The organism is Zobellella maritima (assembly GCF_003075035.1).
Lineage (GTDB): Bacteria > Pseudomonadota > Gammaproteobacteria > Enterobacterales > Aeromonadaceae > Oceanimonas > Oceanimonas maritima.
On the sequence record NZ_QCZE01000005.1, the window covers coordinates 57672 to 115342 of the forward strand.

49 protein-coding genes (2 of these 49 cut by a window edge) are annotated in these 57671 nt (G+C 61.5%); 18 read left to right on the forward strand and 31 right to left on the reverse strand.

Annotated elements, in window-relative coordinates:
* Positions 1–65: the 5' portion of an RNA recognition motif domain-containing protein gene (locus tag DCS96_RS16330; protein ID WP_116475475.1), read on the reverse strand. The gene continues 202 nt to the left of window position 1, outside the view; the window shows 65 of its 267 coding nt (coding positions 1–65); the start codon lies at positions 63–65; the stop codon falls past the left edge of the window.
* 288 nt (positions 66–353) lie between these two features.
* Here DCS96_RS16330 and DCS96_RS16335 point away from each other — a divergent pair, with 288 nt between their 5' ends.
* Positions 354–725, forward strand: a complete 372-nt coding sequence (locus DCS96_RS16335; RefSeq protein WP_157953649.1) for a cupin domain-containing protein — start codon at positions 354–356, stop codon at positions 723–725.
* Positions 726–794: 69 nt separating this feature from the next.
* Here the strand turns inward: DCS96_RS16335 and pyrC are convergent, their stop codons facing one another.
* Complete coding sequence (gene pyrC, locus DCS96_RS16340; protein ID WP_116475477.1) at positions 795–1826, reverse strand: dihydroorotase; 1032 nt, start codon at positions 1824–1826, stop codon at positions 795–797.
* Positions 1827–2176: 350 nt separating this feature from the next.
* On the opposite strand from pyrC, the gene DCS96_RS16345 reads away from it, so the two are divergent.
* Positions 2177–2857, forward strand: a complete 681-nt coding sequence (locus DCS96_RS16345) for a type 1 glutamine amidotransferase domain-containing protein (protein WP_116475478.1) — start codon at positions 2177–2179, stop codon at positions 2855–2857.
* Positions 2858–2861: 4 nt separating this feature from the next.
* On the opposite strand, the gene DCS96_RS16350 is transcribed toward DCS96_RS16345, so the two are convergent.
* The 11 genes from DCS96_RS16350 to DCS96_RS16400 form a co-directional block, all read right to left on the reverse strand.
* Positions 2862–3602, reverse strand: a complete 741-nt coding sequence (locus DCS96_RS16350) for an ABC transporter permease (protein ID WP_116475479.1) — start codon at positions 3600–3602, stop codon at positions 2862–2864.
* Positions 3599–4549 (reverse strand): ABC transporter ATP-binding protein, encoded by a 951-nt coding sequence (locus DCS96_RS16355; protein ID WP_116475480.1) that lies wholly within the window; start codon positions 4547–4549, stop codon positions 3599–3601. Before DCS96_RS16355 ends, DCS96_RS16350 begins: the two co-directional genes overlap by 4 nt.
* Positions 4546–5697 (reverse strand): ABC transporter permease, encoded by a 1152-nt coding sequence (locus DCS96_RS16360; RefSeq protein WP_116475481.1) that lies wholly within the window; start codon positions 5695–5697, stop codon positions 4546–4548. Before DCS96_RS16360 ends, DCS96_RS16355 begins: the two co-directional genes overlap by 4 nt.
* 254 nt (positions 5698–5951) lie before the next feature.
* The gene (gene osmF / locus DCS96_RS16365) at positions 5952–6869 is read right to left on the reverse strand and encodes a glycine betaine ABC transporter substrate-binding protein OsmF (RefSeq protein WP_116475482.1); all 918 of its coding nucleotides are present in this window, start codon (positions 6867–6869) and stop codon (positions 5952–5954) included.
* 111 nt (positions 6870–6980) lie between these two features.
* On the reverse strand, positions 6981–11045 hold the full coding sequence (locus tag DCS96_RS16370) for a hypothetical protein (protein ID WP_116475483.1): 4065 nt from the start codon (positions 11043–11045) through the stop codon (positions 6981–6983).
* Between the two features lie 168 nt (positions 11046–11213).
* The gene (locus DCS96_RS16375; protein WP_116475484.1) at positions 11214–13220 is read right to left on the reverse strand and encodes a dipeptide ABC transporter ATP-binding protein; all 2007 of its coding nucleotides are present in this window, start codon (positions 13218–13220) and stop codon (positions 11214–11216) included.
* Between the two features lie 9 nt (positions 13221–13229).
* Positions 13230–14105 carry an ABC transporter permease gene (locus DCS96_RS16380; RefSeq protein ID WP_116475485.1) on the reverse strand — a complete coding sequence of 292 codons (876 nt, stop codon included), beginning with the start codon at positions 14103–14105 and terminating at the stop codon, positions 13230–13232.
* Between the two features lie 2 nt (positions 14106–14107).
* The gene (locus DCS96_RS16385) at positions 14108–15046 is read right to left on the reverse strand and encodes an ABC transporter permease (RefSeq protein ID WP_116475486.1); all 939 of its coding nucleotides are present in this window, start codon (positions 15044–15046) and stop codon (positions 14108–14110) included.
* Entirely contained in the window at positions 15027–16184 is a 1158-nt protein-coding gene (locus DCS96_RS16390; RefSeq protein ID WP_157953650.1) for an alkaline phosphatase family protein, read from the reverse strand. Before DCS96_RS16390 ends, DCS96_RS16385 begins: the two co-directional genes overlap by 20 nt.
* A 52-nt stretch (positions 16185–16236) precedes the next feature.
* Positions 16237–17718: an ABC transporter substrate-binding protein gene (locus tag DCS96_RS16395; RefSeq protein ID WP_116475488.1), complete on the reverse strand. Its 1482-nt coding sequence runs from the start codon at positions 17716–17718 to the stop codon at positions 16237–16239.
* A 154-nt stretch (positions 17719–17872) separates the two neighbouring features.
* Positions 17873–18784, reverse strand: a complete 912-nt coding sequence (locus tag DCS96_RS16400; protein ID WP_116475489.1) for a LysR substrate-binding domain-containing protein — start codon at positions 18782–18784, stop codon at positions 17873–17875.
* 195 nt (positions 18785–18979) lie between these two features.
* On the opposite strand from DCS96_RS16400, the gene DCS96_RS16405 reads away from it, so the two are divergent.
* The 3 genes from DCS96_RS16405 to sstT all read left to right on the forward strand — a co-directional run bounded on the left by DCS96_RS16405 (position 18980) and on the right by sstT (position 22172).
* Entirely contained in the window at positions 18980–20080 is a 1101-nt protein-coding gene (locus DCS96_RS16405; protein WP_116475490.1) for a TauD/TfdA family dioxygenase, read from the forward strand.
* On the forward strand, positions 20074–20643 hold the full coding sequence (locus DCS96_RS16410) for an HD domain-containing protein (RefSeq protein ID WP_116475491.1): 570 nt from the start codon (positions 20074–20076) through the stop codon (positions 20641–20643). The genes DCS96_RS16405 and DCS96_RS16410 overlap by 7 nt, the downstream gene beginning before the upstream one ends.
* A 308-nt stretch (positions 20644–20951) precedes the next feature.
* Positions 20952–22172, forward strand: a complete 1221-nt coding sequence (sstT, locus tag DCS96_RS16415) for a serine/threonine transporter SstT (RefSeq protein ID WP_116475492.1) — start codon at positions 20952–20954, stop codon at positions 22170–22172.
* A 95-nt stretch (positions 22173–22267) separates the two neighbouring features.
* Here sstT and DCS96_RS16420 read toward each other — a convergent pair whose 3' ends face one another.
* The 18 genes from DCS96_RS16420 to DCS96_RS16505 all read right to left on the reverse strand — a co-directional run bounded on the left by DCS96_RS16420 (position 22268) and on the right by DCS96_RS16505 (position 40015).
* Positions 22268–23677 (reverse strand): YfcC family protein, encoded by a 1410-nt coding sequence (locus tag DCS96_RS16420; protein ID WP_116475493.1) that lies wholly within the window; start codon positions 23675–23677, stop codon positions 22268–22270.
* A gap of 65 nt (positions 23678–23742) precedes the next feature.
* The gene (locus tag DCS96_RS16425; protein ID WP_116475494.1) at positions 23743–24852 is read right to left on the reverse strand and encodes an NAD/NADP-dependent octopine/nopaline dehydrogenase family protein; all 1110 of its coding nucleotides are present in this window, start codon (positions 24850–24852) and stop codon (positions 23743–23745) included.
* 193 nt (positions 24853–25045) lie between these two features.
* Positions 25046–25975 (reverse strand): LysR family transcriptional regulator, encoded by a 930-nt coding sequence (locus DCS96_RS16430; protein ID WP_116475495.1) that lies wholly within the window; start codon positions 25973–25975, stop codon positions 25046–25048.
* Between the two features lie 128 nt (positions 25976–26103).
* The gene (locus DCS96_RS16435) at positions 26104–26454 is read right to left on the reverse strand and encodes a DnaJ family domain-containing protein (protein ID WP_116475496.1); all 351 of its coding nucleotides are present in this window, start codon (positions 26452–26454) and stop codon (positions 26104–26106) included.
* Positions 26455–26489: 35 nt separating this feature from the next.
* Positions 26490–27155 (reverse strand): hypothetical protein, encoded by a 666-nt coding sequence (locus tag DCS96_RS16440; protein WP_116475497.1) that lies wholly within the window; start codon positions 27153–27155, stop codon positions 26490–26492.
* Positions 27156–27174: 19 nt separating this feature from the next.
* Positions 27175–27576, reverse strand: coding sequence for a hypothetical protein (locus DCS96_RS16445; RefSeq protein ID WP_116475498.1), 402 nt, complete (start codon positions 27574–27576; stop codon positions 27175–27177).
* An 87-nt stretch (positions 27577–27663) separates the two neighbouring features.
* Positions 27664–28602, reverse strand: coding sequence for a PDC sensor domain-containing protein (locus DCS96_RS16450; RefSeq protein WP_116475499.1), 939 nt, complete (start codon positions 28600–28602; stop codon positions 27664–27666).
* Positions 28603–28805: 203 nt separating this feature from the next.
* The gene (gene mnmE, locus DCS96_RS16455) at positions 28806–30167 is read right to left on the reverse strand and encodes a tRNA uridine-5-carboxymethylaminomethyl(34) synthesis GTPase MnmE (protein ID WP_116475500.1); all 1362 of its coding nucleotides are present in this window, start codon (positions 30165–30167) and stop codon (positions 28806–28808) included.
* Between the two features lie 206 nt (positions 30168–30373).
* A complete protein-coding gene (yidC, locus tag DCS96_RS16460) occupies positions 30374–32038 on the reverse strand; it encodes a membrane protein insertase YidC (protein ID WP_116475501.1) in 1665 nt (554 codons plus the stop codon).
* A gap of 3 nt (positions 32039–32041) precedes the next feature.
* On the reverse strand, positions 32042–32287 hold the full coding sequence (gene yidD, locus DCS96_RS16465; RefSeq protein ID WP_116475502.1) for a membrane protein insertion efficiency factor YidD: 246 nt from the start codon (positions 32285–32287) through the stop codon (positions 32042–32044).
* Positions 32248–32610: a ribonuclease P protein component gene (gene rnpA / locus DCS96_RS16470; protein ID WP_116475503.1), complete on the reverse strand. Its 363-nt coding sequence runs from the start codon at positions 32608–32610 to the stop codon at positions 32248–32250. Before rnpA ends, yidD begins: the two co-directional genes overlap by 40 nt.
* Positions 32610–32744: a 50S ribosomal protein L34 gene (rpmH, locus tag DCS96_RS16475; protein ID WP_116475504.1), complete on the reverse strand. Its 135-nt coding sequence runs from the start codon at positions 32742–32744 to the stop codon at positions 32610–32612. Before rpmH ends, rnpA begins: the two co-directional genes overlap by 1 nt.
* 278 nt (positions 32745–33022) lie before the next feature.
* Positions 33023–33775, reverse strand: a complete 753-nt coding sequence (locus tag DCS96_RS16480; RefSeq protein ID WP_116475505.1) for an amino acid ABC transporter ATP-binding protein — start codon at positions 33773–33775, stop codon at positions 33023–33025.
* Positions 33776–33782: 7 nt separating this feature from the next.
* Positions 33783–34448, reverse strand: a complete 666-nt coding sequence (locus tag DCS96_RS16485) for an amino acid ABC transporter permease (RefSeq protein WP_116475506.1) — start codon at positions 34446–34448, stop codon at positions 33783–33785.
* Between the two features lie 5 nt (positions 34449–34453).
* Complete coding sequence (locus tag DCS96_RS16490) at positions 34454–35215, reverse strand: amino acid ABC transporter substrate-binding protein (RefSeq protein ID WP_116475507.1); 762 nt, start codon at positions 35213–35215, stop codon at positions 34454–34456.
* Between the two features lie 153 nt (positions 35216–35368).
* A complete protein-coding gene (locus DCS96_RS16495) occupies positions 35369–36355 on the reverse strand; it encodes a LysR substrate-binding domain-containing protein (RefSeq protein WP_116475508.1) in 987 nt (328 codons plus the stop codon).
* Between the two features lie 65 nt (positions 36356–36420).
* A complete protein-coding gene (locus DCS96_RS16500) occupies positions 36421–38430 on the reverse strand; it encodes a CocE/NonD family hydrolase (RefSeq protein WP_116475509.1) in 2010 nt (669 codons plus the stop codon).
* On the reverse strand, positions 38414–40015 hold the full coding sequence (locus DCS96_RS16505) for a BCCT family transporter (RefSeq protein ID WP_198650113.1): 1602 nt from the start codon (positions 40013–40015) through the stop codon (positions 38414–38416). Before DCS96_RS16505 ends, DCS96_RS16500 begins: the two co-directional genes overlap by 17 nt.
* Before the next feature lie 377 nt (positions 40016–40392).
* On the opposite strand from DCS96_RS16505, the gene dnaA reads away from it, so the two are divergent.
* The 13 genes from dnaA to bcsZ form a co-directional block, all read left to right on the forward strand.
* Positions 40393–41757, forward strand: coding sequence for a chromosomal replication initiator protein DnaA (gene dnaA, locus DCS96_RS16510; RefSeq protein WP_116475510.1), 1365 nt, complete (start codon positions 40393–40395; stop codon positions 41755–41757).
* Between the two features lie 13 nt (positions 41758–41770).
* On the forward strand, positions 41771–42874 hold the full coding sequence (dnaN, locus tag DCS96_RS16515) for a DNA polymerase III subunit beta (RefSeq protein ID WP_116475511.1): 1104 nt from the start codon (positions 41771–41773) through the stop codon (positions 42872–42874).
* A gap of 6 nt (positions 42875–42880) precedes the next feature.
* Positions 42881–43972: a DNA replication/repair protein RecF gene (gene recF, locus DCS96_RS16520; protein WP_116475512.1), complete on the forward strand. Its 1092-nt coding sequence runs from the start codon at positions 42881–42883 to the stop codon at positions 43970–43972.
* A 4-nt stretch (positions 43973–43976) separates the two neighbouring features.
* On the forward strand, positions 43977–46394 hold the full coding sequence (gene gyrB, locus DCS96_RS16525) for a DNA topoisomerase (ATP-hydrolyzing) subunit B (RefSeq protein WP_116475513.1): 2418 nt from the start codon (positions 43977–43979) through the stop codon (positions 46392–46394).
* 109 nt (positions 46395–46503) lie between these two features.
* Positions 46504–47652 (forward strand): cell division protein ZapE, encoded by a 1149-nt coding sequence (zapE, locus tag DCS96_RS16530; protein ID WP_116475514.1) that lies wholly within the window; start codon positions 46504–46506, stop codon positions 47650–47652.
* 174 nt (positions 47653–47826) lie between these two features.
* The gene (gene bcsE / locus DCS96_RS16535; protein ID WP_116475515.1) at positions 47827–49377 is read left to right on the forward strand and encodes a cellulose biosynthesis protein BcsE; all 1551 of its coding nucleotides are present in this window, start codon (positions 47827–47829) and stop codon (positions 49375–49377) included.
* Between the two features lie 2 nt (positions 49378–49379).
* Positions 49380–49583 (forward strand): cellulose biosynthesis protein BcsF, encoded by a 204-nt coding sequence (gene bcsF, locus DCS96_RS16540; RefSeq protein ID WP_116475516.1) that lies wholly within the window; start codon positions 49380–49382, stop codon positions 49581–49583.
* Positions 49567–51228, forward strand: a complete 1662-nt coding sequence (bcsG, locus tag DCS96_RS16545) for a cellulose biosynthesis protein BcsG (RefSeq protein WP_232818305.1) — start codon at positions 49567–49569, stop codon at positions 51226–51228. The genes bcsF and bcsG overlap by 17 nt, the downstream gene beginning before the upstream one ends.
* Before the next feature lie 35 nt (positions 51229–51263).
* Entirely contained in the window at positions 51264–51470 is a 207-nt protein-coding gene (gene bcsR / locus DCS96_RS16550) for a cellulose biosynthesis protein BcsR (protein ID WP_116475518.1), read from the forward strand.
* Positions 51461–52198 carry a cellulose biosynthesis protein BcsQ gene (gene bcsQ, locus DCS96_RS16555; protein WP_116475519.1) on the forward strand — a complete coding sequence of 246 codons (738 nt, stop codon included), beginning with the start codon at positions 51461–51463 and terminating at the stop codon, positions 52196–52198. Before bcsR ends, bcsQ begins: the two co-directional genes overlap by 10 nt.
* Positions 52195–54786 carry a UDP-forming cellulose synthase catalytic subunit gene (bcsA, locus tag DCS96_RS16560; protein WP_116475520.1) on the forward strand — a complete coding sequence of 864 codons (2592 nt, stop codon included), beginning with the start codon at positions 52195–52197 and terminating at the stop codon, positions 54784–54786. Before bcsQ ends, bcsA begins: the two co-directional genes overlap by 4 nt.
* The gene (gene bcsB / locus DCS96_RS16565; protein ID WP_116475521.1) at positions 54786–57029 is read left to right on the forward strand and encodes a cellulose biosynthesis cyclic di-GMP-binding regulatory protein BcsB; all 2244 of its coding nucleotides are present in this window, start codon (positions 54786–54788) and stop codon (positions 57027–57029) included. Before bcsA ends, bcsB begins: the two co-directional genes overlap by 1 nt.
* A protein-coding gene (gene bcsZ / locus DCS96_RS16570) for a cellulose synthase complex periplasmic endoglucanase BcsZ (protein ID WP_232818306.1) crosses the window boundary here: on the forward strand, positions 57016–57671 show its 5' portion. 469 nt of this gene lie beyond the right edge of the window; only the first 656 of its 1125 coding nucleotides appear in the window; the start codon lies at positions 57016–57018; its stop codon lies beyond the right edge, outside the window. Before bcsB ends, bcsZ begins: the two co-directional genes overlap by 14 nt.

Here is a 57671-nt window from a genome sequence, read left to right on the forward strand (position 1 = left end):
GCCAGCAGGGCCAGTACCTTGTCTTCTGTGGTTAGTCGGGACAGTCCCCGGATCATGATTTTCATGCGGTCTCCAGCATCGCGACTATGCGTAATGCAAGGGTATGGTGGCTAAATAAGCGCGGCTTTGATGGCGCAAAGGGCCGCGAGTGTAACAGGTTCGCCGGGTGGCGTCTTGTCCCGTGCATCCGCTCCCCTGTATGCACTATAGCCTGCCGGAGGGCACTGACCAGGACGGGGTGAGGCGCGCAGTCGGGTGCTGGTGCCATTTTTTCGGGCTTTCTGGTGCTAATCAGGGAGGCCATTTGGTTCGAAGCTGTTGCCTGCATTTACCCGCAGGATAAGGAAGATATGATGCCAGTTAATATTGATGATGTGGTTGCCTTCTCGAATCATTCCCTGACCCCCACCGCCAGCAAGCCGCCCCCCGAACGCCGGATTGAAGGCACACCGAGGCAGGGAACGGCCAATTACTTCACCGATAGCAGCGATCAGCTGGACGCCGGCTTCTGGGAAAGCGAGCCCGGCAAGTGGCATGCGGTGAGCGAGCGCAACGAATTCTGCTATATCCTCGAGGGCCATGTGCGCATCGCCGACGAGCAGGGCAACTGCAAGGAGTTTCGCCAGGGCGACGCCTTCCTGATCCCCTATGGTTTCAAGGGTACCTGGCAGGTCCTCGAATTCACCAAGAAGTACTATGTGATCTTCGTGCCCAAAGAGCGCTGAGGCGATGATTCGTTATCGATGACGGGGCAAAAACGCGGCCGAAGCCGCGTTTTTTGCAAGAGCGAACCGTTATTTCACCATCCAGCCAATTTCTTCACCGGCGCGGATCGGCACCAGCCTGTCGCCGCCCAGGGGCAGGGTTTCGCCCACGGTCCAGCTTTCCTTTACCAGGGTGATGGTGTCGGTATTGCGGGGCAGGCCGTAGAAGTCGGGGCCGTAGTGGCTGGTGAAGGCTTCCAGCTTGTCCAGCGCGCCGGCTTCCTCGAAGGCCTCGGCATACAGCTCTACGGCGGCGTGAGAGGTATAGGCGCCGGCGCAGCCGCAGGCCGCTTCCTTGCGATGCTGGAAGTGGGGGGCCGAGTCGGTGCCCATAAAGAATTTTTTGCTGCCGCTGGTGGCGGCGCGCACCAGCGCCTGCTGGTGGGTGTTGCGCTTGAGAATGGGCAGGCAGTAGTAGTGGGGCCGGATGCCGCCCGCCAGCATGTGGTTACGGTTGAACAGCAGGTGGTGGGCGGTGATGGTGGCCGCCACCTTGTCGCTGGCCTGCTCTACAAAGTTCACCGCATGCTCGGTGGTGATGTGCTCCAGCACGATTTTGAGATCGGGGAAGTCGCGCACCACGTCGGGCAGCACGGTGTCGATGAAGGCTTTTTCACGATCGAAAATATCGATGCGGGAGTCGGTGACTTCACCGTGTACCAGCAGCAGGGTGCCGGTTTCCTGCATGGCTGCCAGTACCGGGTAGATGTTCTTCACATCGGTGACGCCGGAGTCGGAGTTGGTGGTGGCGCCGGCCGGGTAGAGTTTGCATGCCACTATCTTGCCGGTGGCCCTGGCCTTGCGGACTTCCTGCGGATCCGTGTTGTCGGTCAGGTACAGGCTCATCAGCGGTTCGAATTTGCTGCCCTGTGGGCGTACCGCCAGAATGCGATCTCGGTAGGCCAGCGCCATCTCCGTGGTGGTGGCCGGTGGCACCAGGTTGGGCATGATCAGGGCACGGCCCAGGTAACGGCTGGCATCGCGGACTGTGTCTTTCAGTTGTTCGCCATCGCGCAGGTGCAGGTGCCAGTCGTCGGGGCGGGTGATTGTCAGTGTGGTCATAGTAGGCTCGGCGGGTTATCCATTACATCCAGGTCTCCATTATCCACTTCCCGACGGGTTTCACCAAATAATGAGGAAATAAAGGCGGCTGTGAGCCGTCAGCCTGCTGCTTGGTCACAATGCCATCGCTATCGATTGCGAAGCCATACATCGGCAGGGTTGCCACTGCTTGTGTACTGTATGGTTTGAAGACAGTGCCAGCAGGCGACTCTGGCACATCGCGGAGGGCAAAGGGTCTGCTTCAGCGACCATCACCTTTATTACAGGGATACGGGTCGACTGCAGTGTCATCTTGTCGTGTCGTCGTCTACCCTGATATGCATGTTTGCGCAATGGTTCAAGGAGTCGATATGCGTATTCTGATGGTGCTGACCTCCCACGACCGGCTGGGGGATACCGGTGAAAAGACCGGCTTCTGGCTGGAGGAATTCGCCGCTCCCTATTACCTGTTCATGGATGCGGGCGCCGCCATCACCCTGGCCTCACCCAAGGGCGGACAGCCGCCGCTGGATCCGAAAAGCGACGCGCCCGATGCCCAGACCGCGGCCACCGAACGTTTCCGCGCAGACCCGGTGGCTCAGAACCTGCTGGCCCATACCCGCAAGCTGGGGGAGCTGTCAGCGGTTGATTTTGATGCGGTGTTTTATCCTGGCGGCCATGGTCCCTTGTGGGATCTGGCTGAGGATGCCGACTCCATTGCCTTGATAGAGGCCATGGCGGCGGCCAACAAACCGGTGGCGGCGGTGTGCCATGCACCGGCGGTGTTGCGGCATGTCAAATCCGCTAACGGCAATACCCTGGTGGACGGCAGGCGTGTCACCGGCTTTGCCAACAGCGAGGAGCAAGCGGTACAGCTGACCGACATAGTGCCTTTTCTGGTGGAAGACATGCTCAGGCAGAATGGCGGCGACTATCGCAGGAGTCATGACTGGCATCCTCATGTGGAAACCGACGGCATGCTGGTGACCGGCCAGAACCCGGCGTCTTCCGAGCCGGCCGCCAGCGCCTTGCTGGCGTTATTGAAACGCTGACGCTTCAGCCCGGCGGCGACAGCCGCCGTTCCAGTCGCTGAAACAAGCCATCGATGACAATGGCGACCAGGGCCACCATGACCCCGCCCTGCAGCACAAACGCCATATTGTCGGTCAGTAGTCCGGCAATGATGACCTCGCCGAAGCCCTTGGCCGCCACCGTCGATCCTATGGTGGCGGTGCCTATGCTGATCACCAGTGAAACCCGTATGCCGGCGATAATGGTCGGCAGCGCCAGTGGCAGCTCTACCGTGAACAGCTGTTGCAGGGCGCTCATGCCCATGCCGCGCGCCGCTTCGGTCACGTTTTTGGGTACTTGCTGCAGGCCGGTGACGGTATTTTCATAGATGGGCAGCACGCCATAGAGAAACAGCGCCACCAGGGTGGGGGTCAGCCCGAAGCCCAGCGCCGGCACCGCCAGGGCCAATACCGCCACCGGGGGGAAGGTCTGCCCCAGGTTGGCGATGGCCCTGGCCAGTGGGAGAAATTCCCGGCCGGCAGGGCGGGTGACCAATACCCCGCCCCCGAGGGCAACCAGGGTGGCAGCGCCAATGGCGATAAACACAGCCGCCAGATGCCAGAACAGCAGGTTAAGAAAGCTGTCGCGGGTATAGATGGCAGGAGCCTGGTTGTCGACCAGCCGGCTGAACAGCGGCTCCAGCAAAGGCATCTGCAGGGTCATGGTGAGCAGCATCAGCAGCGGAACCATGACTCCCGGCCAGCCGCCGATGGCCTTGCCCTTCATGCTCTGGCCCCTTTGTGCAGGATGTCGGCCATCGTCACCTGACCTATGATGTCTCCGGCATCGTTGACCACTGCAAGCCGCTCGACATGCTCCCAGATTAGTAATGACAGGGCATCGCGCAAATTGGTGAGCTGGCCGATGGTGGGTGTCGATGGCGTTAGGGAAGTGGGGTCCGGAGGGGTCATCACCTCGCTCACCCGTTGGATGGTGAGCAGGCGCAGGGCCCTGTCCAGTCCGCCGACCAGGTGCTGTACAAAGCCCTCCCGGGGATGACGCAATAATGCCTCTGGGCTGTCCATCTGCAGTATCTCGCCTTTGTCCATCACGGCGATGACGTCGGCCATCTTGACCGCTTCCTCCAGGTCGTGGGTGACCATGATGATGGTGATCCCGAGCAGCTTCTGCACCCGCAACAATTCATCCTGCAGGCGCTCCCGTGTCAGGGGATCCAGGGCGCCGAAGGGCTCATCCATCAACAGTAGTTCCGGTTTGGCGGCCAGCGCCCGCGCCACTCCCACTCTTTGCTGTTCACCGCCAGACAGCTGGTGCGGGTATTTTCCGGAAAAGGTGTCTACATCCAGCTGGAACAGGGTTAACAGTTCTTCTACCCGGTCTCTGATCTTCCGATTGTGCCAGCCCAGCAGCCGGGGAACCGTGGCGATATTTTGATAGATGGTCTTGTGGGGGAACAGGCCGACCCCCTGGATGGCATAACCAATACGTCGCCTGAGCTGTTCCGGCGGTAACGAAATGACATCCTGATCATTGATCAGGATCTGGCCGCTGCTGGGTTCAATCAGTCGGTTTACCATGCGCAAGGTGGTGGATTTACCACAGCCGGAAGTACCGACCAGCATACAGAACTGGCCGGACTCGACCCTGAATGAGAGGTTGTTGACGGCGGCCTGGTTATCAAACCGCTTGCAGAGGTTTTTTACTTCGATCATGGTCTGCCCTCTCTCAGTAGCGCGATCAGGGTATCTATGATGATGGCAAACAGGAACGCCAGCAACAGTGTCGGTGCCGCGCCCAGGATCACCAGATCGGCCGCCGTTTGTCCCAGTCCCTGGAAGATATAGGTGCCGAAGCCGCCGCCGCCCACCAGCGCCGCCACGGCGACCAGGCCTATGTTCATGGTCACGACTACCCGCAGGCCGGTCAGGATCACCGGCATGGCGAGAGGAAATTCCACCTGGTAGAGCCGTTGTCGGGCATTCATGCCCATGCCGGTTGCTGCCTCCAGGACACTGGCATCTATCTTGTCAAAGCCGATAGTGGTGTTACTGACGATGGGCAGCAGCGAGTAGAAAAACAGCGCTATTACCGCCGGTGCGGCACCGATGCCGCGGATGCCCAGCTCGGCCAACAAGGGATAGCTGGCTGCCAGCAGACTCAGCGGGATCATCAGCATGCCGAACATGGCCAGACTGGGGATGGTCTGCAGCAGATTGAGCAGCGGGAAGAGCAAAGCGCGCAGGGGGGCAGAGCGATGGCAACAGACCCCCAGGGGAATGCCGACCAGCAGCGCCGGGATAATACTGCCCAGGGAGAGCTGCAGGTGGCGGATCGCCTGCTGCCAGAAATCACTCTGGTTTCGGTATTCCTTGAGCAGCGACAGATCGTCCCAGTGACCGGAAGCCAATATGGCGATAGTGGTGCCTGCCAGTATGGCCACCAACACCAGGCGCACAAGGGGACGCAAACCCAGCCTGATGGTGGCATCGGTGATCAGCAGCGACAACCAGAGGATGGACATCCAGAAACCGCCGTTTAATGAGACCCGGGCCAGGGCACCGGCATCGGCAAGCAGGGCCGATGCGCTGGCACCGACCCCATGGACGAGTGCCAGCAGGGTCAGGAAAGCGAGCGCCAGCCGAATTTCCAGCCTTGCATTAACAAGGGATACCAGGCTGGTGAGTGCTAACATCAGCAGCAGCGGTGCCAGCTCGAACAGGCCGGCTGAATCCAGCAGCCCCATGCTCTGGCCGGGCATGATGCGGTTGGGCTGCAAGCTGACAAAGGGCAGGGCGAACAGGGACAACAGCAGGGCGCAGCAGACTGTGATGCCGACCTTGTCCAGGTTAAAAGAGTTCAAAAATACTCCTGGCACAGACTTAAAAATACGGGTAACCAGTTGCTCTCGAGGTACGGCAGAAGCCAGCCCCGAACGCAGACACGACGTAGGCGGAGGTCATCTTTATTTGACGACGGCTGCGAATATTCACTGGATATTCGATCCATCGCCAAATTCGATGCAGGCAGCAAGCTGCCCCATGTAGACCCAGCCGCGGAAGGCCTGCTTTCGGGCTCTGGCTTCTACCTACGAGGGTCGATACGCCTGTCTGCTGATCAGTCCTTCAAAAAGCCCTTCTCGGACAGATAGCTTTTGGCGACCGCCTGGGCACTTTCGCCGCCGATGGCGATGCGGCTGTTCAGAGCTTGCAGGGTCTTGATATCCAGCGAGGTGAAAATGGGCTCCAGGATACCGGCGATTTCAGGATGAGCCTTCAGGGTTTCCTCACGCACTATGGGCGCCGGTGCGTACACGGGTTGCACCCCCTTGTCATCTTCCATCACCACCAGCCCGACCGAGGCGATGGCGCCGTCGGTGCCGTATACCATGGCCGCATTGGTGTCATCGGTCTGCAGGGCCGCCGCCTTGATGGTGGCCGCGGTGTTGCCGCCGGCCAGCACCAGCAGCTGATCTTCGGCCAGGCTAAAGCCGTAGGTCTGCTGGAAGGCGGGCAGTACGGCCGGGCTGGACACGAATTCGGCCGAGGCGGCCAGCTTGATCTCGCCCCCCTGGGCTACATACCGGCCGAAATCGCTCATGGTATGTAACTGGTTACTATCGGCAATCTCCTGGCGTACCGCGATGGCCCAGGTGTTATTGGCGTCGGCGGGGGCCAGCCAAACAAGCTGGTGATTGTCATAGTCCAGCTGCTTGGCCAGGTCATAGCCCTGCTGGAAATCCTTCCATACCGCGTCTTCTTCCCGCTGGTGGAAGAAGGCGGCGTTACCGGTGTATTCCGGGTAGATATCGATTTCGCCGGCGGTAATGGCCTTGCGCACTATGGGGGTGCCCCCCAGCTGAACCCGGTTCTCAACCTCCAGGCCCGCATCTTCCAGGGCCAGATAGATAACATTGCCCAGCAGGCCGCCCTCGGTGTCTATCTTGGAAGACACCACTATGGGCTCTGCGGCAGCGCCCGGCTGAGCCACCACCATGGACAGGGTAAAAATGGCCGAAGCCAGCGACTTGTTCATATTGTTGTTCCTTGTCTGGAAGAATGAGTCCCGAACGAATAGGTTACTCTATGCAAAGCTGGTCTCCCGGTAAACCGTTAACCGGTATTCTCGCCTCTTGATGTTACAGGCTTAACCGGATCCGCCCTTCTTGTTGCCGCGAGCTATGCGCATCTTGAAGGGACGCCAGATCCCCCGACTGGAGAAACAGGCCCAGCCCCAGCGCAGCCAGTTCAGCAGGGAGAAGGCCAGCCACAGGGCCCAGGCCAGCATCAGCAGCCGGTAGACCAGCAGCGGCACCGATAAAACCCAGGCGGTGGGCAGCGCAGCTTCGCTGCGATCCTGATACCAGCGCAGGGTGCCGGCATGGGAGTGGTTGCCGCTGATCTGCATGTCCGGCAGCCCTAGCAGACCCTGCTGTATGGCATAGAACAGATAGCTCAGCGCTACCAGGGTCAGTGCCGCCAGGCCGATCTGTACCAGGTTGAACAGCCTGCCGGCGTCCTCGTGCTGCCAGCGCCCGCGCAGGCCAAGGGCCAGCAACCAGGCCACCACCATCAGCGCCATCCACAGGGGAACCTGGGTCAGCCCTATGCCCAGCAACAGCCAGTGATGGAAGCGCAGCGGGGTGAAGGGCAACCGGCTCAGGGCCAGGGCCAGCAGCAGGGTGATGGCCAGCAGGCTCCAGAACAGCACCGCCGGTCCCAGCCTGGGTCCCATGGCAAACAGCACCCAGCGATCCCGGCCCAGCACCAGCTCTATGCTGTTGTTGACACTGGCGCTGTTGAGTCCGACCCGAGGTGTGGTGAACAACGACCCTATGCCGTCGTTATGGCGCCAGGCCAGCTCCAGGGTCTGGGCGCCCGGGGTCAGCGGAAAGGTCAGGGTGCGGCCCTGCAGGCGGATGGGCTGAACCCTGCCGTTGATGGTGACCGTCTGCAGGCTGACTTTGTCGGGCAGTTGCAGGCTGTGCTGGCCGCCCTGGCTGCTGCGCAGATGGAGTCGCAGGCTGGCATCAACCGCGCGTTTGCCGGGCCGCACCTGCAGCCAGGTGCTGTCGATGGTCAGGGTTTGGCCCTCCACCCCCTCGGGCCGACTGATATTCAGCTCGACCCTCTCCCCGGGCCAGGGACGCCATTCCGGCAGCCAGTTGCCGCCCGCATCCTGATGGTGGACCACGGGAATGCCGCTGCTTTCCAGGTGCCAGATCGGGCTGGTATCGACATGCCATACCTCGGTCCAGCTGCTGGTTTCCGGTGCGGTCAGGGTCAGGCTTGGGGCCTGTTCCAGGCTGGACTGCCAGTAGGCCTGCTTCTGGTTGGCGGGCAGGTTGAGCAGCACCTTGTCGCCCTGCACCCGGACACCCTCGGTAAGTACCGACTCACCGTTCAACAGCGGTATTTCCAGCAACACCGCCTGGCCTGCCGGAGAAAGGCGAACCACCCTGGTCTCTACCCGCCAGTCCAGCTCGAGCCGAAGTACCCGTTCTACCCGCACGAAGGCCGGCAGGGCGCCGGGTTCCAGTGTGGCGGGTTGGACCCCGCTGGCTTCGGGCCGGATCCGGGTCAGCTGCAGCTGGGCATCGGGTAGCCCGTTTTCATGCACCCCTTCCAGGATCCAGCCGGTGGTCTGCGCCTCCACCCGGCGGGGACGCAGCGTCAGGGGCAACTGTACACTGTCCTGTTCGGCCAGGGGGCCGCTCAGGCTGATCTGATGGATACCCGCCGGCAGCCGCAGGTAAAGTTCGCCGCCCGGGTCGCGCAGCAGACCTTCGGCACTATTGCCGTCCACCAGTACCTGGCTGGGCATCCAGTGGCGGGTTCCGGCCGGCAAGGGGACGGCGACGGCCTCCTGGGTATGAATCTCAAGTCGGATTTCGAGGCGCTGCGGGCCGGCGGCCAGGTCCATGCGCGGCACCTGGGCGCAGTCCGGCAGGCAGTCGGGTGGCGCCAGCAGCCGGGTTTTCAACTCCCTGAGCAGCCGGTCATCCGGCAGCTCCGCCCGGGCCGGGGCGGGCAGGGAGAGCAGCAGCGGGATCAGCAGTGACACAGGCAGCAGGGCAGAGAACAGGCCCTGCTGCAGATAAGGGCCGCGATCACGGGAATAGCCGAATCCGGCCATGCGCAGCACCAACAGGCCGACCAGCAGTACTCGGAGCAGGTTCAGCACCAGGTTGGCGGCCGGCGACAGCAATACCAGATGGATGCGCTGATCACGCTGTACCGGGCCGTTCCAGCCCAGATCTATGCTGCGCCATTGCCAGCCCGGCAGCCCGGGGCCGGTCTGCACCCTGGCATCGGGGTCGATTCGGGGCAGTGGTCGGGACTGGCTGAAATAGGAGGGCGAGGCCATCTCCTTGACAGCCATGTCCGTTAACTGCTGCCGCGGAGAGGCCGTCGGTGCCCTATCCTCGCTTTCCCTGGCTGCCATCGGGGTCGGTGCCCCGGGCGGAGCCGAGGTGAATACACCGGGCTGCGCCAGCTGCGGATACATGGCGATGCGCACTTCGGCCACCATAAAGGGGATGGCGATCAGCACCAGCACCAGCAGGCTGAGATTACGATAGCCGATCACCGTTTGCCGCAGGCGTCCGCCGGGCAGCACCCGCAGCAGGGCGGTGGCCGCCAGCAGGTGCAGCCAGACGAAGCGCGGGGCGCCCAGCCCGGCGGATTCATGCCAGCTCAGGGCCAGGGTGAGCAGGGCCAGCACGCCCCATTGCCAGCCCCACAGGCGGTACACGGCTACGGCGGCGATCAGCACCAGAAACAAGTCCAGCAGGGTCCAGCGCTGCAGCCAGGTATGGGGTGCATTGTCCATGCCCGAAGCGGAAAATAGCGCCCAGCCCGGGGGCAGATGCAGGCGGGTGTGCAGGCGCTGCAGGTCGGTGTCCCAGCCGGCCGCCGGCAGCGCATGGATGGGGCCCACGTAGCGGCTGTCGGCGTTCAGTTCGAGCGTGCCGCGGCGAACTTCTACCCCCACCTTGTCCGAACCCGGCTGGCGGGTAATGAAGCGGGGTTCGCCGTCGAGGGTTACCTGGCCCAGCTGCAGCTCGGGGGTGGCCTCCAGCCGCCAGCCCCGGGTCATGCTGCCGCTGATGGTATCCTGCACCGTATAGCCGCCCCCGTCGAAATCCAGCCACAGCTGGCGATCCAGGCTGAGCTTGTCGGGCTCTGGCTCCTGGTCACCGCGCCGGATAACCCTGAACTGCATGCGGTCACCCTGGGCAAGAAGGTAGGCGGGTAATGTTTGCCAGGCCTCGGGCAGCCGGGTCTGCCGGGGATCGACGGCGACCAGGTTGTCGATATCGACCAGGCGCAACTGATTGAAGGCCTGGAATGCCCAGATTTCCTGTTCCGGCCAGGGAGCAGGCACCTCGGGCAGGGCCAGGGCTGTGATATGGCCGGGGTGGCGGCTGGTCAGGGTGATGCTCCAGCGCCCGGGACGAACCTGCACCCTTAGCCGGCCGTCGGGTTCGAGTCGGGCGGGCAGGGGGCTGTCCAGTTGCAGGGGGAGCTGCTCGTCGAGCAGCACTGGGCCCAGCACCAGCTCGCGCTGCGCACCGGCCACCTCCAGATCGAGCCGGGTGATCACCCGCAGGGGGATGCGATCCTCCACCTTGCGATGCACCTGCAGGGTCAGGGTATCGCCCTGGGGCTGCCGATCCTGGGGAGAAGCCTCCCCCAGCCACAGCCGGCCATTGTCGTCCAGGTTTGCCCTGGCCACCGGGTTGTTGTTGACAGTGAGTGCCAGCAAACCTGTGGTTGTCGGTATGGTCAGGCTTTCCGGCAGCCGCTCCCACCGCCATGTCCCTTCGACCCGGTGGTCGCCCGCGGCCAGCCTGATCCTGGGGCTGCCCCTGTCGGCAGAGACCACAGCGGGTTCGCCGTTGATGGTGATCTGCTGGGGCCAGTGACGCTCGTCGCCGGGCAGCTGGACCCAGCCTTCCCGGTACAGGCGCCAGTGCTGGCTGAACTGTCCCCCTGAGTTGTTCAGGTCCAGGTTCAGCCGGGTAGGCCAGGCGCACCGGTAGTCCAGGCCCCGGTTATAAACAAAGGGGCAATGCCGTTGTTCCTCGCCGTGGAGTACCCAGTCTACCCAGGGTTGCAGCGGAGTGGGCACTTGCTCCGGATTCAGGGGCTGGGCACTGGCCGAAGCCAGCATAAGCGTGAACAGGATGAATGTGGCAATACGGCGCATGGGATCCCCTTCTTGGCACCGATCTGCGGTGGCGGCGCAGACCCTTATCAGTCCGGCGGTTTTACTCCCGGAAGCTCATAAAGCGTAGCAGGGGCCGCCACATGTGGCTTCATATGGACATTGGTGCTATCCGTGTGCGACAAGTTCTGGATACTTCCCCGCCGGGAGTCAAGCTGCATTTCTTGATGTTGTCCCGGACGATGCCAGGGTTTCCGGCGGTAAATGGCAGCGCAGCCAGCTCCCTTCGCCGGCTTGGGTCGGCGGCGACTGACGATCACAGGTGCCCGGTATGGCATGGGGGCAGCGCCCTTGAAAAGCGCAGCCCCGGGCCGGCAGACCGAGCTCCTGACCGGTACCCGCTTCGGCGGCGGGCAGCGGCGTGCCCGGAGTCAGGGTGGCGTCCAGCAACAACCGGGTATAGGGATGTAGCGGGCCCGACTGCAGTTGCCGGGTACTGCAGAGCTGCATCAGCCGGCCCTTGTACAGCACGGCGACCCTGTCGGCAAAGCGCCTGACCAGGCTGAGATCATGGGTGATGAACAGGATGCCGATATTCCTGTCTCGCTGCAGCCGGGCCAGCAGGCGCAATATGGCCGCCTGCACCGACACGTCCAGCGCCGAGGTCACCTCGTCGCACAACAGCAGCCCGGGCCTGGCCGCCAGAGCCCGGGCAATGGCGGCTCGTTGCTGTTCCCCTCCCGACAGCTGGCCCGGCAAGCGATCAAGGTAGTCGGGGTTGAGCTTCACCTCCTGCAGCAGCAGGGCGGCCCGCTCCCTGCACGCGTCTCCGCTCAGTCCAAACCAGGTCTGCAGTACCGGAGCCAGGCTCTGAAACAGGGTTAGTCGAGGATTCAGGGCGGCATCCGGGTGCTGGAAAATCAGCTGCATGCTGCGCTTCTGCTCGGGCGTCCGGGCGTCGATCTGTTCGCCGAGTACCTCGCCATTGAGCAGGCACTGTCCCGCCTGGGTCGGGTTAATGCCGGCGATGGCTTTCAGGATGGAGGACTTGCCACTGCCGGATTCGCCGATCAGGGCCAGGGTCTGTCCCCGGTACAGGCTGAAGCTGATATCGTCCACGGTATTGATGGTGGCTTGCCGACGTAACCTGTCCAGCCAGCCGGGTTGCTGATAGCGGATCGCCAGCTTCCTGACCTGCAGCAGGGGGGGATCCTGAATGGCAACCTGCTGCTTGCGCTCTTCCCCGCTATTGTGCAAATCACTTGCCTGATCCGGGAAGTGGCAGGCCACGCCGTCGTGCGCCGACAGCAGGGGCATCTGTTGCCGGCACAGCGGTTGTGTTGCCGGGCAGCGGGTCGCAAATGGACAGCCCTCGAGCCGGCCGCCGACGGCGGGCGGGGCGCCGGGGAGCTCTGGGGGCAGCCCCTGTTCCCGATACCCGGGGGAGGCGGCGAGCAGGGCCCGGGTGTAGGGATGCCGGGGGTTGGCGATCAGCGCCGTCTTGTCGGCGATTTCAACCAGATGGCCGGCGTACATGACGGCGACGCGATCGCAGAGGCTGGAAACGGCGCCCAGATCGTGGCTGATAAAGACGATGCTGGTGTCCAGCTCGTCCCGCAGTTGTTGCAGCAAATGCAGCACGTGAACCTGGGTGGTGGCGTCGAGCCCGGTGGTGGGCTCATCCATCAACAACAGCCGGGGCCTTGCCGCCAGGGCCATGGCGATCACCACCCGTTGCTGCTGACCGCCGGAGAGCTGGTGAGGATAGCGGCCCAGCAAGGCGGCTGGGGCGGGCAGCCGGACCTGCTCCAGCAAGGTAATGGCGGCGGCCCTGTGCTCGCCTCTGCCCAGGTGCAGGCGCAGCACTTCCTGCAACTGGGAGCCGATGGTCAGGTGAGGGGTCAGGGCCTGCCCTGCCTGCTGCGGGATCAGGCAGATGCCATGCTGGTGGATCAGCGCGTCCGGCTTATGCTCCCCGAGCGTGAACGGGGCACCGTTCACCCTGACCGAGCCAGAAGCCACCTGGCTGCCGCTACGCAGCATGCCCAGCATGGCCATGGCTAGGGTGCTCTTGCCACAGCCGGATTCGCCAACAATGCCGAGGATTTCCCGCGGCGCCAACGTCAGGCTGACGCCGCGCAACACAGCCCGGAAATCCCCTTTATTATCCCGGTAACCGAGCTTCAAATCTTCGATGGCCAATAATGGATCAGGCATGATATTTCCTTAATGGATAGCGGAAGACTTATCAATCCCCAGGGTCTTGGCCAGGGCATCAGAGGTCAGGTTGATGGCAATGATCAGGCTGCTGAGCGCGACGATAGGAGCGAGGACGGCCCAGGGAGCAATCGACATAAAGCCCCGGGAGTCGGCGATCATCAGGCCCCAGTCCGGTGTCGGTGGCGACACCCCGAAGCCGAGAAAGGACAGGGAACTGAATGCCAGCAGCATCCAGGACCAGCGCATGGCAATTTCCACCAGGATAACGTCTATTACATTGGGGGTGACTTCCCGCCAGAGCAGGGTGAAGTGACTGTCTCCCCGCAGGCGGGCGGCGGTGACGAAGTCCCGGCAGATCACTTCCTTGGCGGCAGTCAGCACCACCCGGATCACGGCTATACCGTAGAAAAAACCCAGGGTAACAATAAAAACCAGGGGGCCGGGGCCGGCCAGGCTGATGATCAGCAGCATGAATAACAGCCAGGGGATGGACAGCAGGGCATCGACCAGGCGCAGGGCCCACTCTTCAATCAGCCCCCCGCGGATGGCGATAAACAGGCCGGCCAGCGATCCCCAGGCGACCGCCAGCAGGGCGGCAGGAAAGGTAGTGATCATGGCCTCCCTTCCCCCCATCAGGGTCCGGCTCAGGACATCCCGGCCCATTTGATCGGTGCCGAACCAGTGCACCGCACTGGGTGGCTGCAGAATCGCCAGGCTGTCGGACGCCGCAAAATCATAGGGGATCAGCCAGGGAGCAAGCAGCATGACCAGCAGGTGCATGGCCAGCAACAGCAGGCCGATCTGGCCGGCCCGGGTACTGGTCAGGCGAGTCAGCAGGACAGGGCAGGCCGGCCTGGCAGGCAGCAATGATGTGAATGACATGGTTATCTCAACCTCGGATTGAGCAGCGCGACACTGAGATCGGCGAGCAGGTTGCAGGCGATATAAATCGCCGAGAGGGTCAGGGCACAGGCCTGTACCACGGGAATATCCCTGTCGTAGACGGCGGAGATCATCAGGGTGCCGATACCCGGGTAGTTGAATACCTGTTCGATGATGACGACCCCGCCCAGCAGCCAGGCAACCGTCATCGCCGACAGGGTGATGGTCGGCAGCACGGCGGCCGGCAATACATGGCGCAGCAGCAGGCTGGCGGTGGGGATGCGCCGGATCCGCGCCATGCGGATAAAGCCCGCCGACAGCACATCAATGGTGCTGCTGCGCATCATGCGCATCATGTGCGCCGTGCTGATCAGCGCCAGGGTCAGTGCCGGCAGCCAGGCATTGGGCAGCAGTTCTTCCAGGCCGGCATGGGCATCCGCCAGGGTAATGGCCGGAAACCAGGGTAGCCAGATGGCAAACGCCAGGGTCAGCAGGGTGGCGGTGATAAACTCGGGGATGGTCATGGCCAGCAGGGTTGCGCTGGAAACCAGATTATCCAGCCAGGAGTCCCGGCAGATGGCGGTCACCATGCCCAGCAGCAGGGCCAGCGGAATCGCCAGCAGGGCGGCGATGCCGCCCAGCAGCGCGGTGTTGGCGAGGCGGGGCAGCAGATCGTCATTTACCGGCCGGCCGCTGGAGAGCGAAAGGCCAAAGTCGCCCTCCGCCAGATGGCTGCTCCAGGCGAGAAAGCGTTCCAGCATTGGCTGACTCAGGCCAAAGTTATCCCGGCACAGGGCCAGGTTATTGTCGGTGGCATTGCGGCCCAGATAACTGGTGCAGAAATCCCCCGGCAGCGCCTCGGTAACGGTAAATACCAGGCAGGCGACAAACGCCAGGGTGAAGATGGCGTAAACCAGCCGTTTAAAGCACAGCATCAACATGGGGGTTCTCTGCAGGTTGGTAAGTGATGCCCAACAGCCGGGCCAGGGTCGGGGTGACGGCCAGCGAGTCCGCCCGGGAGATCTGTTGCACCGGTATCCCGGGCCCGGCAAAGATGGCGATGCGTTCATCCTCCGCATGATCCGGTCCCATGCCATGGGTGGATATGTATTTCGGTTTGGCGGTGGATGCGCTGTCCGCATGTTTGCTGGCGGGTTCGAAGCTGGTGTTTTTCGGGGCGACAAAGACGGCCAGCCGATCGGTGTGCGTCGTTGGCAGGTACGGCAGACTATCCAGCCTGGTGACGCCGTGGGCAGACAGCCTGGTATCGATGTCGTCCAGCTCGGCGGCACCCTGGTAGGCGACAAACAGCAGGCCGCCGTCACAGTGAGCATTCACTCCCGGGATAATATGTTCGATCACCAGCGTGGTCTCCACCAGGGCATGGCCATGGTCACTGACAATGGCCAGGTTGTACTGGCTGGCCAGCCCGCTTTCATGCAGGCGGGTCAGCAGGCAGCCAAGCTGGGCGTCGACCAGTTCCAGCGACCAGGCCACCAGCTCCCGGTCGTCACCCAGCACATGCTGGCAGTAGTCCGGGCTGTTCAGCTCCAGCAGCAGCAGATCAGGGTGCTGTTGTTCGAGAAGCTGCCAGGCTTGTTGCAGCAGACGGTGATCATTGGCGGCGACCCGCGTCAGGGACTCGGTGCTGCCGGCCAGTGGGTGTATGCCGGGAGTGTCCAGCGCCTTGGCCCGCTGGCAGCCGTCTTCCCACCAGGGGGACAGATACCAGTCGCAATCGTCGGCACTGACCAGGCCGAAGCCGACGGATGCCACGGTTTTGCCCTGTGACCTGGCCAGCCTTGCCAGGGTGGGTACCCGCACGTCGACGGCAGTGGCCGGCGAAAAATGCTGGCCATTCCACAGGTTATTGGCGTAGATGCCGTGCCGGGTGGCGTCCACACCGGTCAGCATGCCGGCCCGAGCGGGCATGGAGTTGGCGTTGGCATCGGCTCCCAGCCGCTGTACCAGGGTGCCCCCCTGGGCCAGGCCATGCAGGTGGGGCAAGCGGTGGCGATACAGGGCAAACAGGTCGGCGCCCACGCCATCGAGCAGCACCACAATCAATTTACCGGACATAAGCGTCTCCAAAACGGCAATGCGCCCCGCAGGGCGCATGGGGAAAACGGGATCAGGACTTGTCGACCAAGTGCCAGCGAATGGCGAAGTGCTCGACGGCGGGAATGGACACATTGGCCCGCATCACCCGGTTGTTGTTCAGGTGGAAGGGGATCAGGGTGCCGCCTTGCTCGGTCAGCAGGGTCTGGGCCTCCTGATAGAGGCGGGCGCGCTTGTCCTTGTCCAGCTCCTGCCGGGCCTGGGTCAGCAGTTGATCGAAGTCCGGGTTGTTGAAGGCGGATTCATTCCAGGGCGCCGAGCTGCCGAACACTTCACTCAGTACCTGATCGGCGGGGCGCTGACCCCAGGCGGTGTTGAACACGGATTTTTTCATCCAGGTGGTGTTCCAGAAATCGGAAGCGGGCACCGTATGGATGTTGACGGTAATCCCAGCCTGGGCCGCCTGGCGCTGGTAGATTTCCGACATCGGCCGAAAGTAACCATCGACGGTGCTGGTATAGAGATCCAGGGTCAGGCCATCCGGGTAACCGGCCTCTTTCAGCAGTGCCCTGGCCCCCTCGATATCCTGCTCGCAGGTCTGCTCCAGCCGGTACTGATCTCCGGCCCAGACCGGGTTGTCACAGGTGACGGTAGCGCCCCCCCTGCCGAACAGCAGCTGGACCATTTCCTGGCGATCCACGACCATGCGCAGTGCCTTCCTGACCCTCGGATCAGTCAGTGCCGGGTCATCGTTGCGGAATACGATGCCGCGCCAGTCACCGGTGGGAATGGCGTCGTAATGGAAGTTGTTGTTGCCTTCAAACATGCGTAGCTGCTGGCCGTTTACCCCGTTCCAGCCGGCCCAGTCGATCTGCCCTGCCAGCAGCGCTTGGGTGCGGGCGTTTTCATCGGCAATGGCAATCAGCTCAATGCCGTCCAGCTTGGGTTTGCCTTCCCAGTAGTCGGCAAAGGCGTCGAAGGTGGTGGTTCCCTTGGCATCGAATTTGGTCAGCCTGAAGGGGCCGGTCCCCACGCCCATCAGGGTGGGATCTTCATCAAAGCCAACCGGCACTATCTTGGCACGATAGTCCATTAACAGGATGGGCAGATCGGCATGAGCCTGGTTCAGCGTGAAAATGACCTTGCCGTCGTCCGTGCCGGTGACCTGGTCGATAATGGCCAGAGCCGCCCGGGCCGGGGCGTCACGCTGGGGATCCAGAATTCGGTTGAAGCTGTAGACCACATCTTCCGTGGTCATGGTCTGGCCATTGTGGAACTTGACGTCCGGGCGCAGCGTGAAGGTCCACACATCGGCGCTGGCATTGGCGCTCCAGCTGCTGGCCAGGGAGGCGACCGGCTGCCCCTGGTCGCCCTGGCGCACCAGCCGGTTGTACAACACCTGAACCGCATCGTAGTAACGGGTGGCGGATATGGGGTCGAGCGATTCCTTGCCGTTATATTCCAGCCAGTATGGCGTCTTTAGCACTTCGGCCTGAGCCAGGGTTGTGCCGGAAAGAAAAAGCAGTCCGGCCAGGCCGAGTTTTTTCATGTTCATGGTTAAGTACTCGCTAACAGTATCGGGTCATTGCCGGTGAGATTAACAGGGCGCCGTGACGGTTTATTGATGGCAGCGGGCCGTTTCGAGCGTTTGCAATCAGGGTTGCTAAGGGGGAGCCTTAGCAAAACCGGGTTAAGACCCGAACGACCTCCTATTTGGCGGCGCTTTCCTGTTCCAGCTCCTGTAACAGCCAGTGTCTGAATAGCCGTATCTTTTCCAGGCCGCGCTTGTGGGGGGGAATAAGCAGGTAATGGTTGCTCTGGCTGGCCATGCGGTAGGGATGGGCCAGGACAAGCTCTCGGCTGGCCAGTAATTGTCTGACCAGGGGGTAGCGTACCAGCAGCAGGCCCAGGCCCTGGAGGGCGGCGGCAATGGCCAGGCTGGAGGTACTGAACTCCATCAGCGGCGGGGTATAGCCTTGCTGGGGATCCTGTTGCTGAAACCAGTCCCGCCATCCCTCCCGGTAGCCGTAGCATCCCAGTTTCGGATAGGAAGACAGCAGGTGCAGGGGGGCATCGGCCGGGTAGTGCACCAGCAGCGCCGGACTGGCGACCACCACCCAGTTGTCGTCGGTCAGCTGCTCCGCTTCCCGATCCGGCCAGTTGCCGTAGCCGTTGATGATTTCCACATCCACCTCGCCCGGCTCGTCCGGGACGGCGTGGTTGGTTGCCAGTAGCCGCAGCTGTATGCCCGGATAGGACTGGTGGAAGCGGGCCAGCCTGGGGATCAGCCAGTGCTCGGCAAAGCTGTGCGCCACCCGCAAGGTCAGCTGGGTTTGCTGTTCGCCCCGGAACAGGTCGTCCGTGCCCTTTTTCAGGGATTCGAACAGCCAGCTGAGCAGGGGTAGGTAGGAGCGGGCCTCATCGGTCAGTTCGATGCGGCTGCCCCTGCGCAGAAACAGTTTTACTTCGAGGAAGTCCTCGAGCTGCTTGACCCGCTGGCTGATGGCGCCCTGGGTCACGCAAAGTTCCTCGGCAGCCCGGGTCAGGCTCTGGTAGCGGGCGGCGGTTTCAAAGGCCAGCAGGGCATTGAGGGGCGGTAAACGGTTGGTTTTGTAGTGCATGGCCTTTCAAACCTGGGTCATCTGATACTGACAAGACACGAGCAGCCGTCCGCGTCCGGGTTGCTCCTTGGTACCTTGTGTTGATGACGGTTTAATGACAGGGGCTTCAGCATTTCTAAGACCAAGCCGCAGAAATGATCGATGTTGCCGGTGGCACCCGGGCGCTAGAGTAGCCCCAGTTAACGGGAGCTACTTATGTTGAACCACTTCGAATTTGAGCAAGGCAGTCTGACCCTGAATTGGGATGACGGCCGGGTCACCCGGCTGGATGTACTTTGGCTGCAGGATCACGATCCTGCCGGACGGCACGACAACGGCCAGCGGCTGATCTCGGTGCTGGATCTGGACTGGCAGGCCGGGATCCATGCCGTGGATCGGCAGGGACCCGAGCTGGTGATCTGGCTGACCAATGGCCGCCAGTTGCACTATTCCCTGGCGCGGCTGAACCAGGACTGCCTGATGACTCAGCAAGACGACCGGTGCTGGTCCGGCAAGACCCTGTGGCAAGGGGATGACTTCCAGGTGCCGGCCGTCGACTGGCAGGATTATATCGGCCGTGACGATTGCCGCCACCAGGCCCTGGCCGCCGTGGCCGACAGCGGCCTGGTGCTGCTGCGGGGCGTGCCCTGCGAGCCCGGCCAGGTACTGAAGGTGATTGAGACCTTCGGCTTTGTGCGGGAAACCAACTACGGCCGCCTGTTTGACGTGAAAACGGTCGTTTCGCCCAGCAACCTGGCGTTCAGCAACCTGGGCCTGGGCCCGCATACCGACAACCCATACCGGGATCCGGTGCCCGGCATTCAGCTGCTCCACTGTCTGGCCAACGAGGTAGACGGCGGCGAGAACCTGCTGGTCGATGGTTTCCGGGCCGCCGCCCGCCTGCAGGCGGAACACCCCGAGGCCTTCGAGTTGCTGACTCGCATCCGATTGCCCTATCGATTCTCTGACAGCCAGGCCGATCTGCGCAGCCGGGTGCCCTTTATCGAAACCGACCAGGCCGGCAAGGTGCTCAAGGTGCGTTACAACAATCGCTCCATTGCTCCCTTTATGCTGCCCTTTGAAGAGCAGCGCGCCTTCTACCGGGCCTATCGGCTCTGGGCGGAAACCCTGTCCGCCCCGGAGCTGGCGCTCACCTGTCGTCTGGAGCCCGGCGACTGCCTGGTGTTTGACAATACCCGGGTGATGCACGCCCGCACCGCCTTCACCGATGGCGGTCGCCGTCACCTGCAGGGCGCCTACAGCGATCTGGATGGCCTCTATTCCTCCCTCTACCAATTAGGAGCTGCCCCATGCTGAACCAGGCCCCGACCAGGAACAACATCATCGACATGATTGAAGCCATCTTCACCCTCCATGGTGCCGATTCCTATCTGGGTGAGGAGGTGACCATGGCCCAGCATATGCTGCAGGCCGCCTGGCTGGGTGAGCAGCAGGGCGAGAGTGAGGCCGTGGTGCTGGCAGCCTTGCTGCACGATGTGGGCCACTATGCCAACAAGCTGCCGCCGGAAGTGCTGATGTCGGGCACCGACAACCGGCATCAGGAGTCGGCCGCGGCCTGGCTGGCAGGCTTCTTTCCGGCCGATATCATCGAGCCCATCCGGCTGCATGTAGCTGCCAAGCGCTACCTGGTGACGGTGGATCCGGGTTACCGGGCGCAGCTGTCACAGGCATCGATCGACTCGCTGGCCCTGCAGGGCGGCGATATGTCGGCGGAAGAGGTAAGCGAGATGGAAGCCAGTCCCTATCTGGACCTGGCCATCCGGGTGCGGCGGCTGGATGACCAGGGGAAGGATCCTGAGCTCGCCACGCCGGACTTCGGCTACTTCAAGGCCAGGCTTGCCCGCTGGTTACTCCCCTAGCTGGGGCTGTTTTCGAGGAACCGGCCGCGAGTCGGTTCCGCATTTCGAGCCATGACCGGATACCGTCATCGGTGACCCGGCGCAGATATGGAGGCCGGTGAGTCGACCGGGTAGACCCCACAGGGTGGTTTTTATTACCATATATGCCAGTAAAACCATCTTTATATGTCGAAAAAATAACTAATGACAGGCATAAATGTGCCGTTCGTTACAAAATTCCACTTGTTTGGTTTTTTTATAGCCAGTTCTGCTATAGAGTCGCGGTGTTTTTAGAGTATGAGATGGACTCTGACCCATAAAGGATGACTATGAACCAAACACAACCCCTCTTACTGCGGGTGGCCAACAGCGGCAGCCTGGTATCCCAAATCCTGATCGGCATTATCGCCGGTGTCCTGCTGGCCAGCCTGTTCCCCGCGACCGCCAGCTCCGTCGGCCTGTTGGGCAGCCTGTTCGTCAGTGCCCTCAAGGCGGTGGCGCCCGTGCTGGTGTTCGTGCTGGTGGCTTCGTCCATTGCCAATCACAAGAAAGGCAATCAGTCCAATATCCGCCCCATTCTGTCCTTGTACCTGCTGGGGACCTTTGCCGCAGCCCTGACCGCCGTGGTGATGAGCTTTGCCTTTCCCACCAACCTGGTGCTGGTGACCAATGGCGCCGAAGCCACCCCGCCCGAGGGGATCGGCGAGGTGCTGCAGACCCTGTTGTTCAAGGTGGTAGACAACCCCATCAATGCCCTGCTGACCGGTAACTTCATCGGTGTGCTGGCCTGGGCCATCGGCCTGGGGCTGGCGCTGCATCATGCCTCCGAGTCTACCAAGACGGTGTTCAACGATATTTCCAACGGGGTGTCCAGCATAGTTAAATGCGTGATCCGCCTGGCTCCGATAGGAATCTTTGGCCTGGTGGCCAGCACCATTGCCGAAACCGGTTTCGAAGCCCTGTGGGGTTACGGCCAGCTGCTGTCCGTGCTGCTCGGCTCCATGTTGATTATCGCCCTGGTGATGAACCCCTTGATCGTTTACCTCAAGACCAGGCGCAACCCCTATCCGCTGGTGTTCAAGTGCCTGCGCGAGAGTGGCGTAACCGCCTTCTTTACCCGCAGCTCCGCCGCCAATATCCCGGTGAACATGGATCTGTGCAAGCGCCTGGATCTCCATGAGGATACCTATTCGGTCTCCATCCCCCTGGGGGCGACCATCAATATGGCCGGCGCCGCCATCACCATTACCGTGCTGACCCTGGCTGCGGTCCATACCATGGGTATCCAGGTGGATATGGGTACCGCCCTGCTGTTGAGCGTGGTGGCCGCGGTCTCTGCCTGTGGTGCCTCAGGCGTGGCCGGTGGCTCCTTGCTGCTGATCCCCCTGGCTTGCAGCCTGTTCGGCATTTCCAACGAGGTGGCCATGCAGGTGGTGGCCGTGGGTTTTATCATCGGCGTACTGCAGGATTCGGCCGAAACGGCCCTGAACAGTTCCACCGACGTGCTGTTCACCGCCGCCGCCTGTCAGGCCGGCGAAGACCAGGCCTGAGCCAAAAAGAGAATTTCCCGTTAAGCAAAAGGCCGGTTGGCATTCGCCAACCGGCCTTTCTTTTCTTCTATTGTCGGTTAACCCGCGGTCATCGATTAACTTCCCATCAGCACCCCGAGGCTGAGCATGGCCATGATCATCAGAGTCAGTATGCCCAGCAGGGGACCGATAAACTTCAGCCAGGCTGCGTAGGACACCCGTCCTATCGCCAGGCCACCCATGACAATGCCGGAGGTGGGCATCACCAGATTGGGCAGGCCGGAGGCGGACTGGAAGGCGGTGACCACAAGTTCACGGCCAATGCCGCTGAAATCGGCCAGGGGCGCCAGTATCGGCATAGACAGCACGGCCAGACCGGAGGAAGAGGGTACGATCAGGCTCATCACCGCTTCTATGCCGTAAATAGCGTTGATAAAGGCGATCTGGTGCATTCCTGCCAGCAGTTCTTCGGCATAGTGGAGGATAGTATGAGTGATATTGCCGTTATCCATCACTACCACCAGGCCGCGGGCGATGGCGATGATCAAGGCCACCCCCAGCAGCTCCCGGGCACCGTCGATAAAGCTGCCGGTCAGCTCGGTTTCCGATAGCCGGCCTACCAGCCCTACCAGTATGCTGGCACCGATAAAGAGCGCCGACAACTCCGCCATCCACCAGCCACCGGCGGATACTCCCCACATCATGACTCCGAAGGTCAGCGCGAAGATGGTCAGAATCAGCTTGCGGGTCGGTGTCAGCTCGGGAGCCTGCTGCTGTTTGCCGTGCAGAAAATGCCGCTCGTTTGCTTCCCTCTGATGGGCGACCACCGAACGGGACGGATCCCGTTTCACCTTTTCTGCGTAGCGCATCACGTAGAACACGCAGGCCAGCCAGCCCAACACCAGGATCGCCAGGCGCAGACCGAAGCCGTCCATAAAGTTGATCTCGGCAGCATTGGAGGCAATCACGGTGGCGAAGGGATTGATAGTAGAGCCGAGGCAGCCGATGCCGGCACCGATCATGATAATGGCCACACCCACTACGGTGTCGTAGCCGGCGGCGATCATTACCGGGATCAGCAGCGCATAGAAGGGAATGGTTTCCTCGGCCATGCCATAGACGGTACCACCCAGGGCAAACAGTCCCATCAGCAGTGGTATCATCCATTTTTCCCGGCCCTTGAGCCGGGCCATACTGCCGTTGATGCCGGCATCGATGGCCCCGGTGCGGGTCACCACCGCCAGAAAGCCGCCGATCACCAGTACAAACAGGGCCACATCGGCGGCACGGGCCACATAGCTGGCCGGATCATAAAACCCTTGCACCGGCGCCATCAGTACCTCGACGACCCCCTGTGGGTTGGCATCAACCGGGTGATAGGAGCCCACCAGGGGGACCAGTCGTCCCAGGGCTTCGTTTTTTTCCATTTGATACTGACCGGCGGGGATTACCCAGGTCAGTGCCGCCATGACCATGGTCAGCAGGAACAGTATGGTGTAGGCGGAGGGGAATTTTATTCTGGTCATTGGTATGTCCTTATGCGTATCGGCTGTGTTACCGGCGACGAGGCGGCTGGCCCCGAGGCCCGGTATCAGGCAACCAGCTCCATGATCTCCTGCACCGATTTCCCGGCCAGGCCCATTTTTTCCAGGGTTCGCCCGCTGCAGAAATAGTCGGTTTCGTTATAGGCGTTGTTGATATGCAGGCAGGATTCGACCAGAGCTGTTTTCACTCCGGCGAGCCGGCCGAACTCGAAGCAGGGCACCAGCAGATAGGCTGCGTCCTCGGTGATATAGCGATCCTGTGCCGACTTGGGGGCGCTGTTGAGTTTGCCGTGGGTTTCCGAGGTGCGGTTCAGCTCATAGACACTGTCGGCGCTCAGACCATACAGGCTGTTCATGGCTTCCAGTTCGGGCTTCAGGGTCAGGCCCAGGGCTCGGCCCACCGCCAGCCGTTCCTGTTCCATCACCGCTGCAGCCCGGGCGGTAGCGAGCGAACAGCAATCTTTGTAGTAGTTGAATTGACCATCGAAGTTTTCCAGCAGGCCCATGTTGAGAGTGGTTAGTAGCGGATGGCCGCCAAAATTGATGTTTTCCAGACCGGCGGCAATCACGTTGTCCAGGGCGGTCAGCGGCAATGGCATCAGCAGCTGCAAGCGGTTAATGGTTTCTTGGGTTCGACTGGCGGGCAAGGCGGCCACCGGCAGTTGCTGTTTCATGCCGAGAATAGCCAGTTGGGCCGGGCCGACGATGCGGGTAGCCCAAGGGATGGAAATGGCATCGACCAGGGTGACATCCAGCGCCTGATAGCCAGCTTCCAGCCTGATGCGGTTAAATACCAGGGAGCCGTAATTGCCCGGCATCAGCAGCAGGATCTGACCATCGCGCAGGTGTGGCAGCATGGCCCTGAACAAGGGTTCCTGAGCGAAGGAAGGCACCGGCAGCACCAGCACATCGGCGAAGGCTACTGCCTCGGCCAGATCGCGACTCAGGGTATCGATGGCCTGGGTGCCGGCGAACTCCAGGGGCACTCCATTATATTCCGCCAGCGCCTGAATACCGCCGTGCCGGGCAATGTCGTCCAGTGGTTGATCGAAGCCGGGAGCGCCATATAGACAGACCCGGGTGCCCAGCAGGGAAAAATGATAGGCGGCGGTCAGGCCGGCATTGCCTGAGCCGATAACAGAGACACGAGATAACATGGTATTTCCTCTGGCGATGAATGACTGATGGCGCCAGACTAGGAAAAACCGCGAGCGCAGAATAATGCACAGCTCTTCTCAAAGCATGCAGAAAAGACATACTTCAGCGGGTGTCGGTATGTAATTGTTTGATGATTAAGATGTTAACTTTATGATGCTTGCTGCTTCCGTCAAAGAAGAAGTGTGATGTGTATCACTTTGGTTCGGAGAGATCCCGCATCGGTCCCATATTCAGCACTATGTCCATGTCTGCGGCCAACTCGATAAAGTGATCGATAAAGCGCTGGGCGTGACGATTGAGTGGGCGCAGCGCCGGATAGAGAATTTCAAATTCGAACGGCAGCGAAAAGGCCAGAGGCCGTTCGATGACCTCACTATGTTCGCTGGCAAGGCGGGCGGTAAAGGGGTCTGTAATTGCCATACCCAGCCCTTCGCCTACCAGGGTTGCCGCCGTGGTGGCCAACGAGACTTCTATCTGTTCGGTCATATTTAGCTGGTAGCGACGCAACAGGGCGTCGATCAAGCGCTGACTAACATCATTTTCGTGGCGGATCAGCGGCAGCTCGGCCAGATCATCCACATCGATATGTGGCTTTTCTGACAACGGCGAACAGGCGGGCAGCAGGCACACCGACTCGCATTTCACCCGCCGGGCCCTGACCCCGGCCAGTGGCTCATCGATAAAGGCAAAGCCGATGTCGGTGGTCTGGCTCTGCACCCTGTGCACGACTTCCTCCGAACGGTAAGTCTTCAGTGCCACCTTCATCTGCGGCGCCTGACGCAGAAAGCGGGCCAGGGTACGCGGCAGGAAGACGCTTGAGAGCAGCGGCATGGCGGCAATATTGAGGCGGCCGAAGCGATGGGCACGAATGGAGGCAGCGGCCTGATCGAGCCCGGAAACGGCTTCGAAGGCCCGGGCCACCTCCAGGTAAAAGGCCTCGCCATCATCGCTAAGCTGCAGCCGGTTACCCTTGCGGATAAACAGCTGAAACCCCAGCCGCTGCTCGAGCGAGGACAACAACCGGCTGACCGCCGGCTGGCTGAGGTTTAGCCGTTCGGCGGCGGCGGTGACCGTCTGACATTCAACAATGGCTTTGAAGGCATTGAGCTGGGAAAGTTTCATAAGGCGTTGGTCATTATCCTAGTAGAGCCGGACCGGACGGCACGCCGCCTTCCAGGGAAAGACAGCTTATCAGACTCGTGGGCTGTCAAAAAACGATTGCCACGACCGCTTGCGCAACCGGATATGGCTCATTCCCGACTTCTGGCAGCCGCCTGCTGTTTTACTGCCGCCGGCAGCTGCCTGAAGCGGTCGCCCAGGATCAGTTCCAGCTGACGTAGCCGGCGTTGCAGTTCCGCCTTTTGTGGTGCTTCCACCGTTTCCAGCAATTCATGAAGCGCCAGGTATTCCTTGCGTGCTTCCAGCTCCGGTGGCAGGAAGCCGCCGTTCTTCAGCAATCGATAACCGGCGCGCAGCTGTTCGGGGACCTGGCTGTCGTCCTCCAGCTGCTGCGGCTTGCCCTCCCCGGGCAGGTTATCCAGCTGGCCTTCCCGGCGGGCCTTGTCGATGGCCTGCTCGGCCAGCTTGTCGATTAACCACATCTTGCCTCCTGTCCGTGGCGGGACATATTACCTGCCTATCCGCCGAAAAAGAAAAACCAGAACGGCACTGGCGCCACGGCCAGGGCAATCAGAATAATAAAACCATAAAAGGGAATCAGCCTGCTCATGCCCACCACCAGGCCGATGCCGCCGCCGCCGCCAATCAGGGTATTACCCGGCAGGTTGAGGGCGGCGGCAATGGTCAGGTAGCGGTATTTCAGCAGCAGCGGTGCTATGCCGGCGGGGAGCTTGTCGCCGAGCAGGGCCAGCCGCTGCTGCCGATTCAGGGGCGCAAGTCGGCTGACCAGATCGGCGGCCCGGTACAGGCGCAGCCAGTGCAGCAGGCGGTGGATCAAGGGAGCAGGAATAAGTCGCCCGATCAGGAAGCTGAGCGACAAGGCAGCCAGGGTGCACAGGTAGACCAGCAGGGCGCCCTTGCTGCCCAGCATCATCATCAGCGCCAGACCGATTTCTATGCCGGGCATAAAGGGAATGGCCATCAGCAGAATATAGAGGCAAGCCGCCGTCAGCACCATAATGCTGAGCAGGGCATCGTGCCGGGGAAACAGCTGCAGGTTGAACTGGCGGGACAGCCAGTTGCCGGCCATATTCAGTGCTATGATGATGCCGATCAGCAGGGCCAGCCTGAGATAGCGGATCAGTCTGGGAGTGTCGGCCGGATGGTGCTGTGAGTCATTCATATGCAGTCCTGGCCTTGCCTTATTGTTTCAGAGTGCCCCTGAACCAGTATTCACGGCGGGTATTCCAGTACCAGCGCTCCTTGGTCCAGACGAAACTGACCTCGGCGGTGTCGCCATCGATCACTCCCTGCCAGCTGATGGTGCCGTGGGTCGGACTCTCGGTGACGGCCTTGAAGTGAATGGTGTCGTCCACCCGATTGGCCGAGTACCCGCTGCTCTTGAAGTTATAAGGGGCGCAGGAAACCGAGGTGAACAGGCCGTTCCTAAAGGTGATTTCCTCGCGTTCGTCGGGATCAAGGGGCTTGCCTGCCTCGCCATTGAGGCCGACAAAGCTCATGCCGTCCAGCAGCCCGGCCTGCACGCCGTTCGGCGCCATCGCCAGCAGGGCGATGAGCAGGCAATTCCGCAGTGAGGTGTGCATCAGGGTCTCCGGGGAACCGTGTTATTCACAGTGTGCGCTCACTTACCATTCTAGCAGCCTGGTGGTATGACCGAAGGCCATAATATCCTAGTCTGCTGTCTGGTTGTCCCGGCTCAGCTTGAGGTAGACCCCCAGGCCGCCGAGCATGGCCACCGCCGCCATCAGCATCCACACCGCATTGATCAGCTGGTCGCCGCCATTGCCGTCGAGCAACGACTTGAACATCAACAGCAGGGCCTCGATAGACACCGCAATGATGATGGCCGCCATGAAGCGGGAGATGGTGCGCCGGGTCGAATCGTGGTGGTGGATGTCCTTGTTTACCAACACCTCTTCCTCGAGGATGGTCTTGCCCAGGTCGAAGATCGACATCCCCAGGGTGATCAGGATAACGGTACCGAAGGCCCCGGTCGCGATATTGCTGTTGGCATCAAACACCGACATCAGGGATTCGAATGCCGAGTACAGCAGCAGGGCCGCGACCAGGATCAGCAGGCCACCGATCAGCCCGTAGATCCACTGGAAATAGTGGTGGCACCGAAAGCGCATCTCATCGCCGTTGAGGTAGGAAATCAGACGTCGCAGGTTGAAGTTGATCACCAGATAACCAAGATCACGGCCCTGTTCATCCACCAGATGCCGCACCACCGAGATTGCCAGCTGGTGGGTGGCGTTCGACAGGTAGGGGCTGGTGACCACAACGGCATTGGCACTCTGTTTCGCGGCCAGCATATAGGGCCGCCGGCTGCGGTCGCTGCCCTTGCCCGGCGAGCGGCGCTTGCGTTCACTCATGGTGGGGCTGTAGGCCGAATCCATCAACTGGATACCGTCGCTGTCCAGGCTGTAGAGCAGTTCGACGAAGGGGTAAGCCCGGCTGAGGTAGTCGATGCTCTGCTGCTGGGCCTGACTGCTCTGCTGCAGCTCCGGCCCGTTCAGGCTGGTCATGATCGACTCCATCAGGCTGTGGATGACGGACTGGTATTGCTGGTACTGTTCCAGCAGGCGGAAATGGTTGTGTGTGCTCACGGCTGAAAGTTTCTCTGGGTCACTGGGGTTAATGGTAGAGAGCACGACTGTAGCGCAACTGGATGACAGTATTCGATAGCGGGACCGGATTATTGCCCGGGATGTGATCTCGCGACGGTCAGGGTAAAGGCCTGTGCCATACCGGCATTTACCCAGGAAGCGCAATGCCCGTGCCTGAACACGGGCGGATCAGTAGACAGTGGTTACTTTCCGATACAAAAACTCGAGAAAATTCTGCCCAGCAGGTCATCGGAGGTGAATTCACCGGTGATCTGGCTCAGTTGTTCCTGGGCCAGGCGCAGTTCCTCGGCCACCAGTTCGCCGGCCATGTATACCTCCAGCTGTTCCTTGGCCATGATCAGGTGCTGGTCGGCGTGGTGCAGGGCGTCCAGGTGGCGCTGGCGGGCGCTGAAGCCGCCTTCGCCGCCGCCCTGAAAGCCCATGCAGGCCTTGAGATGCTCCTTGAGCGCCTCCACACCCATGCCGGTCTTGGCGGAGATGGGGTAAACCGGGTGTTCGCCGTCGCTGACCACTGTCATTGCTTCGCCGCTCAGATCTGCCTTGTTACGCACCACGGTCAGACCGATATGGGCGGGCAGCCGATCGACGAAATCGGGCCAGATATCCTTGGGATGCAAGGCGTCGGTGGTGGTGCCGTCCACCATAAACAGGATGCGGTCGGCCTGCTCGATCTCGCTCCAGGCCCGCTCTATGCCGATCCGCTCTACCGCATCGCTGGCTTCGCGCAGGCCGGCGGTGTCGATGACATGCAGCGGCATGCCGTCCAGGTGGATATATTCCCGCAGCACGTCCCGGGTGGTACCGGCGATATCAGTGACGATGGCCGACTCCTTGCCGGCCAGGGCGTTGAGCAGGCTGGACTTGCCGGCGTTGGGCCGGCCGGCGATCACCACCTTCATGCCTTCGCGCATGATGGCGCCCTGGCGAGCCTGGCGCTGGACTTCGGCCAGCCGATCCATGATGCCGTACAGCTCACCGGCTATCTTGCCGTCCGACAGGAAGTCGACTTCCTCTTCGGGGAAGTCGATGGCCGCCTCCACATAGATTCGCAGGTGAGTGAGTGCTTCCACCAGCTCGTGAACATGGCTGGAAAACTCGCCCTGCAGCGATTGCAGTGCCGAGCGGGCCGCCTGCTCACTGGAGGCCTCGATCAGGTCGGCGATGGCCTCGGCCTGGGCCAGATCCAGTTTGTCGTTGAGGAAGGCGCGCTCGCTGAACTCACCGGCCCGGGCCGGACGCAGTCCGGGCAGGATAAGGATCCGGCGCACCAGCATGTCCAGTACCACCGGGCCGCCGTGGCCCTGCAGTTCGAGCACGTCTTCGCCGGTGAAGCTGTTGGGGCCCTTGAACAGCAGGGCGATGCCCTGATCCAGCACCAGCCCCTGTTCGTCGGTAAAGGGCAGGTAGTCGGCATAGCGCACCCTGGGCACCTTGCCGAGTACGGCCTGGGCCACGGTCTCGGCCTGGGGGCCTGAGACCCGGATTATGCCCACGCCGCCCCGCCCGGGGGCGGTGGCCTGGGCCACTATGGTATCGTTCGACATCTGTTCTGTTACTCCACAAATAACGCTGGCGAGGGTAAAGGAGTGCGCCTGGTCGATCTCCCGTTTAAGGGATGAAGCGGAGAGCGTACAGCGAGACATGCACAGCATGCCGGCAAAGCGTATTCCTTTGCCCTCGGGGGCAGAAAAAAGGCGACCCGGGGGGCCGCCTTTAGTGTATTGATTTATGGCGCTACCGGCCAGCGGCCTTAAGAGGCGGCCTTGCTGTGCAGGCCTTTCTTCTCCAGCTGGCGGAAAATAAACCACTGCTGGGTGATGGTGACCACGTTGCTCACCAGCCAGTACAGGGTCAGACCGGCGGGGAACCACAGGAAGAAGAAGGTAAAGATGATGGGCATGAACTGCATCACCTTTTGCTGCATGGGGTCGGTGACCGTGGTCGGACTCATCTTCTGGATCACGAACATGCTGGCGCCCATCAGGATAGGCAGCACGAAGTAGGGATCACGGACAGACAGATCGTCAATCCACAGGAAGAAGGGAGCGTGGCGCAGCTCGACCGATTCCATCAGTACCCAGTAAAGGGCAATGAAGATAGGCATCTGCACCAGGATCGGCAAACAGCCGCCGAGTGGGTTGACCTTCTCTTTCTTGTACAGCTCCATCATGCCCTGGGACATCTTCTGGCGGTCGTCACCGTAGCGCTCGCGCAGGGCAACCAGTTTGGGTTGCAGCATGCGCATCTTGGCCATGGAGGTGTACTGAGCCTTGGTCAGCGGGTACATGATACCGCGTACCGCGAAGGTGGTCAGCACGATGGCCAAGCCCCAGTTGGAAACCAGGCTCTGCAGGAATTGCAGCAGCTTGAACAGCGGCTGGGCGATAAACCACAGCCAGCCGTAGTCGACGGTCAGATCCAGGTTTTCGGCGGCGGCGGCCATTTCATCCTGCAGCTTGGGTCCCAGCCACAGCTTGGCGCTGATGGTCTGCTCGGCACCGGGGGCGACCTCCACCAGCGGCGCCTTGAAGCCGATGATGGCCTCACCGCTATTGGTCCGGGCACGGCTGTAGAGCTGGTTGGTTTCCTGTTCGGGGGCAATCCAGGCAGACACGAAGTAGTGTTGCAGCATGCCGACCCAGCCACCTTCGGTGGTCTGGTTCAGGTTGGCTTCGCGCACATCCTGGAAATCGTACTTTTCATACTTGGTGTCTGCGGTGGAGTAGGCCGGGCCACGATAGGCCGACGCCATCAGCGCATTGCCGCCCTCGGCATCGGGGTCCACTTCGCTCTGTTTCAGCTGACCATAGAGCTGGGCCTGGACCGGTTCGGCACTGCGGTTGTCTATCTGGTAACCCACTTCGACCAGGTGCTGGTTACGATGCAGGGTAAAGATCTTGGTAAAGACAACGCCACTTTCGTTGGTGAAGCTCATGGGCACGGTCAGGCTGTCCTGGCCGGCGGCCAGTTCATAGGAGGACTGTTCGGCCCGATATACAGGGCGACCCTCGGCACGGGCGTCGGGGCCGTCACGGCCAATCAGGCCGCTCTGGGCTACATACACAAAATCCGCACCATTACGCAGCAGCACGAACTTGTCCTCGGAGTTCAGCTCGTCGTCGTGCTCCAGCAGTTCGGCATGCACCACATCACCGCCCCGGGTGTCGACAGACAGCTTGAGGGAGTCGGTGGTGATGGTGACCAGGCGGCGGGTAGCGGACACGGGGCCGTTGGTGGCGGGGATATCGCTGTCGGCCTGGTCCGACTCGGGAACAAACGAGTCGCTGCTGTCGGGGCTGGTTTGGCTCGCCTGCACCGGGTCTGGCTTGGGCGCTTTATCCGTTTGCCACTGTTGCCAGATGAGGAAACTCACCAGCAGCAGTGCGATCAGAAGTATATTGCGTTGAGATTCCATAGTTTATTTTCTTCGCTCTGTCGGGACCGGATCGTGGCCGCTTGGACCTAAAGGGTGGCATTTTAATAGACGTTTGACGGTTAACCAACCGCCTTTTAAAAAACCTTGTAGCCGAATGGCTTCAATAGCGTATTGAGAGCAGGTGGGAGTGAAGCGGCACCTGGGTCCAAGCAGGGGACTGATGACCAGCTGATAAAGGCGGATCAGGCCTATGCTGAGCCATTGCAACGGCGAGAAAGGGTACGCCATAGTCTATCCACCAGCTCGAACAATTCGTCATTGGGCACATCCCCTATGCCTTTCTTGGCGATCACGACAATATCAACGGCGGGCAGCTGATGTTGCTTGAGGCGGAAGGCTTCGCGGGCAACACGCTTGATCCGGTTGCGCCAAACAGCACGTTTCAAGGCTTTTTTGGGTACGGCAAGGCCCAGCCTGGGATGACCCAGTTCGTTTGGTTTGGCAAGCAGTGTGAGATGGGGAGATGCGGCTCTGACGGGGTTGTCGAAGACGTTTTTGAAATGTGCGGGAGTTAACAAGCGTAACTCCCGTGGGAAGGTGTGCCTGGCCATTAGGCGCTCAGACGGGCACGACCTTTGGCGCGACGGGCAGCCAGTACTTTACGGCCATTTTTGGTAGCCATGCGAGTACGAAAACCGTGGCTGCGCTTGCGCTTCAAATTAGAAGGTTGAAAAGTGCGTTTCATAGTAGTTATTACCGCTGTGTCAGTTTGCTGTACAGTTTGACCATGAACCCGATAGACGCATAAACATCACCGAGACGGCCCCACCAAAGAGGCCGAATTCTAAACAGTTCTGGATATAACGTCAATCGACATGGTGTTGATTGATGACCCCGGATGGTAAGTATTTCACCGGCCAGGATCGATCCCGGGATCCTCGGGGATCGCGGGGCAGAGATTATACAGCCCCCTGATACAGGTGCAACTAAAAGCGCAGGGATCCGGATCCCGGCAGGGGCCGTTCAGGCACCGCCGGTTTGCTCCGGCAGCACCTTGCGCAGGAAGGCGCGGGTGCGTGGATCGCTCGGGTTGGTCAGCAGCCTGGCCGGTGGCCCCTGTTCCACGATGCGGCCGCCATCCATGAAGATCACCCGATCCGCCACGTCCCGGGCGAAGCCTATTTCATGGGTAACCACCACCATGGTCTGATGTGCCAGTGCCAGCTTTTTCATCAGCCCCAGGACTTCTTCCACCCACTCGGGATCCAGTGCCGAGGTCGGCTCGTCAAACAACATCACCTTGGCATGGCTGGCCATGGCCCGGCCGATGCCGACCCGCTGCTGCTGGCCGCCGGACAGGGACGAGGGATAGGCGTCGGCCTTGTCCGCCAGGCCGATATCCGCGAGGATTCGCAGGGCTTCTTCCCTGGCTTCCTGTTTGGGGCGCTTCCAGACGGTGATCAGGCCTTCGGCAATATTGTCCCGGGCACTCTTGTTGGCGAACAGGGCATAGTTCTGGAACACGAAGGAAGTACGTTTGCGCAGCGCTATGGCTTCTTTATCCGTGTGCCTGGCCAGGTTAATCCAGAAATCGTCGATATCCAGGGTGCCTTCTTCCGGCGTTTCCAGCAGGTTCAGGCAGCGTAGCAGGGTGGACTTGCCGGTACCGGAAGGCCCCAGGATCACCACGATTTCGCCTTTTTTAATCTCCAGGTCTATGTTGTTGAGTACGGTCTGGCCGTTGTAGATCTTGGTCAGATTGTGAAGTTTGATCATGGCGGCCCTAATAAGCTGAATTCATACGACGCTCCAGACGGGTCTGGATATGGGTAAAGAAGATCACCACCAGCCAGTAGATAATGGCCACCGCGATAAAGGCTTCAAAAAACTTGAAGCTGCTGGACGCCTCTTTCTGGGCCGAGGCCATGATCTCGGCCACGCCCAGGGTAAAGGCGAGGGAGGTGCTCTTGATCATGTCGATAAAATAGTTCATCAGCGACGGGGTGGCGATGCGTGCTGCCTGAGGCAGGATAATGCGTTGCATCGCCTGCCAGCGGGTCATGCCGATACTCAGCGAGGCTTCCATCTGGCTCTTGTGGATACCCAGGATGGAGGCGCGGATCGACTCGGCCATATAGGCGGCGAAATGTAGGGTCAGACCGATTACCGCGGCACTGAAGGCGTTGAGTCCGATAAATATCGGCATGATCTGCGGCAGGCCGTAATACAGCAGGAACAGCTGCACCAGCAGCGGCGTGCCCCGGAAAAAGGAAATAAACAGCTTGGCCAGGGCATTGAGCAGTGGCAGCTCGAAGGTCCTGATCACCGCCAGCAGCACGGCGATGATCAGGGCAAACAGGAACCCGAGTAGCGCCATTTCCATGGTGGTGCCCAGGTACCCGAGCAGGATGGGAAACAGCGACAGGGTATAGCCGAGGTCGAATTGCATGGCCGTTACTTACTGGTGACGTCGACGCCGAGCCATTTTTCAGAGATATTCGCCAGGGTGCCGTCGGCACGCATCTCTGCCAGGGCAGCGTTCACTTCGGCCAGCAGCGCCTGCTGCTCGGGGCCCTTAACGAAGGGGAAGGCGTTCTCCAGGGTATCGAAGGGGGCGCCGGCTAGTTGCAGGGGCAGGCCGGATTCCTTGATCAGCTGGGCCGAACCGACGCGATCCATCACGAAAGCATCGATGCGGCCCAGTACCACGTCCTGTTCCAGATTAGTTTCGTAGGTGATGATGTTGATTTCATTGTTCACGTCATGGGCGCGCATCAGCTGTTCGAAGTTGGAGCCCAGGTTGACCGCCACCTTTTTGCCCTTGAGGTCAGCCAGACCCTGAATGCTGTCGTTGCCCTGCCGGACCACTATCTGGGCGCCATCATAGACATAGGGGTCGGCGAAGTCGTATTTGGCCAGGCGTTCCGGAGTAATGGTGATCTGGTTGGAAATGGTGTTGATGCGGCCGGTTTCCAGCATGCCAAACAGGCCGGAGAAGTTGGCGGTGACAAACTCCACATCATGCCCGGCGCGTTTGCCGATTTCTTTCCAGACGTCGACTTCGAAACCCTGCAGTTCATCCTGCTTCACGAAGGTGAAGGGGAAGTAGCGACCGGACATGCCGACCTTGATGGTATCGGCCAGTGCGGCCGGGGCGTTGGCCAGGGTGGTCAGCAGCACAAGGGCGGTAACCAGGCTCTTCAGTGGATGACGCATAATATTCTCTCTAATAAATGATGTCTGCCGGATCCTAAAGAACCAGGTCGGCAAGTGAAAGACGTATTTTTTATAAAGCATAACCCGAATGACCAGTATAATCTTTTGTAAAGTGCATCATTATTGAACTAATGTTGCATTATTATACAGCACCTAGTATAGCTCGCCGGTTGCGTCCGGGGGCGGTGGGGCATGTTCCCGGGCGGGGGCGAGGCCGGGTCGTTCGCGCCCGTCATTGAGTAACCAGCGGATGAACTGGCGGGCCGCGGCCGAGGTATGGCGGTGACTGGGCTCCATCAGGGACAGAAACCCCTTGCTGGCCATGTGTTCTGGCAGGGCCTGCACCAGGGAGCCTTCTTTCAGGTAGGGAGCCAGCAGCCTGGACCAGCCGAGGGCGATGCCTTGTCCGGCCAGGGCGGCCTGCATCAGCAACTGGTAGCTGTTGGCCCTCAGGGTGCGTCTGGGCGCCTGATAAGGCTCTCCGACCGCCTGAAACCAGTCTTCCCAGGTCAGCCAGTCATGATAGAAATCCTCCACCACCAGCATGCTGTGCTGTTGCAGCATCTGCTGCGGGCTGAGCACCGGACCGGCCTGCAGCAGATAACCGGCGCTGCACACGCAGATCACGTCTTCCTGTTCGAAGAGCGGAGTGATATGGACCCCCTCCGGCGCCATTTCACCGGGGATCTGATAATAGAGCGCCAGATCGAATTCACTCAGATCAAGGCGGCGGGGATCTTCCATGGTCAGGATACGGATATCCAGCTGGGGACAGGCTTGATGTAATTCGGGCAGCTTGCGGGTCAGCCACATGGATGCCACCGTCGGGCTGGAAGCCAGGGTCAGTTGCAGCGCGCCCTGACGCCGGGTCAGGGCGGCGGTGCCGCTGGCCAGTTCCCGCAGCAGGCGTTGCACCAGGCGGAAATAACTTTCTCCCGCCGGAGTCAGCTCGACTCCCAGGGCATCCCGTCGAAACAGCGGGCGACCCAGGGATTCCTCCAGGCGCTTTATTTGCCGGCTGATGGCGCTCTGGGTCAGGCTGAGCTCATTGGCTGCGTGGGTGAAGCTCTGGCTGCGGGCCGCGGCTTCGAAGGCCTGCAGGCAGTTAAGGGGAGGTAAGGGCTTGATCCGTTCGGACATAGAAGCTTCCTGCGGCTGTCCTGTGCTGATAAACCCCTACCTTACTCCCAGCGGGTGGCCCAAGGCTACTGCGCGACCCTGGGAATACGGCTATCCCAGCATTTTTCGTGACACTGCTCCCCATTCAGCCAAGCAAGCTGCTTGCCACTCAGGTAGAAATGGTCCCGGTCACAGGACAACTGCAGCTCACTTTCCACCCTTACTTCCCACTCGTCCCGGCCGGCCCGGTACAGCCAATGGATATCGGCGCAGGTGGCATCGGGATCATAAGGACGGGTACGGTATTCTTCGGTGGCTTTCTGCTCCACCCAGAGGCCGTGGTCCAGGAACCGATAGCTGCCCATGTCGTCGTCGATCCGCACGCAGACCTCGCCGCTGGCCACGTCCTCGCTGATGGTTCGCCTGGGGCTGGCTTCGCGCAGGAATTCCATGGCCACGGGAGGGGCCGCTTCCGGCGGCTGGAAGGGATTGTCGATGGTCCCGCCCTGGAATACCGGCAGTTCCAGGCGCTGCAGGCCCGGGACCAGACTCAGGGTGGTAAGCCTGGGGCTGGGCCAGAGCAGGGGGAAATGGGCGGTGGCGATGGCGATGCGCAGCCGATGGCCGGCCGGCACCCGGTAACCGATATTGTCCAGTTCCACCTCGAATGCCATCTCCTCGCCGGGGATCGGTGGGGTAAGCCGGGCCGGATCATCGCGCAATGCCAGATTCAGGGTGCCGTAGCTTATCAGGGTGGCGCGGCCGTCCGGCGCTATATCATTCAGACGCACCGTGACCTGGCCGCAGTCCTGATCGACCTTGCCCCGGAGCGCGACCCTGGGGTTGCCCAGCAGGGCCAGGGGGGCGGTCAGCGGTGCGCTGTCGAAACACAGGGAATGGGCATCGTCACGGCGCTGATCGGTGGGAAAGTCGGGACCGAACCAGATGGCACAGTACTCGCCGCCATGGACTCCGGTGGTGAGCGGAGAGCAGACGGTGGCGATCCGGGTCAGTGAGTGCTCACCTTGCTCGAGTCCGCCGTCGGCCAGGCTAAAGTCCAGCCGTTCAACCTGGCTGCCGGGCCAGCCGTCGGTCCGCACCCAGTGGCCGGGCCGGTGAGCGCTCATGGCGGAAGGCGGCTGGGCATCCTGCAGGTAGAAGGTACATTCGGGCTCGTCCATGATGCCGGTGTCCATGCCCTTCAGCCAGTGATCCCACCAGCGCAGGGCTTCCTGCAGGAAGCCGATGGCCGGATCCGGGATGGCGAAGTGGGGATACTTGTGGATCCAGGGACCGATCAGCGCCTTCTTCGGGCACTTGAGCCGTTCCATCATCCGTACCGGGGTATTGCGATAGGCATCGCCCCATCCCCCCACACAGTACACGGCAGCCTCGATATCCCCGTAGTCTTCACAGATGGAGCCATGGGCCCAGTAGTCGTCCCTGAGCGAGTGCTGCAACCAGTTTTCGGCCAGCAGCGGCATGTTATCCAGACGGTGTTTCCACATCGACTGCCAGGCATCGCCCACCAGCCGGGGATCCGGCACGGCGGCGGAAAAGCTCAGCATGGTCGCGGCCCAGCCCAGGTTTTCCAGCAGCAGGTTGCCGCCCTTGTAATGGATATCGTCCGCATAGCGATCGTCGGTGGAGCAGAGGGTGATGATCGCCTTCAGTGCTTTGGGTTTGCGTGCCGCCACCTGCAGGCCGTTAAAGCCGCCCCAGGAGATGCCCATCATGCCGATATTGCCGTCGCACCAGGGCTGCCGGCAGAGCCAGTCGATTACCTCGAGGGCATCGTCCTGTTCCTGCCGCAGATATTCATCCAGCATCAGTCCGTCGGACTCGCCGTTGCCGCGGATGTCCACCCGCACGCAGGCATAACCATGACCCGCCAGATAAGGGTGGGTGAGGGCGTCGCGCACCGCGGTGCCGTCCAGCTTGCGGTAGGGCAGATATTCCAGGATGGCGGGCACCGGGTTCTGCTCGGCATCGGCGGGCAGCCAGATGCGGGCAGCCAGGCGGGTGCCATCCTTGAGGGGGATCAGCAGGTGTTCTATTTCGCGTACCTGGTAGGGAAACTCATGCTTGATTTGCATTGGCCTGCGTTCCTTTAAAAGAGTGTGAGGGAGTGTGCGAGTCGGCGACCTGGGTTGTGGCGTGGTCCGGCTCCAGCAGGGCCGGATTGGAGAGCCATCGCCACAGTGAGGCACTGGCCAGCAGTATGATGAACATGGCGGGCAGGCCACCCAGGTTGGACAGCATCTTGACGCCGTCCAGGCCGACAAAGGCCACCATGATCCAGGACACCACACCGATAATGGAGCCCCACAATACTTTCATCGGCAGGCCGGTGTTGAGGTCGCTGTCTGCGGTCAGGCCCCGGGTGCAGAGGCTGCCGATGGCATCGGTGTTGGAGTCGGCGGCGGTCACATAAGAGACGTAGGCGATAAACAGCAGCAGCACAATCATCAGCTGGCTGCCCGGCAGCTGCTCGAACAACCGGTACAGCACATGTTCCACGCCCTGGTTGTTGAGCACCTCGTTCAGCCCCGCCGCCTGGTGCATTTCCAGGTAGATGGCGGCACCGGAGAAGATACAGATCCAGGCAATGGCGAACAGGGAGGGGAACAGCAAGTTAATGCGGATGAACTCGCGCACCGTATAGCCGCGGGCGATCTTGCCGAGGAACAGGGCGCTGATGGGTGCCCAGGCAAACCAGACCGCCCAGTAGAAGATGGTCCACCACTGGGGCCAGGGATCGCCGGCGGCGGAACCGCTGAACAGGCTGCGGCTGAAGAAGCTGTCCAGATACAGGCCGAACGACTCGGCCCCCAGGGAGATCATGAAGACGCTGGGGCCGAAGGCAAAGACGAACAGGCCGAGGAACAACAGCAGCCAGGCATTGAGTGCCGACAACCGGGCGATGCCCTTCTTCAGGCCGCTGGCGGCGGACAGCACGAAGGTGAGTACGATGACGGCGATGATGACGCCGAGGCGCAGTGGGCTGGTGTCTCCCCCCAAGTACTGGCCCATGCCGCCGGCCAGGGTCAGGGCACCGGTGCCCAGGGATGAGGCCATGCCGGCCACCAGGGCATAGAGGGCGATGGCGTCAATCATGCCGCCGAAACGGCGGGTGTTGCCGGCGCCCAGCACGGGTTCCAGCATGCTGCCGATGGAAAAGCGCTTGCGCTGATTATAGAAGGCCAGGGCAAACACCAGGGAGGGAATGGTGTAGATGGCGTAGGGGGTAAAAGACCAGTGCAGGAACATGGTCGAAACCGAGAACAGAGCGGCATCGGCAGAGCCGGGCTCGAGGCCGGCACTTTCGGGCGGTCCGTACAGATGATAGAGGGGCTCGGCCGTGGTCCAGAACAACACCCCTACCGCCAGGGTGGTGCACAGGGTGATGGAAAACCAGCGAAGCTTGGACAGCAGGGGTTCGGCGTTATCTCCGCCGATGCGGATCTTGCCCAGGGGGGAAAAATAAACGACCACCGCCAGCACCAGCAGATAGAGGCTGCCGATATTAAACAGCCAGGAAAAATTCTGCAGGATGGCATTGTTCAATGCTTTGGTGGTGGCGAGGAAGGTATCCAGATCCAGGTAGCTGGTCACCAGGGCGGCGAGCAGCAGCAGGAAGGTGGGCCAGAATACCAGGGGCCTCAGATTGGTAGACAACATAAACATCACTCCGTGACGGTGTTTGATAGATCCTCGGGTGGCCGGGCTGTGGGAAACAGCCCTTGTTGCGACAACCCGGCATGACATGCTGCGAGTTTGGCGAGTGGCGAGGATCCGCTCAATCAATTTCTGGACATGGGGTCATGCCGCTGGATCATGAACGGGGCGGGATCCCTTTTCAGTCCCCGGGATCCTGACAAGCCCGGGGTGTGGGTAGCTTGTTTATAAAATAGTGGATCCTGTGTATGAGGTTGTGATGATCCTGGATAAGTCAAGGATCATATTTTCCAAGATCGGCACGATCCGGCTAGAGATCGGCCCCTCGGCTAAGTAGAATAACCCCCCCTTGATCAGATCCCTTAATTGCAGGAGTTTAGATGAGCGCTATGCTTTGGCAGCAGTGCCTGGACCGGCTACAAGATGAATTGCCTTCGGCGGAATTCAGTATGTGGATCCGGCCACTGCAGGCTGAGTTGGGCGACAATACCCTGACCCTGTTTGCCCCCAACCGCTTCGTGCTGGATTGGGTGCGTGATAAGTATCTAATGCGGATCAACGGTTTGCTGGGCGAGTTTTGCGGCAGCAACTGCCCCGTGCTCAAGTTCGATGTGGGCAACAAGCCGGCGCAGGTGAACCTGGTGGCCAACAGCAAGCCCCAGGAAAAGGTGCAGATGGCGCCTTCCTGGATCACCCAGGCCGAGGACAAGCCGCAGATCAACCACAAGAGCAATATGAACACCAACTATACCTTCGATAATTTCGTCGAGGGTAAGTCCAACCAGCTGGCACGGGCGGCGGCCCGTCAGGTGGCGGACAATCCGGGTGGCGCCTACAATCCGCTGTTTTTGTACGGTGGTACCGGTCTGGGCAAGACGCACTTGCTGCATGCGGTCGGCAACGGCATCCGTGCTCGCAAGACCAACGCCAAGGTTATCTACATGCATTCCGAGCGCTTCGTGCAGGATATGGTGAAGGCGCTGCAGAACAATGCCATCGAAGAGTTCAAACGCTACTACCGTAGTGTCGACGCCCTGTTGATCGACGATATTCAGTTCTTCGCCAACAAGGAGCGTTCCCAGGAGGAGTTCTTCCACACCTTCAATGCGCTGCTCGAAGGCAACCAACAGATCATCCTGACCTCGGACCGTTACCCTAAAGAGATCAACGGGGTGGAGGATCGGCTCAAGTCCCGCTTCGGCTGGGGGCTGACGGTGGCGATAGAGCCGCCCGAGCTGGAAACCCGGGTCGCCATTCTGATGCGCAAGGCGGCGGAAAACAACATGCATCTGCCCGATGAGGTGGCCTTCTTTATCGCCAAACGGCTGCGTTCCAATGTGCGTGAGCTGGAAGGGGCGCTGAACCGGGTGATAGCGAATGCCAACTTCACCGGCCGGGCCATCAACATCGATTTCGTGCGTGAGGCATTGCGTGATCTGCTGGCTTTGCAGGAAAAGCTGGTGACCATCGACAATATCCAGAAGACGGTTGCCGAGTATTACAAAATCAAGGTGGCGGATCTGCTGTCCAAGCGCCGTTCCCGCTCGGTGGCGCGTCCGCGTCAGCTGGCGATGGCGCTGGCCAAGGAGCTGACCAACCATTCGCTGCCCGAGATCGGCGATGCCTTCGGCGGTCGCGACCACACGACCGTGCTGCACGCCTGCCGGAAAATTGGGCAGTTGCGTGAAGAGAGTCATGATATAAAGGAAGATTATTCTAACCTCATCCGTACCCTTTCTTCCTGATTCGGAGAACACCATGCAGTTTACCCTCAGTCGTGAAGCGCTCCTGCGTCCCCTGCAGCTGGTATCCGGTGCCCTGGGTGGTCGCCCCAATCTGCCCATTCTCAACAACATACTATTGCAGGTGAGTAATGACTCACTGTCACTGACCGGCACCGATACCGAGGTGGAGATGGTGGCCCTGGTCGGCCTGGATGGCCCTGTGACCGAAGGCCGCACCACGGTGCCGGCGCGCAAGTTGCTGGATATCTGCAGGGGCCTGCCCGATGGTGCCGAGCTGACCTTCACCCAGGATACGGATCGGCTGTTGCTGCGTTCCGGACGCAGCCGCTTCAACCTCTCCACCCTGCCGGCGGAAGATTTTCCCAATATCGAGGACTGGAATTCGGATCTGGAATTCGACATCAATCAGCAGGTGCTGAAGAAGCTGATTGAATCCACCCAGTTTTCCATGGCGATCCAGGATGTGCGTTACTATCTGAACGGCATGTTGTTCGAGACCGAAGGTCAGTGGCTGCGTACCGTGGCCACCGACGGCCACCGGCTGGCCACCTGCCAGCGCCAGTTGCTGGCAGACGAGCTGCCCGCCCAGCAGGTGATAGTGCCGCGCAAGGGGGTGCTGGAGCTGGTCAAGTTGCTCGACCAGGAGGATCAGGACGTGCGCCTGCAGATCGGTAAAAGCAACCTGCGTGCCGTGACCTCCGGCTTTATCTTCACCTCCAAGCTGGTTGACGGCCGGTTCCCCGACTACCGCCGGGTATTGCCTCGCAACAGCGACAAGACCCTGATCTGTGGCCGGGAAGAACTGAAGCAGGCATTTTCCCGAGCGGCGATCCTGTCCAATGAAAAATTCCGCGGCGTGCGCCTGTATCTGCAGGATCAGACCCTGAAGATCACCGCCAACAACCCCGAGCAGGAAGAGGCGGAAGAAATGCTGGATGTGGACTACCAGGGCAGCGAGCTGGAGATTGGCTTTAATGTCTCCTATGTGCTGGATATCCTGGGAACCCTGAAGTCGGAGCAGGTGAAAATCAGCCTGAAGGACGCCAGCAGCAGCGGCCTGATCGAGGCGGAAGACAATGGTGATGCGCTCTATGTGGTGATGCCGATGCGGCTGTAGGTAAGCATGAGCCTGGTTAACCTGCAGCTCAAGGATTTTCGCAATATCCAGCATGCCCGCTTGACTCCATGCTCCGGCCTTAACCTGTTGGTGGGGGCCAACGGCAGCGGCAAGAGCAGCATCCTCGAAGCCATTCACTATCTGGGCTTCGGCCGTTCCTTCCGCACCCATCTGACCAGCCGGGTGATCGGTCAGGGGGAACAGGCCTTTACCCTGTTTGCCCGCCTGCAGCTGGGGGCAGACAGCCTGCCGGTCGGCCTGAGCAAAACCCGCGGCGGTGATACCCGGCTCAAGATCGGCGGCAGGAAGGCCGAACGACTGGCGGAGCTGGCCGACATTCTGCCCATTCAGTTGATCCATCCGGAAGGGTATAATCTACTCACCGGCGGTCCCAAGTTGCGGCGTGCCTACCTGGATTGGGGGCTGTTCTATTCGACGTCCGAGTTTTTTCCGGTATGGGGGGCGTTTAGGCGTATCCTGAAGCAGCGCAATGCCCTGTTGCGACAGGGCCGGCCCTACCGGGAGCTGGCGTTCTGGGATCAGCAGCTGGTGCAGCAGGGGGAACAGCTGAGTCGGTTGCGGCAGCAGTATTGTACCGCCATCAGCCCGCTGATTATGGAGATAGCGGCGGATTTTCTGCCGGAATACCAATTCTCCTTTGATTTTTTCCGCGGCTGGGATCGCCAGGGAGACCTGGCCCGGTTGTTGGAACAGGGCATGGAGCGGGATCTGGCCGCGGGATATACACAGACGGGGCCACACAAGGCCGAACTCAGGATCAAGGCCCGGGGCATGCCGGTACAGGATTTGTTGTCCCGCGGGCAGTTGAAATTGCTGGTCTGTGCCATGCGTCTGGCCCAGGGCCTGTACCTGAAGAAGCAGTCGAACAAAGACTGCATTTTTCTGATAGATGACTTTGCTTCTGAACTTGATGACGAGAAACGCAACCGGCTGGCCAACCGCCTCAATGAGCTCGGCGCCCAGGTATTTATTTCCGCCATCGAACTTTCTCAGCTGAGCCAAATGATAACACGGGATAACAGTAAGCTGTTTCATGTGAAACAGGGTGAAATCACCGAAACCCAGGAGTGCGAGTAAGCCAATGAGTGAACACACTTATGACTCTTCGAGTATTAAAGTATTAAAGGGTCTGGACGCAGTCCGCAAACGTCCGGGCATGTACATAGGCGATACGGATGACGGCACAGGCTTGCACCATATGGTGTTTGAGGTGGTGGACAACTCGATCGACGAAGCCCTCGCCGGCCATTGCAAGGACATCATCGTCACCATTCACGCCGACGGCTCCGTTTCCGTTTCCGATGACGGCCGGGGTATTCCGGTCGATATACACGAAGAAGAAGGCCGCTCCGCCGCCGAGGTAATCCTGACCGTGCTGCATGCCGGCGGCAAGTTTGACGACAACTCCTACAAGGTATCCGGCGGTCTGCACGGGGTGGGGGTGTCGGTGGTGAATGCCCTGTCGGAAACCCTGCAGCTGACCGTCTGGCGCAGTGGCAAGGTTCATGAACAGACCTATCGTCACGGCGAGCCCCAGGGGCCGCTGACTGCGGTGGGCGAAACCACCAAGTCCGGTACCCTGATCCGCTTCTGGCCCAGCCACGAAACCTTTACCGATACCGACTTCCATTACGATATCCTGGCCAAGCGGCTGCGCGAACTGTCGTTCCTGAACTCGGGCGTGTCCATCCGGCTGATCGACGAGCGGGACAACAAGGAAACCCACTTCCAGTACGAAGGTGGCATCCAGGCGTTTGTTGAATATCTCAACCGCAACAAGACCCCGATCCATCCCAAGGCGTTTCATTTCGCCAGCGAGCGGGAAGACGGTATTGCGGTGGAAGTATCCATGCAGTGGAACGATTCCTACCAGGAAAACATCTTCTGCTTTACCAACAACATTCCCCAGCGGGACGGCGGGACCCACCTGGCCGGTTTTCGCGCGGCCCTGACCCGTACCCTGAACACCTTTATGGATAAGGAAGGCTACAGCAAGAAGGCCAAGACCTCGGCCTCCGGCGACGATGCCCGGGAAGGACTGACCGCGGTGATCTCGGTTAAGGTGCCGGACCCCAAGTTCTCGTCCCAGACCAAGGACAAGCTGGTGTCGTCCGAGGTGAAAACCGCCGTCGAACAGGCCATGGCCGAGCGGCTGAACGAGTTCCTGCTGGAAAACCCGGGGGATGCCAAGATCGTGGTCAACAAGATCATCGACGCGGCCCGGGCCCGGGAAGCGGCCCGCAAGGCGCGGGAAATGACTCGTCGCAAGGGCGCCCTGGATCTGGCCGGCCTGCCCGGCAAGCTGGCCGACTGCCAGGAAAAAGACCCGGCCCTATCCGAACTCTACATAGTGGAGGGCGACTCGGCGGGCGGCTCCGCCAAGCAGGGTCGCAACCGCAAGAACCAGGCGATATTGCCGCTCAAGGGCAAGATCCTCAATGTGGAGAAGGCCCGCTTCGACAAGATGCTGTCGTCCCAGGAGGTGGCCACCCTGATCACCGCCCTGGGCTGCGGCATCGGCCGGGATGAATACAATCCGGACAAGATGCGCTACCACTACATCATCATCATGACCGATGCGGATGTGGATGGTGCCCATATCCGTACCCTGCTGCTGACCTTCTTCTATCGGCAAATGCCGGAGATCATAGAGCGGGGCTATGTCTATATCGCCCAGCCGCCCCTGTACAAGGTGAAGAAGGGCAAGCAGGAGCAGTACCTGAAGGACGAGGAGGCCATGCTGCAGTACCAGACCAGCTTGGCGCTGGACGGTGCCACCCTGCATGTCAACGAGTCGGCGCCGGCCATTGGTGGCGAGCACTTGGAAAAGCTGGTTAACGATTACCGCAAGGTGCAGATGCTGATCTCCAGGCTGTCTCGTCGGGCGCCCGAACTGGTGCTCAATGAGCTGATCTACCAGCCGGAGCTGACCCTGGATGCGCTCAACGACGAGGCCCGGGTCAAGGACTGGGTGGCGGCCATCAACCGGTCGCTGGAAGAAAACAACAGCAACGGCACCCAGTACCGCCTGGATTACAGCTTCTTCGAAGAACGCAACTGCTACCTGCCCAAGGTCAGGGTGCGCCAGCACGGTATCGAGAAGGAGTTTCCGATCAGCTATGACTTCTTCGCTTCCGGCGAGTATCGCAGCATAGTGGCGCTGGGCAAGGGCATCGCCAACCTGATCGAGGAAGGCGGCTATGTTAAGCGGGGCGAGAAGACCAGGCCGATCGGCAGCTTTGTCGAAGGTCTGGAGTGGCTGATGACCGAAAGCAAGCGCGGCCTCTATGTGCAGCGCTACAAGGGGTTGGGTGAAATGAACCCGGATCAGTTGTGGGAAACCACCATGGATCCCGGCACCCGCCGCATGCTGCAGGTGACCATAGAGGATGCGGTGGCCGCCGACGAGCTGTTCTCTACCCTGATGGGTGACCATGTGGAGCCGCGTCGCGACTTTATCGAGACCAATGCCCTGAAAGTGGCCAACCTGGATATCTAGGGCTTATCGCATCAGGTCGAAGATAAAAGCAGCTCCCGGAGCTGCTTTTTTTTACGCCGCTTTCAGGTACCCTGTTCGGCCATTGTCGTAGAAGCAGGCCATCAGCCCAATGATCATGTTATCGCCGCAGGCGGCCTGGGAGCAGGCCGTCAACCATTTGGGATTCAGCCCCGACCCCGGCCAGCAACAGGCGGTCGAGGCGCTGGAGCACTGTTACCGGCAACTGCACCAACCCGAAGCAGACGGGGGATGGGTCGCCGGCATCTATCTCTGGGGCCCGGTTGGGCGGGGCAAGACCTGGCTGATGGACTGCTTCCATCAAGGCCTGACCCTGCCTTGCCGCCGCCAGCACTTCCATCACTTTATGCGCTGGGTGCATAAGCGCCTGTTCCAGCTGACCGGCACCCCGGATCCGCTGCAGGCACTGGCCCGGGAACTGGCTCGGGAAGTCCGGGTATTGTGTCTGGATGAGCTGTTTGTCAGCGATATCGGCGACGCCATGATCCTCGGCCGGTTGCTGCGGCTGATCTTCGAACAGGGCACCGTGCTGGTGGTCACCTCCAATCAGCCCCCCGAGCAGCTCTATGCCGACGGCTACAACCGGGATCGTTTTGTCCCTGCTGTGGTTGCGATGCAGGCGGCCATGCAGGTGGTCGCCGTGGATGGCGGGCAGGATCACCGGTTGCATCCGGGCGAGTCCCGGCCGCGTTACTGGGTGAATGACGGCGGCCAGCCGGGTGCACTGGCGGCGGAATTCACCCGGCTCAGCGCCGGTGGCGCTCACACCGGAGCCCCCCTTGTACTGGGGCATAGGGCCGTATCCGTGGTGCGACGCAGCGAACGGGTGCTCTGGTGCCATTACCAGCAATTGTGCGAGCAGCCGCTGGCGGCCATGGACTTTATCGAACTCTGCGACCGTTACGCCCATATACTGCTGAGCGATCTGCCCTGTCTGAGTCAGGGGCCAAAGGGCCGGGATATCGCCCGCGGCACCGAGGATGGCGTCGAGCAGGTGGCCGCCGGTGAGCGTCGACTGCCGGTGCTGTCCCGACAGGATGACGGCGTGTGCCGCTTTATCGCCCTGGTGGATGAATGCTACGACAGGGGTATCCCCCTGTATCTGGAGGCCCGGGTGCCGCTTGACCGGCTCTATGGCGAGGGCTACCTCTCGTTCCCTTTCCGGCGTACCCTGAGCCGGCTGCAAGAGATGCAGCTGGCGCGTTTCGGTGAGCGGCGTCCGGCCAGCGCCAGCAACTGAGGGCTTAATTAGTCTTTTTTGTGGTTGCCACCCTGATTCGCCAATAGCAGCAAGCTCCCAGGAACCTATCGCGCGATGGCGGCTTTCTCGCCAATATACATGGTGTTACAATGCTGGCGTTCCTTATCCGGCGACTGCCCGGCATAGCTCCACTTCAACAAGACCCGTCCCGCCATGGCCCAATCGTTCACGCTCGGTATCCGACATCTCTGGGATGAACTGCTGCTGATGCAGGCCCCCGGCCTGTACTGGCTGAACGCCGATCGCCGGCAGGATGCCGTCCTGTTGTGCCGGCAGGTTATCGGCAGCCAGCCGGCCGATACCCGGGCCGCGCTGATCTGCGCCGGTGGTGCGCCTGCAGAGGTAGTCGATGAGCTGGAGTACGGCGGCCCCCAGAAACTGCCTCTGTTTTCATTGCCGGAAAGCGGACCGGCGCTCGCGCACCTGAGTGAAGACCTGATGCGCGGGCTCAAGCCCCGTGGCCGTTTGTTGCTGTTGCTTGCCCCCGCCCGGTTGTGGCAGGCCCTTGACCCGGGTGCCTTATGGGACTGGGTGGCGCAGATGAGTCGCTGGCTGTGCCGGCAGGGCTGTACCCTGTTGATCGTCGGCCACGGCCCGGGAGGGAATGCGCTGCATGCGTCCCTGTCGTCTCGTCATCGTACCCTACAGGGGTTATCCCGCCTGCGCTGGCTGCAGGATAAGCACCAATACCAGGTGGCATTCTGGTGTAACCATGACGGTGTCAGCGCGGGGCAACAGCTGGCGTTGCTCCCGGGAGAAAGGGGCTGGCAGCTGTGGGAAGACGAGCCGCAGCCATCCCGGCTCCGCCATGATGAGCATCAGGTGCTGGCCGAACGCCATGTGCTGGAGGGGGCGCCTGCGCTGTCGGAGCATTGGCGGCTGTTTGACAGCAACCGGGCCTTGGCCGAAGCGGGGCGGCAGGCGCAGGCGGCTACCCTGGTGTTCGCATTGCGACACAGCGAGCAAGTCGAAGAACTGGCCCGGCAGATACACCAGCTGCGCCGGCTGCGGGGCAAGGGGATCAAACTGGTGGTGCGGGAGCTGTCGGTCAGCCTGCGCCATACCGATGAGCATCTGCTGCTGGCCTGCGGCGCCAACCTGATCGCATCGCACCATGTCCCCCTGTCCCGCGTCCCGTCCTTGCTGGAGGCCGTCCAGGGGCAATCCTTCGGGCGCCATGTCCCGTCTGATATCGGCGAGCTGTTCGCTGCCACGCGACCGCTCCGGCTCAAGGGGGTGCTCGGCCAGGCGTCCTTCTGCCGTGCCCTGATCAGTCTGATGAGCCATCCGCTGTTGCCGGAAGACGACAAGGGGGTGCTGGTCGCCTTGCAACCTGTGTCTGGACTGCGGGCCGGGCAGGCGCTGACCCTGTGCCGGATGCATCGCGATGGTGACCTGGCCATGACAGTCGACAATCACCTCTTTGTTTTTCTGTTTGCCTGCCGAGTCAATGAAGTGGATGTGGCCCTGGGCCATATCTTCCGGCTGTCGGTGTCCGGGCTGTTCGGGCGGCGTAGGGTCTGGCATCAGGATCGCCATATCCTGGACCAGGTAAGGCTGCTCCAGGCTCAGCAACCGACCGGCTGGTCACCGGCCGAGCCCCCGCGCTCAGCAGGTCAGAAAATACAGCCGTCGGCGCCCCCGGTCCCCCGACCCCTTCCCCAGGGCATCCGGTTACCGGTGTTTCGCGAGGAGGACGAATAGCCATGTATATCGGCGATATCGCGGGCATTTTCCTGCTGTGTGCGGTCATCATGCTGCCGTTGGGTTACTTCCTGCGGGCGTGGCTGCCACCCACCCGGCAGTGGCTGCGTCATCTGTTGTTTTCGCCGCGTTACCTGAAGTCCGAAGGGATCTGGCAACGCAAAGGGCCCACCCCATCAGACTCTGAACATGACCAAAAAGATTGATTTTCGACCCGGGGACGGCGAGCCGATGAGCGGCCCCGGGCAGCATTGGCGCGGCCTGGGTGGCTGGAACTATTATTTCCTGCTGAAATTCGGCCTGTTGTGGTATGGCTATCTGAATTTTCACCCGCTGGCCAACCTGGTGCTGGCCGCCTTCCTGCTGTTTCCCGTCCCCGGCATCCGGTTGCACCGCCTGCGCCACTGGCTGGCGCTGCCACTCGGGGCCGGGCTGTTTTATCACGACACCTGGCTACCCGGTGTCGGCAGCCTGCTCAGCCAGGGAGATCAACTGGCAGGATTGAGCGGAGCCTATCTGCTTGAGCTGGCAGAGCGCTTTATCAACTGGCAGATGCTGGGGGCGGCCTTTGTGTTGTGGGTGGCCTACCTGTTCCTGGCCCAGTGGCTCCGCTTTACCGTATTGGTGGTGGCGGCCCTGGGCTGGCTCAATGTGCTGCAGCTTTCCGGACCGGCGGTGGCGCTGCGGCCGGCGGTGGAACAGCCTCCGGCGGGTACCCTGCCCGCCGCGCCGGAACCTGACTCCGCCAAGGCGCTGCCGGTGCGGCTCCCGGCCACCAACCAGAATCTGAATGCCCACCTTGAAGCCTTCTATCAGCAGGAGCGGCACCGGCAGACCGCGTTTCCGGAGACGCTCCCCGCCGATGCGGTGCCCTTCGATCTGCTGGTGATCAATATCTGCTCGCTTTCCTGGTCGGATCTCGAGGCCGCCGAGCTGGCCTCGCATCCGCTCTGGCAGCGGTTTGATATTCGCTTCCAGGACTTTAATTCGGCCACCTCCTACAGTGGCCCGGCCGCTATCCGCCTGCTGCGGGCCAGTTGCGGCCAGGGCAGCCAGCAAGAGCTGTATCAACCGGCGGATCCCGGCTGTTATCTGTTCGACAACCTGGCACAACTAGGTTTCGATACCCGTCTGGCCATGGATCATTCCGGCACCTTCGGCAACTACCTGGCCGAGCTGCGCCGCCACGGCAGGCTGCAGGCCCCGCTGATGTCACAACAGGGCATGTCCCAGGCACTGGTCTCGTTCGACGGGGAGCCGGTACTGGACGATGCGCAACTGTTCAGTCGTTGGCTGACACAACAACAGGCCGGCGGAGACGGCCGCAGCGCCACCTTCTTCAACCTGATCCCGCTGCATGACGGCAATCGCCTGCCCGGGAAAAGCGAAACCGCGCCCTATCCCGCCCGCGCCCGTACCCTGTTCGATCAGCTCGATGCCTTCTTCGATCAACTGGCGCAGTCCGGCCGCAGGCTGATGGTGGTCGTGGTGCCCGAACACGGGGCCGCCCTGGTCGGCGACAAGGTACAGCTGTCCGGCTTGCGTGATATCCCCAGCCCGGCGGTAACCCGGGTTCCGGTCGGTATCAAGCTGTTTGGCATGCAGGCGCCGCATCGGGGGCCGTCCCTCGACATGACGGCGCCGAGCAGCTATCTGGCCATCTCCGAACTGATCGCCCGGCTGGTGGATGGCAAGGTGTTCGAGGCGAGCACCGTAGATTGGCAGGCCCTGGTTCGGGATCTGCCACAAACGGCGCCGGTCTCGGAAAATGACAACGCGGTGGTGATGGCGTTTCAGGGGGACAGCTATATTCGCCTCAACGGCGGTGACTGGGTGCCTTATCCACGATGATACTGGCTTGGAATCAATGAATTGCGAGTGGCAGCATGAAGCATGAAAACCCTGATGATGATGGCCTGAACCGGGCGGAAAGCACCCAGGATGATCTGGGTGCATTGAGCCGGCTGGTGTCCTTGCCGGCACTGGGCTACCAGGATATCGGCCGGCAGCAACAGCTGGCCGCCATAGTGGAGCGCTGGCCCTTGCTGGACGAGCTATCCCTGGCGTCGGATGCCGAGGACCCATGCCGGTAATCGCCTTGCAGGGGATCCGCGGCGGTGTGGGCGCCACCTCGATCACGGCGGGGTTGGCCTGGGCCCTGCATCGGCTGGGTAAAGGGGTACTGGTCATCGACTGTTCGGCAGACAATCACCTGTGCCTGCACTTCAATACCCCGTTTTCACTGACCGCGGGCTGGGGCCGGGCGGAGCTGGATGGACTTGCCTGGCACCAGCAGGCGCTGCGCTATTGCGAGGGGCTGGATCTGTTGCCTTTCGGGCGGCTGTCGGTAGACGAGCTTCCGCGCTGGTCGGCGCGGCATCAGCAGGTTTCCGGACGCTGGATTCAATATCTCAACCAGTTGCGGGACAGCGGTGAGTATGACTGGCTGTTGCTGGATCTGCCCGCCGCCGGCATGCCCGGCACCGAAGGGTGGCAGGAGGCGGCCGATGCCCTGTTTTGCGTGCTGAACGCCGATGCCAACAGCCATATCCGTCTGCATCAGCAGCCGTTGCCGCCGGGGACCCGGCTGCTGCTCAATCGGTTTTCCGCCGAAAGCCGGTTGCAGCAGGATCTGCATCAATACTGGCGGCAACACCTGGATGCCCTGCTGCCGTTGGCAATCCACCAGGATGAGGCGATGGCCGAGGCCCTGGCCGCCAAGCAGCCGGTGGGGGAATACAGTACCGTCAGCCTGGCGGCGGACGAGCTCAATATCCTGGCCGTCTGGTGTCTGGCCCATGTGACCGGGTCGCACCCATGAACTGGCTGATGGGGCCGTTGCTGAGCCGGGGGTTGCAGACACTGGCACGGCGCTATCGGGGATATCGCCGGCAGGGCAGCTCCGCGCCGGCCGCCGGCCTGTGCTGTGCCGGTCTGATCCTGGCCTGGGCCCTGTTCCGGCTGGAATCGCCCGGCTGGCAGGCATTGCGCACCCAGGCCCGCTACTGGTTTCCCCACCTTTCGCCGGAGCGGCCCCGGCTGGGCGACGGCCTGCGTTACCTGTTGCAGGGCGCCTGGCTGTTGCTGATCCGCCCGCCAGGGCAAAGCGAGCTCCCATGGGGCGGCTGGGCTGCCCGGCTGCGTACTGGCGAGCGCCGGCGGCGACGTTCGGCGGGGGAGGCGGGCAGGCAGGAGAACAATTCGGCGCCCTCGTCCCGGGGGGGGCGCCGGGTCGGGCGGTGGCTGATGGGGCTGACTGCGGTACTGTTGGCCCTGGTATGCGTATCACAACCCCTTGATCTGCAAACGCAGCTGGTGTTTGTGGCGGTGTTGTGGGCGATAGCCATGGTGGTGCGCCGGCTGCCGGGCCGGTTTGCCGCCCTGCTGATGATCATGCTGTCGCTGCTGGTGTCTTGCCGCTACCTGTGGTGGCGCTATACCTCGACCCTGAACTGGGACGATCCGCTCAGCCTGTTTTGCGGACTGCTGCTGCTGGCCGCGGAGACCTACGCCTGGCTGGTGCTGGTGCTGGGCTATTTCCAGTCACTCTGGCCGCTGCATCGCCAGCCGACCCCGTTGACGGCGTCGCCGGCCGACTGGCCCGTTGTCGATATCATGGTGCCCACCTACAATGAGCCGCTGAGCGTGGTCAAGCCCACCATCTATGCGGCCCTGGGCATCGACTGGCCCAGGGACAAGCTCAACATCTACCTGCTCGATGACGGTAACCGGGCCTCGTTCCGGGAATTCGCCGAGGAGGCGGGGGTGCGCTACATCGCCCGGCCCACCCATGAGCACGCCAAGGCGGGCAACCTGAATTATGCGATGAAGCAGGCCGGCGGCGACTTTGTCGCCATCTTCGACTGTGACCATGTGCCGACCCGCACCTTCCTGCAACTGACCATGGGCTGGTTCTTCAAGGATAAAAAACTGGCCATGCTCCAGACGCCGCACCATTTTTTCTCGCCGGATCCGTTTGAACGCAACCTGGGGCGTTTCGGCCGTACCCCGAACGAAGGCTCGCTCTTCTATGGCCTGCTGCAGGATGGCAATGACATGTGGGACGCCACCTTCTTCTGTGGCTCCTGTGCGGTGATCCGCCGCAGCGCCCTGGACGAGGCGGGCGGCATCGCGGTGGAAACCGTGACCGAAGACGCCCATACCTCGCTGCGGCTGCACCGCCTGGGCTACACCTCCGCCTATATTCGTATCCCCCAGGCCGCCGGCTTGGCCACGGAAAGCCTGTCTGCCCATATCGGCCAGCGCATCCGCTGGGCGAGGGGGATGGTACAGATCTTCCGGCTCGACAATCCGCTGCTGGGCAAGGGGCTGAAACTGACCCAGCGGCTCTGTTACGCCAATGCCATGCTGCACTTCCTGTCGGGCATACCCAGGTTGATCTTCCTGACCGCCCCGCTGGCATTCCTGCTGTTGCACGCCTACATCATCTACGCCCCGGCGCTGGCCATTGCGCTCTACGTGCTGCCGCACATGATCCATGCGAACCTGACCAATTCCAGGATCCAGGGCAAGTATCGCTATTCGTTCTGGAGTGAGGTCTACGAAAGTGTGCTGGCCTGGTATATCGCCCGGCCGACCACTGTGGCCCTGCTCAACCCCCACAAGGGCACCTTCAATGTCACCGCCAAGGGCGGGCTGGTCGAGCAGGCCCATGTGGATTGGGAGATCAGCCGTCCCTATCTGGTGCTGGTGCTGCTCAACCTGTGCGGGCTGGTCGCCGGCGGCTGGCGGCTGGCATACGGCGATGCGAACGAAATCCCGACGGTGATCCTGAGTATGGGCTGGGTACTGTTCAATTTGCTGATCCTGGGCGGGGCCATCGCGGTGGCGGTGGAGGCCAGGCAGGTGCGTCAGGCGCACCGGGTGGATATTGACCTGCCTGCTGCTATCAAACGGCAGGATGGCCACCTGTTTCCCTGCACCCTGCGTGATTACTCGGACGGCGGCGTGGGCATCGAATTGTGCCGGCACGATCTGCTGTGGGAAGGCGAGCAGCTTACCCTGCTGCTGAAGCGCGGCCAGCAGGAATTCGCCTTCCCGGCGGCCGTAATGCGACGGGCCGGGACCCGGATAGGACTGCGCTTGAGCGGCCTGACCCGGGAGCAGCATATCGAGTTTATCCAGTGTACCTTCGCCCGCGCTGACACCTGGGCCCGCTGGCAGGATGAGTTTGCCCGTGACCAGCCGGTGGCCAGCCTGAAAGACGTGCTGACGCTGGGCTGGAACGGTTTTAAGAGCCTGATCGATCACCAGCCGTCGCCCTTGGCGCGACTGTTTGCCGCAGTGAGCCGGCTGCTGGCGTGGCTGCTGTCCTTTATCCCGCGTACTCCGGAGCGGTACAAGCCGTTATCCACGGCGGCCTTTAGTTCAACCATGATGAGGGAATAATGATAAAAATAATCGCCTTGTTCACCCTGATGCTGTGGAGTATCGGCGTCCTGGCCCAGGGGGCGGCTGTGCCGGCGGAGACAGGGGCTGTCGCTGTCGGGTCGGAAGTGGTCCCGACCCGCGATGTCGAGCTCGCCTTCGGGCAGCTGGCCCCGGACATGCCGGCCTTGCGCGGCACCAGCCCCGAGGGCCAGGTCGAGTTCGGGGTGCGCAGCGATGAGGTGGTGTCCCACGCCACCCTGAATCTGGCCTTTATTCCATCGCCGGCCCTGCTGCCGGTCGAGTCCCATGTGAAGGTGTACCTCAACGATGAAATGATGGGGGTAGTGCCGGTTGAGCGTGAGCAGCTGGGTAACAAGAGCCGGGTACAGGTGCCCCTGGACCCCCGTTATATCGGCGACTTCAACCGGATAAAACTGGGCTTTGTCGGTCACTACCAACGCATCTGTGAAAACCCCGCCCACAGTACCCTGTGGCTGGATGTGGGCAGCGACAGTAGCCTGTCGCTGCGCTATCAGGCCTTGCCGCTGAAAAACGATCTGTCCTACTTTCCCGAGCCGTTTTTCGATGAACGGGATACCCGGGCGCTGACCCTGCCGATGGTGTTTGCCGCCTCTCCGGGGTTGACCCAGCAGAAGGCGGCGGCGGTGCTGGCATCCTGGTTCGGCGCCCGGGCCCAGTGGCGCGGCCAGCAGTTTCCGGTGCTGTTCAACCGGTTGCCCGATCGCCATGGGGTCGTATTTGCCACCAATGAACGGCGTCCGGATTTTCTGCGGGACTATCCTGCCGTCGACGCCCCGACCGTGGAGATGATCAGCCATCCCGACGACCCCTATGTCAAGCTGCTGCTGGTGCTCGGCCGCGACGATCAGGATCTGGTCACGGCGGTGCAGGGCGTAGCCCAGGGCAGCATACTGTTTCGGGGCCAGAGCGTGACGGTGGCCGGCGTCAGGCCGCTGGCGCCGCGTCAACCCTATGACGCGCCCAACTGGGTGCGTACCGACCGGCCGGTTGCCTTTGCCGAGCTGCAGCGCTATCCCGGACAGCTGCAGGCGAGAGGCATGGAGCCCTCGCCGATGGCCCTGACCCTGAATCTGCCGCCGGATCTGTTCATGATCCGCGATCTGGGCATCCCCATGCAGTTGAAATACCGTTACACCTCGCCAAAAACGGACGATGGTTCGCGGCTGGTGGTCAGCCTCAACGATCAACTGTTGCACACCTATAGCCTCAGGCCGGAACAGCAAAGCGGCGAAAAGCTGCTGCAGCTGCTGATGTTGCAGGATGTGCCCGGAGACAATCGGCTCACCATACCGGCCCTCAAGCTCGGCACCAGCAACCAGCTGAGCTTCAACTTTGAGTATGCCAATGCGGTGCTCGGGGGGACGCCCGAACGGTGCGAGACCTATCGGCCTATCCCCAACCAGGTGGTGATCGACGGCGATTCCACCATCGACTTTTCCGGCTACCGCCACTTCATGGCTATGCCGGATCTACGCGCCTTTGCCAACTCCGGGTTCCCGTTCAGCCGGCTGGCCGATCTGTCCCAGACCCTGGTGCTGGTCAACAAGGATCCGGAACCGGCCCAGCTTGGTGCCCTGTTCAATATCCTGGGCGCGATCGGGGCGCACACCGGCTATCCGGCATTGGGGGTACGCCTCGGCGACGACTGGGAACAGGTACAGGATCGGGATCTGGATGTGCTGTTGCTCGGCACCATACCGGCGGAACTGCGCGATGATCGCAATATCCACCTGTTGTTCGAGGCTACCCGGAGCTGGGTGAAGATGCCGGCCCGCCAGGCATCGCGGCCCGAGCTGGATCCGGATAGCGAGGATGACCTACCGGAAAGTGAAGCCAGAATCGACTCGGATGGGCCCATGGCGGCGGTGATCGGTTTCCAGTCCCCCTTCTATGAGCAGCGTAGCGTGGTGGCGTTACTGGCAGACAGTGACCGGGGCTATCAGTTGCTGAATGAGGTGATCAACGACAGCGGCCGGCGGGCCGATTTGTCCGGTGCGGTGGCGGTGATCCGGGAATCGGGGATCAACAGCCTGCGGGTCGGCAATGCCTACCATGTGGGTTACCTGCCTTGGTGGGAACGGATCTGGTTCTTGCTGGCCCCGCATCCGCTGGTGCTGGCTGCCCTGACGTCCCTCAGTGTACTGCTGATGGTGCTGGTGCTGTGGCGGGTACTGCGTACCTTGAGCCGCCGCCGGCTGTCGCCGGATGAGCGGGTCTAAGCCCATGGGCTGGCTGTACGCAGGCGTCATGAGCCTGTTGCTGTTGGGGCCGGGTGCCGTCTCGGCCGATTGTGACTGGCCCGCCTGGCAGCGGTTCAGGCAGGACTACATCAGCGAGCAAGGGCGGGTGATCGATCCCGCCGGGGATCGTCATGTCACCACCTCAGAAGGCCAGAGCTACGGCATGTTTTTCGCCCTGGTGGCCGACGATAGGGACACCTTCGAACGGCTGCTGCGGTGGACCCAGGACAACCTGGCTGCCGGGGATCTGACGGCGCGGCTGCCGGCCTGGTTGTGGGGCCGCAACGAACGGCAGCAATGGACGGTGCTCGACCCCAATTCCGCCGCCGATTCCGATCTGTGGCTGGCCTATGACCTGCTGGAAGCCGGCCGCCTGTGGCAGAACCGTCGCTACCGGGTCCTGGGTACCCTGCTGTTGCAGCGTATCGCGCGGGAAGAAGTCGCGGACATCCCCGGCCTGGGCCCCATGTTGCTGCCCGGCAAGGTCGGTTTTGCCCGGGAACAGGACTGGACCCTCAACCCCAGCTATCTGCCGCCCCAGCTGCTGGCGCGCTTCGCCGGTTTCGACGGGCCCTGGCAGGCGATGCAAAGCGGCAACCGGCGGCTGTTGCTGGAAGCGGC

What these genes read in the sequence shown, in the direction of transcription:
- DCS96_RS16385 (WP_116475486.1), bottom strand. Translation starts at nt 15,046, where the DNA reads ATGTTGATGCTGTGCTTTAAACGGCTGGTTTACGCCATCTTCACCCTG.
- DCS96_RS16390 (WP_157953650.1), bottom strand. Translation starts at nt 16,184, where the DNA reads ATGTCCGGTAAATTGATTGTGGTGCTGCTCGATGGCGTGGGCGCCGAC.
- DCS96_RS16435 (WP_116475496.1), bottom strand. Translation starts at nt 26,454, where the DNA reads ATGTGGTTAATCGACAAGCTGGCCGAGCAGGCCATCGACAAGGCCCGC.
- DCS96_RS16490 (WP_116475507.1), bottom strand. Translation starts at nt 35,215, where the DNA reads ATGCGTCATCCACTGAAGAGCCTGGTTACCGCCCTTGTGCTGCTGACC.
- zapE (WP_116475514.1), top strand. Translation starts at nt 46,504, where the DNA reads ATGATCATGTTATCGCCGCAGGCGGCCTGGGAGCAGGCCGTCAACCAT.
- DCS96_RS16345 (WP_116475478.1), top strand. Translation starts at nt 2,177, where the DNA reads ATGCGTATTCTGATGGTGCTGACCTCCCACGACCGGCTGGGGGATACC.
- DCS96_RS16425 (WP_116475494.1), bottom strand. Translation starts at nt 24,852, where the DNA reads ATGTTATCTCGTGTCTCTGTTATCGGCTCAGGCAATGCCGGCCTGACC.
- yidC (WP_116475501.1), bottom strand. Translation starts at nt 32,038, where the DNA reads ATGGAATCTCAACGCAATATACTTCTGATCGCACTGCTGCTGGTGAGT.
- sstT (WP_116475492.1), top strand. Translation starts at nt 20,952, where the DNA reads ATGAACCAAACACAACCCCTCTTACTGCGGGTGGCCAACAGCGGCAGC.
- DCS96_RS16395 (WP_116475488.1), bottom strand. Translation starts at nt 17,718, where the DNA reads ATGAACATGAAAAAACTCGGCCTGGCCGGACTGCTTTTTCTTTCCGGC.
- DCS96_RS16445 (WP_116475498.1), bottom strand. Translation starts at nt 27,576, where the DNA reads ATGCACACCTCACTGCGGAATTGCCTGCTCATCGCCCTGCTGGCGATG.
- bcsR (WP_116475518.1), top strand. Translation starts at nt 51,264, where the DNA reads ATGAAGCATGAAAACCCTGATGATGATGGCCTGAACCGGGCGGAAAGC.
- bcsE (WP_116475515.1), top strand. Translation starts at nt 47,827, where the DNA reads ATGGCCCAATCGTTCACGCTCGGTATCCGACATCTCTGGGATGAACTG.
- DCS96_RS16370 (WP_116475483.1), bottom strand. Translation starts at nt 11,045, where the DNA reads ATGCGCCGTATTGCCACATTCATCCTGTTCACGCTTATGCTGGCTTCG.
- DCS96_RS16400 (WP_116475489.1), bottom strand. Translation starts at nt 18,784, where the DNA reads ATGCACTACAAAACCAACCGTTTACCGCCCCTCAATGCCCTGCTGGCC.
- bcsG (WP_232818305.1), top strand. Translation starts at nt 49,567, where the DNA reads ATGACCAAAAAGATTGATTTTCGACCCGGGGACGGCGAGCCGATGAGC.
- DCS96_RS16350 (WP_116475479.1), bottom strand. Translation starts at nt 3,602, where the DNA reads ATGAAGGGCAAGGCCATCGGCGGCTGGCCGGGAGTCATGGTTCCGCTG.
- dnaA (WP_116475510.1), top strand. Translation starts at nt 40,393, where the DNA reads ATGAGCGCTATGCTTTGGCAGCAGTGCCTGGACCGGCTACAAGATGAA.
- DCS96_RS16355 (WP_116475480.1), bottom strand. Translation starts at nt 4,549, where the DNA reads ATGATCGAAGTAAAAAACCTCTGCAAGCGGTTTGATAACCAGGCCGCC.
- DCS96_RS16430 (WP_116475495.1), bottom strand. Translation starts at nt 25,975, where the DNA reads ATGAAACTTTCCCAGCTCAATGCCTTCAAAGCCATTGTTGAATGTCAG.
- osmF (WP_116475482.1), bottom strand. Translation starts at nt 6,869, where the DNA reads ATGAACAAGTCGCTGGCTTCGGCCATTTTTACCCTGTCCATGGTGGTG.
- yidD (WP_116475502.1), bottom strand. Translation starts at nt 32,287, where the DNA reads ATGGCGTACCCTTTCTCGCCGTTGCAATGGCTCAGCATAGGCCTGATC.
- bcsQ (WP_116475519.1), top strand. Translation starts at nt 51,461, where the DNA reads ATGCCGGTAATCGCCTTGCAGGGGATCCGCGGCGGTGTGGGCGCCACC.
- mnmE (WP_116475500.1), bottom strand. Translation starts at nt 30,167, where the DNA reads ATGTCGAACGATACCATAGTGGCCCAGGCCACCGCCCCCGGGCGGGGC.
- bcsF (WP_116475516.1), top strand. Translation starts at nt 49,380, where the DNA reads ATGTATATCGGCGATATCGCGGGCATTTTCCTGCTGTGTGCGGTCATC.
- DCS96_RS16405 (WP_116475490.1), top strand. Translation starts at nt 18,980, where the DNA reads ATGTTGAACCACTTCGAATTTGAGCAAGGCAGTCTGACCCTGAATTGG.
- DCS96_RS16440 (WP_116475497.1), bottom strand. Translation starts at nt 27,155, where the DNA reads ATGAATGACTCACAGCACCATCCGGCCGACACTCCCAGACTGATCCGC.
- rpmH (WP_116475504.1), bottom strand. Translation starts at nt 32,744, where the DNA reads ATGAAACGCACTTTTCAACCTTCTAATTTGAAGCGCAAGCGCAGCCAC.
- bcsB (WP_116475521.1), top strand. Translation starts at nt 54,786, where the DNA reads ATGATAAAAATAATCGCCTTGTTCACCCTGATGCTGTGGAGTATCGGC.
- DCS96_RS16375 (WP_116475484.1), bottom strand. Translation starts at nt 13,220, where the DNA reads ATGCCTGATCCATTATTGGCCATCGAAGATTTGAAGCTCGGTTACCGG.
- DCS96_RS16380 (WP_116475485.1), bottom strand. Translation starts at nt 14,105, where the DNA reads ATGTCATTCACATCATTGCTGCCTGCCAGGCCGGCCTGCCCTGTCCTG.
- DCS96_RS16505 (WP_198650113.1), bottom strand. Translation starts at nt 40,015, where the DNA reads ATGTTGTCTACCAATCTGAGGCCCCTGGTATTCTGGCCCACCTTCCTG.
- DCS96_RS16500 (WP_116475509.1), bottom strand. Translation starts at nt 38,430, where the DNA reads ATGCAAATCAAGCATGAGTTTCCCTACCAGGTACGCGAAATAGAACAC.
- bcsA (WP_116475520.1), top strand. Translation starts at nt 52,195, where the DNA reads ATGAACTGGCTGATGGGGCCGTTGCTGAGCCGGGGGTTGCAGACACTG.
- DCS96_RS16485 (WP_116475506.1), bottom strand. Translation starts at nt 34,448, where the DNA reads ATGCAATTCGACCTCGGCTATACCCTGTCGCTGTTTCCCATCCTGCTC.
- gyrB (WP_116475513.1), top strand. Translation starts at nt 43,977, where the DNA reads ATGAGTGAACACACTTATGACTCTTCGAGTATTAAAGTATTAAAGGGT.
- DCS96_RS16480 (WP_116475505.1), bottom strand. Translation starts at nt 33,775, where the DNA reads ATGATCAAACTTCACAATCTGACCAAGATCTACAACGGCCAGACCGTA.
- DCS96_RS16410 (WP_116475491.1), top strand. Translation starts at nt 20,074, where the DNA reads ATGCTGAACCAGGCCCCGACCAGGAACAACATCATCGACATGATTGAA.
- DCS96_RS16335 (WP_157953649.1), top strand. Translation starts at nt 354, where the DNA reads ATGCCAGTTAATATTGATGATGTGGTTGCCTTCTCGAATCATTCCCTG.
- pyrC (WP_116475477.1), bottom strand. Translation starts at nt 1,826, where the DNA reads ATGACCACACTGACAATCACCCGCCCCGACGACTGGCACCTGCACCTG.
- DCS96_RS16495 (WP_116475508.1), bottom strand. Translation starts at nt 36,355, where the DNA reads ATGTCCGAACGGATCAAGCCCTTACCTCCCCTTAACTGCCTGCAGGCC.
- rnpA (WP_116475503.1), bottom strand. Translation starts at nt 32,610, where the DNA reads ATGGCCAGGCACACCTTCCCACGGGAGTTACGCTTGTTAACTCCCGCA.
- dnaN (WP_116475511.1), top strand. Translation starts at nt 41,771, where the DNA reads ATGCAGTTTACCCTCAGTCGTGAAGCGCTCCTGCGTCCCCTGCAGCTG.
- DCS96_RS16420 (WP_116475493.1), bottom strand. Translation starts at nt 23,677, where the DNA reads ATGACCAGAATAAAATTCCCCTCCGCCTACACCATACTGTTCCTGCTG.
- recF (WP_116475512.1), top strand. Translation starts at nt 42,881, where the DNA reads ATGAGCCTGGTTAACCTGCAGCTCAAGGATTTTCGCAATATCCAGCAT.